Source organism: Roseovarius sp. A-2 (assembly GCF_002072155.1).
Classification (GTDB): Bacteria; Pseudomonadota; Alphaproteobacteria; order Rhodobacterales; family Rhodobacteraceae; genus Roseovarius.
On the sequence record NZ_BDIY01000003.1, the window covers coordinates 112976 to 170470 of the forward strand.

Below are 57495 nucleotides of genomic sequence, written 5' to 3' on the forward strand. Positions count from 1 at the left end.
CTGCAACGCAAGGATCTGGTGCAGCAGTTTCCGCTCTTCGCCGATCTGGATGCCCGGGCGCTCCGGCATCTCGCGCGTGCGCTCAAGCCGCGCTATGTCAATGCCGGGACCGTGATCTTTCGCAAGGACGGCCCGGCGCGGCGCGTGTTCTTCATTGCCTCGGGTGCGGTTGAACTGGAAAGTGCGGGGCAGACCTGGCGTCTGGGACGCGGCGAGATGTTCGGACAGATGGCGATTCTGATGAAGAAGGCGCGGCGCGCCGAGGTGCGTGCGATTGCGCCGAGCACATTGCTTGTGCTCGACGAGGCACGCTTTCGCCGCTTGCTGCGCCGGAGCAAGGCGCTCCGGGAGGCGGTGCGCAGCAGTGCCGAGAAACGCGGGATCGACCCGACGCGCCTGCTGTCCGAGATCACGCAGGAGGCGGGTTGAGAGTATTGCAGCGTCGCGGTGAACGCGATGGTGTCGGCCCCGTGGCGGGTGGTGCGGGATGCGGTGATCCCTGGCCTGAACCTGTCATTCACCAAACAGAATTTTCAAAAAATTCCGTGCAAGAAAACTCTGAGCTATCTTGTCCGTTTTCTTTTCAAGAAAACGGTGACGACTTGAAAATGGACGGTCCGCTTCAGGCCATTGCTGTTTTCAGAACGCCTTGAAGGTCAGCGTTGTTTCGGTGCGTTCGATCCCGTCGATATCGAGGAGCTTGTCGTTGATGTATTTGCCGATATCCTCAGCCTCGGGGATGTAGAGCTTCATCAGCAGGTCGAAGGGGCCGGAGGTCGAGTATAGCTCGGAATGGATCTCGCGCAGGGCGATGGCCTCGGCCACGCGGTAGGAGTGACCCGGCTTGCAGCGGATATTGATGAAGACGCAGCGCATGATGGCTCCTTGGCGTTGATCTGGGTTCCGTCCTGAGTATTTCTGTAACCGTGCCGATTGGCAATGACCTCAGCTGCCTGGTGGTGTCAGGAGGGGCCGCAGCAGGGCCAGCGGATGCGCGCGCAGGCTCAGATGCAGGGCGGCGTAATCCTCGACCATCGCCTCGCCGAGGGTCATTTCCGGCAGATGCGCCGCCGGTTCATGGATCGCCTCGCCATCGAGATCATGGGCGAAAAGCGGCAGCGGTTCGGGGCTGTGCAGCGCCTTGGCCTGCCAGAGCGCGTCGCGCCGCGTGAGCCCGAGGGCGGCGAAGGCATCGGCCTCGGCCAGACGCGCGAGCAGCGCAGGTGCCGTGCCCGCGCGCCGCCAGACCTCTTGTGGTCCGGCATAACCATTGCCGCGCGCCGCCGCGATCCAGTCGGCCTCGTCCCGGGCGACGCCCTTGATCTGGCGAAACCCGAGGCGCAGTGCCAGCCGCCCCTGCCGGTCGGGCTCCAGCGTGTTGTCCCAGTAAGAGGCGTTGATGCAGACCGGGCGCACGGTGACGCCGTGTTCGCGTGCATCCCGCACGATCTGGGCGGGGGCGTAGAACCCCATCGGCTGGGCATTCAGCAGCGCGCAGGCAAAGACCGCCGGGTGGTGATGCTTGATCCAGGCGCTGGCATAGACCAGATGGGCGAAGCTGGCGGCGTGGCTTTCGGGAAAGCCGTAACTGCCGAAGCCCTCGATCTGGCTGAAGCAGCGCTCGGCAAATTCCATGTCATAGCCATTGGCGCGCATGCCGCGCAGAAAGCGGTTGCGGAACTCGCTGACATTGCCATGTTTCTTGAAGGTGGCGAGCGAGCGGCGCAGGCGGTCGGCCTCTTCGGGGGTGAACCCCGCACCGATGATGGCGATCTGCATCGCCTGTTCCTGAAAGAGTGGCACGCCGAGGGTTTTGCCCAGCACCCGGCCCAGCTCATCCGAGGGAAAGCTGACCGGTTCCTCGCCGTTGCGGCGGCGGATGAAGGGATGGACCATGTCGCCCTGAATCGGCCCGGGCCGGATGATCGCCACCTGAATCACCAGATCGTAGAAGGTGCGCGGGCGCATGCGCGGCAGGAAATTCATCTGCGCGCGGCTTTCGACCTGAAAGACGCCGAGGCTGTCGGCGCGGCTGAGCATCTCGTACACCTTCGGGTCTTCGGGCGGCAGGGTGGCGAGCGTATGCGCCTGCCCGCGATGATCGTGCAGGAGATCGAACGCCTTGCGGATGCAGGTGAGCATACCGAGGGCCAGCACGTCGACCTTGAGGATACCAAGCGCGTCGATATCGTCCTTGTCCCAGCAGATCACCGTGCGGTCGGCCATGCTGGCGTTCTCAATCGGCACCAGCTCGTCCAGCCGCCCTTCGGTGATGATGAAGCCGCCGACATGCTGGCTGAGATGGCGGGGAAAGCCGGTGATCTCGCGCACCAGATCAAGGGTGAGGGCAAGGCGCGGCTCACTCGCATCCAGGCCCAGTTCGCGCAGGCGCTCCGGGCTGAGCCTGCCATCGCCGCCATACCCCCAGATCTGCGAGGTCATCGCGCCGAGGATGTCTTCGGAAAGGCCCATGGCGCGGCCGACCTCGCGGATCGCGCGTTTGGAACGGTAATGGATCACCGTGGCGCAGAGCCCGGCGCGGTGGCGCCCGTAGCGTTCATAGATCCACTGGATCACCTCCTCACGGCGCTCGTGCTCGAAATCGACGTCGATATCGGGCGGCTCGTCGCGCGCCTCCGACACGAAGCGCTCGAACACCATGGTGCCGATCTCGGGCGACACCGATGTGACGCCGAGGCAGTAGCAGACCACCGAATTGGCCGCCGAGCCGCGCCCCTGACAGAGGATGCCGCGCGAGCGGGCGAAGGCGACCACATCGTTGACGGTGAGGAAATAGGGCTCGTAGCGCAGCTTGGCGATGAGGGAAAGCTCGTGTTCCATCATCGCGCGCACGCGGGTAGGTGCGCCACCCGGATAGCGCCAGTCGAGTCCCGCCTCGGCCAGCCGCCGCAATCTCTGGCCGGGGGTCTCGTTTTCCGCCACTTCGCTGGGATATTCGTAGCGCAATTCGTCGAGCGAGAAGGTGAGCCGGGCGGCGAGGCGGGCGGCGCGGTCGACCGCGTCTTCGTGGCCCTTGAAGAGGCGGCGCATCTCGGCCTCCGAGCGCAGGCGCGCTTCGGCATTGGGCAGGGCGTGGCGGCCCAGCCGGTCCACGGTCACGCCCAGCCGGATCGCGCTGAGGACATCGGCAAGGCGGCGGCGCTGCGCGCGGTGCAGGATCGGGGCCGCGGCGGCAAGGGTCGGCAGGCCAAGGCGGGCGGCCAGCCGGGTCTGGCGGTCAAACCGTGCCGGGTCGCGCCCGTCATAGTGCGGGCGCAGCAGCAGGTGCATGTGCGCGCCAAAGCGTGCGGCGAGTTGCGCCGCCTGCCTGTGCCAGTTCCTTTCACCGCCGGAATGCAGCAGCAGGTGCAGGCCAGCCGCCCCCTCCAGCAGATCCGCAAGGTGCAGTTCGCAGCCCCCCTTGGCCGCGCGCCGCCGCCCGAAGGTGAGCAGACGGCAGAGGCTGGCCCAGCCCTGCCGATCGCGCGGCAGGGCGGTGAGCGTCAGCCCGTCGCGCAGCACCAGTCGGGCAGCAGGGATGAGCCGGGGGGTGGCGGCCCAGTGCGGGGTGGTGGGCCAGGGCGCAGGCGGGCCGATCATCCCGTCGCGCGCCTCCTGTCTCTGGCGTTCGCGCACTTGCCGGGCGATCTCGCGCGCGCGGGCGTGGGCGCGCACGATGCCCGCGACGGAGTTTTCATCGGCGATGGCCACGCCCGAGAGGCCGAGCGTGGCGGCACGCTCGATGTATTCCTCGGGATGGGCGGCCCCGGTGAGAAAGGTGAAATTCGAGAGGGCAGAGAGTTCGGCGAAGGGCATGGGGTGGTTGCGATTCGGGAAGGGCGGGTCGGTATGTAGTATATTCACGTTTTGTTCTTTTTCGAGTCCTCGTGTGATTGAGGTGGAGTGTGCCTTGAGCGGATGAGGTGGATGCCGAGGCAATTTGCGAAGCGGTTCGGCGCCCGACCATGCGCTTTGCCGAGATCAAGACAGAGAAACAGCAGGCAATTCATTCAATCCATCGGACGCACGATCTGGCCGTCCGGCAAGGCACGCAGATGGCCGGGCAGATGGCCAATATGATCCGCAGCCTGTTGCGTGAGTTTGGGCACATTTTGCCCACCGGGATCGAAGCGGTGATGGCTTCACAAAGCGCCTTTGGTGGCCGAGCGGATCGTGTCCAGCCGCCGCTTGAAGCCGGGTGCGCTGATCAGCGGCGCAATGCGCGCCACGATCAGTTGTTCAGAATGTCGATCCGGTTGACCTGCCAAACGCTCAGCGCGAAGATCTCCTCGCTCTGGAATTCCGGGTTCTGGTCGAACGGAAAGATCACCCAGAGCGGTCCTTTCTGGCGCACCGAAAAACTCTCTCCGCCGATCCGGTTGGCCAGGATCGGTGTGGTTTCGGCGATTTTCTCCACCGGGAAATCGACGTTGTAATCGTTGATTGCGTAGATCCGAAGGCGCGACGGTTCGGCCTCTGCCGCTTTGAGGATGGTGTGCAGGGACGGGCCCGAAAAGGTGCGCACCGCGTCGGTCCAGATCGTTGCGGTTGCAAAGCTTTGCTGCGGCAGGGCTGCAAGGTCGGCATCGCTGAACCGTATCGTGGTACCGCGACACAGATCGTTGAGCGTCAGGATCGTGGCCTCAGCATGGGCGAGATGCGGGGCCGCCCCGGCCAGCGCGGCGGCGGTCGCGAGTGTCATGAACTGTCTGCGCTTCATCACAATATACTCTTTCCGGTTGTAACAGGAGGTGCGACAGTGTCTTGATAGCAGAGTTTTGGTCAGACGGCCTCTATCAATCGCGGTGTTGATATCAAAAGATAGCAAAATGCGGTGCAGCGTCGGCGAAACGCGCCGGGCCAAGAACACCGTGTGCGCGCGCATCGCGGAGATCACCACGCTGATCTTGTCACCGACATCGACGGACGATGGCCATGGCACAAACCCGGGCACGCGCTGCTTCTGACGTCTGCGGGCCTGTGGTACGGTGCGCTTTGCCGCGTTTCGCAACACGCTGACGCTGGCCCCCTGGGCACTGTCGCGGCGCTGCTCATCCTGGTACTCGTGCCGTTCTGGACCTCGATCCTGATCCGCTCCTATGTGTGGATCTACCTCTTGGGCGGCAATGGCATCCCGGCGCTGCTGGGGGCGTTCCGCCTCGGTGATATGGGTTGGTCAACACGCCCTCCGCGGTGCTGGTGGGCATTGTCTACGGTTATCTGCCGCTGATGGTCTTTCCGATCTACGTGGCGCTGGAAAAGCTCGACAAGAGCCTGTTGGAGGCTGCGTCGGATCTGGGCACGCCGCCCTGGCGTCGTGACTCGCGTGCTATTCTTGACTCTTTTGCTCGTGCACTTGTAAAAGCCGGATATTGTGGCCCCCGGCCGCTCAATCGACACCGACCGTGCCAGCCCTGCGCCAGCCATGCGGTTCCCGTTCACCCCGTTCCGGGGCAGGAAAGGATCACGCCATGACTGCGCATCGCCGCGTCACATCTCGCCTTGTTGCCACCCTGGCAGGGGCCGCGCTCGGCCTTGCCACTCCGGCCGCGGCGCAAGAGCCCGATGATGCCACAGCCACCCTTGCGATCAGCCTCAACAGCGTGTCAGCCACCAGGACGGGGGGCTGTCGGCTGAGCTTTGTCATCCGCAACGATCTGGGGGCGGATATAGAGAGCCTTGTCGCCGAGGCGGTGCTGTTCGATGGCGCGGGACGGGTGGCCACCATGACGCTTTTTGATTTCGGCACCTTGCCCGAGGCACGGCCCCGGGTGCGGCAGTTTGATCTGGCGGGGCGGGGCTGTGACGGTATCGGCGAGGTTCTGGTCAACGGTATCGGCACCTGCGATGGCGATGGCCTGACGCCCGCCGCATGTCTGACCGGGCTGCGCCTGTCGAGCGAGACCGCAATCGAGGTGACGGGATGACACGGATGGATGCGATGATCGAGCGGCTTGCCGGGCTGATCGAGATGGGCGGGCCGGTGATCGCGATCATCGTCGCGATCTCGGTGGTGACGCTGGCGGTGATCCTTTACAAGCTTTGGCAGTTCCGCGCCTCGGGCGTCGGGCGGCATCATGCGCTGCGCGCCGCCGTGGCGGAATGGGACCGGGGCGAGAACCATGCCGCACGCCGCACGCTGGAACGCTCGCGCAGTTATCTGGCGCCGGTGATTGCCCGCGCCTTTGCCGCCGATCCGTGCGACGCCAAGGCCACACGGCGGATCGAGGCCGAGGCCGAGGCACGGTTTTCGCGGCTCGAACGCGGTTTCCGCTTTCTCGACACGGTGGCGCAAGTGGCGCCGCTTCTGGGTCTGTTCGGCACGGTTCTGGGGATGATCGAGGCGTTTCAGGCGCTGCAATCGGCGGGAAGCCAGGTCGATCCCTCACTGCTGGCGGGGGGCATCTGGGTGGCGTTGTTGACCACGGCTGCCGGTCTGGCGGTGGCGATGCCCGCCTCTGTGGTGCTGTCGTGGTTCGAATCGCGCATCGCCGAGGAGCGCGCGCTCGCCGATCATGCGCTGAGCATGGTGCTGGGGCCCGATCTGCACGGGGCCGCACAAAGGGTGGCGCAGGGCGGGGCGGTGCCCCAGAGTGCCTAGAGCCCCGTTCCGGCGGCGCAAACTGTCGCTTACCTCGCTCATCGACGTGATCTTTCTGCTGCTCTTGTTTTTCATGCTATCCTCGACCTTTTCGCAATTCTCGGAGGTGGATCTGGCGACCGCAGGCACGGGGCAGGGGGCCGCGTCCGAGGTGCGCCCGATCTTCGTACAACTGCGCGCCGATACCCTGAGAGTGAACGCGCGGGACGTGACGCTCGACGGGTTGGCCGAGGCATTCAAGCCTTTGATCGACGGCGAGGCGCGCGCGCTGGTGCACACCGGGGCGAAGGTCAGCGCACAGCGGCTCACTGATCTGCTGCTCGCGTTGCGCGGCATCGCGGGCCTCTCGGTGCAGGTGCTGGTGCCGTCATGAGAGCGCCCGCGCCCCGCAGCCGCCGCGAGCCGACGATCGCGCTGATCAATATCGTTTTCCTGATGCTGATTTTCTTCATGGCCGCCGCCACGCTTGCGCCGCCGCTCGATGGCGCGCTGACGTTGGTGCGCACCGCCGATCTGGAGGGGCGCGCGCCGCCCGATGCGCTGGTGGTGCATGCCGATGGGCGGCTGGCCTATCGTGGCGCGGCGGTGGCGGATGCTGCGGCCTACATGGCGCAGGTCGGGGCCCAGGAGGTTGTGCGCATCGTCCCCGACGCCGCGTTGCCCGCGCCTGACCTGATCCGGCTGGGCGAGGCGCTGCGCCGGGCCGGGGCGGCCCGCGTGGTGATGGTCACCGAACGGGGGCTGCAATGATCCGCCGCTCGCGTCTGGTGGTGATCGCTTGCGCCGGGGCGGCGCTCGCGCTGCACGGCACGGGGCTGTGGCTGTCGGGCACGGCTGCACGCATCGAGGTCGCGGGCGGGGCGGGGGCGATGGAGGCCACGCTCGGCAGCAGCTTTGCCGATATGGTGACCGGGGCGGCGCAGCCGGTCACGCAGAGCACGGTAACACCCAACCGGCAGGCCGAGGCGGTGATGAAACCGGTCGTTTCGCGCAAGGCGCCGCGTCCGGATACGCCGCGCACCGCCGAGGCCGCCCCGCCCGATGATAGCGAGGCGCGCGCCCCGCAGGAGGGAGCCGAGACGCCGCCCACTCCGCGCGCCGGGATTGCAGCGGTGCCGAGTGTCGAGACGGTCGTGCCGACGCGCCGCCCGGTCGAGACGCCCGCCGCCCCGCCAACCGGGACCGCAGAGAGCGCCGATGATCCCGCTCCGGTGCCGCCGACGCCCGCCACCGAGAGTGCCAGGGCCGCCCCACTGGAGATGATCGAGGCGCAGCCCGAGGAGGAGGGGGTGCAGGTTTCGCGCCGTCCCCGGGCCCGCCCGCGTGAGATCGAAGAGGCCGCCGCAAGGCCATCGCCCGAACCTGAGCGGCACGAAACGCGCCTCCGCCGCCAGCAGGGCAACAGCGCCACTCGTGACGCGACACGAGGCAGCACCGCCGGTACTGATGCCGCCACCGCGACGGAGCAAGGCCGCGATACGGCCCGCCGCAGCGACGAACAGGGCAATGCCGCCGTCAGCAACTATCCCGGCGAGGTCATACGCCACCTTGCCCGCGTGCCGCGCCCGCGCGCGACAAGCCGCGGCGCGGCGCTGGTGCAGTTCAGCATCGCGGCGGGTGGAGGGCTGGCCTCGGTCGGGCTCTCGCGCTCTTCGGGATCGTCGCGGCTCGACCGCGCGGCGCTGGCCGTCATAGAGCGCGCCGCGCCGTTCCCCGCACCCCCACCGGGCGCGCGGCGCAGTTTTTCCATCAGGATCGAAGGGCGGTGACCGGTGCTGCTTCCTCTCCCAAAAAAGAGCTGCCATGACGCCTGACTACCCGCGATCTCGGATCGGGTTGTCAATCACAGTGCATCGTCGCCCTTGCACAGTCTTGCGATCTGGTCGATGGCCCATGCGGCGGCGGGACGGCCATAGCAGTGACCATGTGCGAATATACCGAGGCTCAGGGTCTCCGGCGGCTGTGATTGCAACCCGGTCACGGCATCACGGACCATCTCGACGAATTGCGCCGGGGTACGACCGAAGCGCGTGGCGTGTGGAAGTTCGTTGAACTCGACCGACATCGGAATTGCCAGAATCTCATCCTGATCGACCGCTGGAGATAGGGGCGGTCGCTGTCCGGCGTATCGTCGTGCAGGTGTGGCCGGGATGCGTGGGACGATCCCGCCAGAATTCGGCCTGATGCGCAGACATGCCAAGAAAATCGCAGGTCTGATCCGTGATGCGGGCATGGCTGACATGCCGGTGGGCGTGGATTGTGCCGAAACCGCGATGTTCCACACGCTCAAAAATAGGGGATCAACGTGATCGACGGCCAGCATATCATGCTGGCGGCGCGCGAGATCGAGAAGCGGGACGAGATCCAGCTGCTCACGCAGGCAGCCTCGATGGTTGATGGCGTCTGTCACATGATCTATGAAGAGTTGCGGCTGGGCGTGCGCGAGAACGATATCGTCGCGCGTTCCAACAAAATGCTCCATGAGATGAGTTCGGACGACGTGGAGGCGATCAATGCCATTTCCAGCGAACGCTGCAACCCGCATCGGCACAATTTCACCGACCGGCCGTTCCAGCCCGGCGATCCGGTGTTTTTCGACATCCTGCAAAGCTATCAGGGCTATCCCACCTGCTATCAGGACCTTCAATATCGGTCGCGCCACGCCCGCGCAGAATGACGCCTATGTCAAGACACGCGAATGGATCGACGCCTCGATCGCGATGATCAAGCCGGGGGTAAGCACCGACAAGGTGGCCGAGGTCCGGCCCAAGGCAGAGGAGTTCGGCCTTGGGGATGAGGCATCGGCATTCGGGCTGCAATTCGGCCATGATCTGGGCCTTGCGCTTGAAACTTGCTATCCCGCCGCGCGGATTGAACAGGACGTGGTGGTGACGCCGACCGGCTGCGAGGTGATCAGGCTCTTCCCGGCCGAGGATCTGCCGATTGCGAACCGGTATTGATCATGGGAAATCCGTTTGATCTCACTGGCCGCAAGGCCCTTGTTACCGGCGGCGCGACCGGCATCGGCGAGGGCATTGCCCTCGGCCTTGCCGCCGCCGGGGCCGATGTGGCGTTGACCTATCGCAGCCATCAGCCCGAAGAGGCCCTCGCCAGCATCGGAGCGCTTGGGCGCAAGGGCGCGGCGGTAAAGGCCGATTTCACCGGCCTGAATCAGGCCGGGGCCGAGGCGGTCGTGCGCTTTGCCGCCGACGCGCTCGGCGGTCTGGATATCCTGGTCAATAATGCCGGGATCATCCACCGCGAGGACAGCACCGATCTGGCGCTCGACGACTGGCAGCGCGTGCTGTCGGTCAACCTCGACTCGGTCTGGCTGCTGTCGCAGGCAGCGGGCAGGCGCATGGTCGCGCAAGGATCGGGAAAGATCGTGATCGTGTCCTCGGTGCTTGGCGCGCAGGGCGGGTTGCGCGTGCCCGCCTATGCCGCAAGCAAACACGCGGTGCTGGGGCTTACCAAGGCGCTGTGCAACGAGTGGGCACCGCAGGGCGTCAACGTCAACAGTATCGCGCCCGGCTACACCGCGACGGACAACACGCAGGCGCTGCGAGACGATCCGGAGCGGTCGAAGGCGCTGCTCGATCGCATCCCCGCCGGACGCTTCGCCGATCCGTCGGACATCGCCGGGGCCGCCGTCTTTCTGGCGTCGGATGCCGCCAGCTATTGCCACGGCAGTGTTGTGACCGTCGATGGCGGCTGGCTCGCGCGCTGAGGGGGGGGGGATCATGGAACAGACACTTGCAAGCAAGACCGCCCTCGTTACGGCAGCGGCACACGGGAACGGGCGCGCCGGTGCCCCGGCGATGGCCGCGCGCGGCGCACAGGTGATCGCGGAAATGGTCTGCTACCTGGCCGGGGACATGTCGGAATTCCCCACCGGGCAGGCCCTTGCCATAGATCGCGGATGGTCGAACTGATGGGGTTGGAGCGGGTCGCCTCGATCGACGATCTGCGCCTGCGCGCCCGGCGGCGCATTCCGCGATTTGCCTTCGATCTGGTCGATGGCGGTGCCGAGAGCGAGCGCAATCTGCGCCGCAATGTCGAGGCGTTCGAAGAGGTCGAACTGACGCCCCGCTACATGGTGGATGTCTCGGACATCGACACCCGGGCCACGCTGTTCGGCCAGACCTATGACGCGCCGGTCGGCATTGCCCCCATCGGCATGCTCAACGCCTTCTGGCCGGGGGCAGACCTGACGCTGGCGCGCCTCTGCAAGCGGCGCAACATCCCCTATGTCGCCAGCTCTGCCGCCTCCACCGCGCTGGAGGCCTTGGCAAAGGCGGCAGACGGCAACGCCTGGTTCCAGCTCTATGTCTCGAGCGATGCGGACGTGACCGAGGGCCTGATCGCGCGCGCCGAGGCCGCAGGCTACACCACGCTGATGGTCACCGTCGATGTGCCCGCGGCGGGCAAGCGGGACCGCGATATCCGCAACCAGCTTTCCGTGCCGTTCCGGATCACGCCCGAGGTGGTCGCCCAGCTGATCGCCAATCCACGCTGGTCGCTGGAAACGCTGCGCCATGGCAAGCCCAACGTCGCAAATTACGCGGACCTTCTGCAGAGTGCCACCTCTTACGCCGATGTCCAGAAGACCCTGATCACGCCGGGTTTCGCATGGGACGATCTGAAACGCCTGCGCGCGCGCTGGAAGGGCACGCTTCTGGTCAAGGGCATCCTGCATCCGCAGGACGCTGAGATATGCGCGGAAATGGGCTGTGACGGTATCGTCGTCTCGAACCATGGCGGTCGGCAGGTCGCCTTCGGCCCCGCCACCATCGAGGCGCTTCCGGCGATTGCGGAGGCTGTCGGTGGACGCCTGACAGTCATCCTGGACAGCGGCATTCGGCGTGGCGTGGATGTTTTGCGGGCAAAGGCGCGCGGTGCGGATTTCGCCTTTGCCGGTCGGGCATTTGCCTATGGTGTGGGCGCTGGAGGCGAAGCCGGTGCCGAGCGCGCCTTCGAGATCCTGCACCTGGAATTGGTCCGCGCCCTGGGTCAACTCGGTGTTCCCTCCTACGGGGATTTCGGACCGCCGCGACCATGACAGCCGGTCACGGCGACGATATGCCCGCAGTCGCGGGTAGCGCATGCTGCGCCGGGTGATCTCGGCAGGCGGGCGGGTGCTGATCTGCGGCACCCGCATGGACGCGCAGGGGTTGAGCGAGGGTGAGATGATGGACGGGGTCGCGCGCTCGACCATGGATGAACTGGGCGAGGCTACGCTCGCCGCCGACTAGGTGCTGGTCGGGGCGCGTCCGTCAAAGGCTCGATGCGAGATCGTGCCGCCGCATCCATGCCGCGATGGCATCTCCGATCGCCTGCGCCTGATCCTCCTGCACGTAATGCAAGCCCGCGCCGATATCGGCCATCTCCAGATTGGGCAGCCGCGCACGATAGCTCTCCGCCGCCGCGCGCGGCAGCATCAGCCCCGGTTCGGCCTGCAAGAGAAGCTTGGGCAGGTCGCTCTGCTCCAACCATCGCATATAGGCGGTTTGCATGTCGTGCACATGCGCGGGCGCGCCCCCGATGCACAAAAGCTGCGGGAAATGGCACAGGATATGGCGCGTGGTCTTGTCTTTCCAGGGCATCCGGTAGGCGTCCATCTCCGCTGTGCTCAGCTCGCGCCGGATCATGGCGGGCAGGATGCCTTCGACAAACTGGTTTTCCTCGATCATCATCCGCTCGGCATTGTCCTGCGAGGCACGCAGCGTCTGGAAGAAGTCGCGCGTTGCCGGATCAAAGGCGTCATAACTCGGTACCGGGTCGAGCAGCGCCTCCATGAAGGCGATGCCCTTGATGCGATCAGGGCTGCGACGCGCATAGTGAAAGCCGAGGAACGAGCCCCAGTCATGGGTCACCAGCGTGATCGGCGCAGGCCCCAGCGTGTCGATGAAGGCGTCGAGATAGCGGATATGATCCTCGATCCCGTAGTCGAGATCGGGTTTATCTGAGAGGCCATAGCCGATCAGATCGACGGCGATCAGCCGCCCGCAACCTTCGAGCCGGGGCATCACGTTGCGCCAGAGGTAAGACCATGTCGGTTGACCGTGCAGGAACAGCACCGTGTCGCCCGCGCCGTGGGCCATGAAATGCATCTTCGCGCCCAGCAAATCGGCGTGATGCGACGGGTAGGGCAGGTCGGGACGGTCGGTGACGGTCATCGGGCGGGGCTCCTCTTGCGGTCATGCCCCCATGCCTGCGCGTGCGACTGGCCGCTGTCAACGCGCGCGGGCGCGGCTCACGCCGGGTTGATCGCGGCAGGGTGCCGCCACCGCTCTTGTGCAACAAGGATCGCGCCGCAGGGCGCGTTGCCCTGTTTCATTGTGATCGCCCGGGCGTGGCACGACGGGGGCACGAGTCATCCCCACCTGCCGCCCTCGGATTGGAGCGCCGCGCCCGCACATCTTCTGGCGCGGCGCAGAGGTATGGAAGACGACGGCCCCCGCCTGTTCGCCGACCCGACATGGGCCACCGATGCACCCTTCCGCGAGATCGAAGCCGCCATTGTCGCAGCCAAGGCACGCGGCATCCTTGCAATGGAAATCGAGGCGTCAGAGTGGACCTCTCCGAGGTTCGACGCCATTCCCGATGTGACGCCCATCGGAGAAGCGGTGACATGTCCAGGGACCGGCCCTTTTCATGATCGAAAGGAACCTCATCACACCGCGCTGTCACAGCGAGACGATGTGATTGTCCCAGGCAAGGTGATGTTGCGCGAGCGCGCGGGGCGTCAGGCCCGCCAGCGCAAGCAGCCCGCCCAGCCCGTCGCTGAGCAGGAAGCCGTCCGCGCGCGGCGCGAGCCCGCAGACGTCGGCACGTGAGAACGCGCCGAGGAATCCGCCATCGGGCGAGAAGCAGTGCAGGCGTCCGCCGCGCGGCGAGGTGATGGCCACCTGCGCACCGTCGCCGCTGAAGGCCACGCTGCCGGCATAGCCCTGCATGGCGAATTCCGCGGCCAGCGGGGCCTCGGGCAGTACGGGGTCGGTGCCGCGCCGGTGCAAGCCGAGAAGTGGTGGTGCCGCGCCTTCAGCACCTTCCCACTGCATGGCAAAGGCCAAGAGCCCGTCGGCCCGAAGAGCCAGGTGGCGGATCGAATTTTTCCGGAGGTCGGGATTGAGTTCGATCTGCTCCAAAATAGGGCCTGCGATGTCGAGATAGCTGAGATTGGGCCGCATCGTTCCGATGTTGAGTTTGCGCCGGTCGGTGGGGTCGGTGGCGATGCCGCCATTCGCGACCGCCAATGTTTGGCCATCCGGCATCAGCCGGATCTCGTGTGGCCCGATCCCGCCCGAGGGGAAATCGCCGATACGGCGATAGCCCTTGCCTGCGTCCCAGACGCCGATCCGCCCGGCGCTTGTCTCGCTCTCCTGTTCGGCGGTATAGAGCCGCGCGCCTTTCCTCGCGTAGCATCCGTGACCGTTGAATTGCCGCCCCTCCGGCGGGCTCAGGCGGTGGCGCACCTGTCCGGTCACGCAGTCGATCACCAGCGCGAAACTGCCCGGGCGACGCGCGAAGGCCACCGCTTCGGCGCGGATCGGGTGGCCCGCGCCCGCGTGACCGCGCGCAGGCAGGGGGATGGCAAAGAGGCTTTGACCGCCCGCGTTCAGCCCGTGCAGCGCGAAGCCGCCCGAGGCGTCACGCGCCGCCGCCAGATAGGCGGGGTTGCCCGCCGCCGCCCAGCCCAAGCCCGGCGCGGCTCCGGTGGCCAGAAGCGAGGCAAGAAAGGCGCGGCGCGTGGTCATCGGCTCAATCCCCGTCTTGCGCGTTGAAGCCCGGTGCGATGCCGAGGCGGGTGCCGATCTCTGCCGCGATGGCGTCATGCAGGCCCTCGACCGCCTGTTGCAGCACCTCGAGGCGCAGCCGCGCCTGTGGATCGGTGATGTCCTGAAAGGCGGGGTCGTCTATGGTATCGGCCGCCGCCTCGACCCGCGCCAGCGCGGCGTCGCTCTGGGGCAAGTCCCAATCGGCGAGCGCGGTGGCCAGACCATGCGCGGCCCCAGCCGCCAGCCGCACCTGTCGCAGGCTGCGGCCCGAGCGGCGCGCCTCGGCGAGCGCCGGACGGGGGCGCTCAAATGTGCCCATAGGCAGGCCGAGCCGCTTGTTCGCGGTGAGTTCCAGCGCACTCAGCACCTGCGTGTAGAGCGCGCGCAGCGCCTCGTCCCCGCTGAGGTACGCGGCGTTGCCGGGCGCGCCTGCCTTGCGTAGCAGCGGTGCGAAATCGTCATTCCATGCAGACGAAAGCGCGCGCGCCTGTGCCTCCAGGTCGGTTGCGATGGTGGTGACGAGGGCGCAGGTATAGCTGCCCTCTTCATAGGTCATGAACGCCGGGTCAAAGAGCAGTATCTCCAGCGCGAAGACCCCGCGCGCGGCGATGGAGACCTCCGGGTAGTCTTCGGGCGCATGGGCGATCGGGTCCTCCTCGGCAATCAACCGCGTGAGCGTGCGCTGCGTGAAGCCGCGCGGATCGGGCCAGAAGGCGACCGAGAGCGCGCCGGTCTCCGACGGCCCCAGCCGCAGGTCGCCCACGGTCATCCAGGCGTCAAAGGCGGCGTGGAAATCTGGGTGCAGGTTGGCGGCGCGACAATCCTCAGTCGCCGCATCGGATAGCCTGGCCGCCCGCTCTGCGAACCGCGCGAACCCCGGCAGGATATGGGTGTCGAGCGCCTTGTTCACCCCCGCATGGGCGGGCAGGGCAAGGCACAGCGATAGGGCAAGGGCAAGACGCATGTCAGAGGCTCTCCAGAAAACGGATCAGGGCGGCACGGTCTTCGGGCGGCATTTCGGCCACGGTATCACGGGCTGTTTGCGCCTCGCCCCCGTGCCAGATCACCGCCTCGAGAAGCGAGCGCGCACGCCCGTCATGCAGGAAATAGCTGTGGCCCGAGACCGTCTCGGTTAGCCCAATTCCCCAGAGCGGCGGGGTGCGCCATTCGCGCCCCGAGGCGCGCCCCTCGGGGCGGTTATCGGCCAGCCCCTCGCCCATGTCGTGCAGCAGAAGATCGGTATAGGGCCAGATCAGCTGGAACGAGGCGGGGTCGTCGCCCTCGAGCCGGTGGGTGACAAAATTGGGCCGGTGGCAGGCGGCGCAGCCGGTGTCATGGAACACCTCGCGCCCGCGCAAGACCTGTGGATCACCCACATCGCGGCGGGCGGGCACGGCGAGGGTGCTGCTGTAAAACGTGACCAGATCGAGCGCGCCCTGGTCGATCTCGAATCCGCCCTGTTCGGGATCATCGCCATGAATGGCGGCGCGGCAATCGGTCTGCGCGTCTGTGCATTCGCCCGAACCCGCCGGGTGGACCGGGTTGGAGATGCCGATATCGCCGGCAAAGGCGCTCGCCGTCTGCTCCAGCACTGTCGGGTTGCCCGCCTTGAGCCCGAAGCGGCCCAGCATCGGCTGCTCGTATACGTCCGACCAGACGATTTGCGGCCGCCCCGAAATGCCGTCGCGGTTCGTATCGTCGGGATCGGCGAGGGCGAGAATGTCCTGCGTGGGAATCGCCTCCAGCAGTCCCATGCCGATCATCTGCGGGGCGACGCGGGGGCTGAGCATGGCGTCGGGGTGCAGCGGGCCGTAGCCCAGATCGGCGGCGCGGTAGGTGGGGGCGCGCAGATGTGCCACCTCGCCGCCCGATAGCGGCACTCGGGTCTCCTCGTAGCGCACATCGAGCCGGTATTCCGGCGCGTGGCCCGGCAGGCTGAAATCCTGCAATTGCGTGCCGTAGGTGGGATCGGGGGCGGTCGCATGCGTGCCCTCGATATGGGCGGCGATTTCGGACGCCTCCGGTGCCGGGATCGAGACGCGCAGGAACATCGACACGGCGCTGTCGCCGGGGCCTTCGGGCGGGTGGCCGCGCCCGTCCTTGAGGTGGCAGCGCTGACAGGAGCGCGCGTTGTAGAGCGGGCCGAGACCATCCGAGGCCAGTGTCGAGGCGGGGGCCGAGACCCAGACGCGCCGGAACATGCCATTGCCGACGCGGAAATCCAGCTCCTGCTCGAAGGTCAGGTTGGCGGCGGGTTGCGAGAACGCATCTGCCGTGTCGCGCGGGCGCACGGTCTGCGCGCCGCCGGCGTTCTCCTCAAAGGGCCAGGGCACGGAGAAATCCGCAGGCGGGGCGGTCACGGCATCGACGCGCGCGCGCTCGGCCGCGGTGCGGGGGATGACATCGAGATGGATATCGTCGAGAGATTGGGCGGCGGTCATGCCCGTCCAGATACTGGCTATCGCTACGATCGGAAGGAACGTGCGATATGGCTTTGACTTGGGCACGGGCATCACTCTTTCTAGCGCTCCTCAGAATTCATAGGCAAGCAGCGCGCCGATGGTATGCGTCTCATCGCCACCCTCATCGCCATAGCGATAGGCCAGAGCAGCACTTAGACCCTCGGCGATCTCGATTTCACCAGAGAGTGTGGCCAGGTGATCCTGCGGCAGCGTCTCGACGTCGCGCAGCGCATAGACCGCCGAGAGCGTGACGGGGCCAACGGGTGCCTCAGCCCCGAAGGTGGCGAAGGTCGCATTGTCGGCGGTGCCGTCGAAGTGGTTGAAATAGGCCACCTCTGCAAGCAGCGTGACCGGCACGGAGCCGGTTGCCAATTCGTGGCTGAGACCGCCCACGAACCCGGTCTGATCCTTGGCGTCGCCGACGCCGCGCGCCTGCGATTGCAGGCCGAGGTTGTACCCGGTCGCGCCGAAGGCCCCCGAGAGGGAAACGGCGAAGGATTCCGGCCCGCTGGTATTCGACACGCCACCGTCGCTCCGGTTTGTCCGCCCGCGATTTTCGCCAAGCGACTCGCTAAGTATGCTCCGATCCGCATTGAAGATTGCCAGGCTGAGTTCATGCTCGCCCTGACCGGCGGAGAACGGAATCACGAGGCCTGCGCCGATCTTTTCAGCGATCTCGTAATCCTCGGCAAAATCGACGCCATAGATGCCGGGGGCGGCATCCCAAGCGATACCGAAGGCGGGATTGAATTTGCCCAACACCACCTGTGCCGCGCCGAAATCATGCGCGAAGTAGAGTTCTTCGGCGTAAAGGCCATGATCTTCGAGGACGCTGTCCGAGGTGGGGGCGGTGATCTGTTCGAGCACGAGCGTGCTGTTGATAGACGTCCGCGACGTGAAGGCGAACGAAAGCGCGCCCTCGATGGTGGCGAAGGTATTGTTGATCTCGCCGCCGGGTGCGGAGGAATCGACGGTGAAATCGCTTTGCAACTCGACCGAGAGTTCGGCAGAGAACGGCGAGGTCGCATCCTGAGACTGGGCTGCGGTCGCGCCAAGCGCCGCGCAGGCGGCAAGCGTTACAGGTAGGGTTTTCATCACTGTTCCTTGGTTTTTGTGGATGACGTAGACTGACATCATCATATCTGTTACGTGATAACATACCTAGCTGCAGGCTGGGTTTTGCGTCCACCGCGCCGAGCGGTGGACGACGATGGATTACTGAAACACGGCCGAAGGATCGTCGAGGCTGTCGGAGCCCTCGATCGTCACCCCGCCGAGGTCGAGCGCGGCGATCACCCGCTCGATGGAGCGGGTCTGCGCGATCAGTGCGTCGACCCCGCCCATGACAAGCGCCTCGCCCGCGTCGTTGCCGCGCTCCAGCATCATGTCATAGGCAAAGCCCGCCTCGGCGGCGGTCTTGATCCGGCCAAGCGCCATCATGGTTTCGTCCAGCCGTGCGCGCATCTCGGCATCGAGCGACGCATCCGTGCCCGCCACCAGATCGGCCAGCGACGGGCCAGACAGCATCGACCCGTCGATCCGCATATACGCGCCGTGATAGACGTTGCGGATGCCCAGACCGTCATAATAGTGGCTGTTATGGGTATTGTCGGCAAAGCAGTCATGCTCTTCCTCAGGGTCGTTGAGCATAAGGCCGAGCCGCATCCTCTCGCCCGCTTGCTCGCCATAGGACAGGCTGCCCATGCCGGTGAGGATCGCGGTCAGGCCCGCGCTTTCATCGGCGGTCACGTTGGCGCGGGCGTCGCCGCCCTCCTGCCATTGCGCGACCATCCATTCCAGATCCGAGACCAGCAGGTCGGTCGCGGCCCTGAGGTACTCCGCCCGGCGGTCGCAATTGGCGTGGGTGCAAGCCTCGCCGCTTGCATAATCGGTCCAGGGCCGGTTGCCCGCGCCCGGCAAATGCCCGTTGAGATCCTGCCCCCAGAGCAGGAACTCGATGGCGTGATAACCGGTGGCGACATTGGCCTCGATCCCGTCAGCCTCGTGCAGGTTGTCCTCCAGCAACGCGGGGGTGATCTCCGACGCGTCGATCTCCTGTCCCGAGAGGGTGAATGTCGGATTGGCGATCACATTGAGCGCGGCAAGCTGGTTGGCGTCGGTGGGCCCGCCATAGGCCCCGTCCACGTAGTCGATCAGCCCTTCGTCGAGCGGCCAGGCGTTCACTTTGCCTTCCCAGTCATCGACGATCGGGTTGCCGAAGCGATAGACCTCGGTCTGTTGATAGGGCACGCGGGCGCGCAGCCAGGCGGCGCGCGCCTCGGTGAGATGTTCGGCTGACGGGCTTTCGATCAGCGTATCGACCGCGTCTTGCAGTGCGCGCGCGGTGGTCAGGCTGTCCTCGTATTTGGCGGCGGCGATATCGGCGTAATGGCTGAGGACTTCGCCCGCGCCCTGCGCGGTGGCAACCCCGGCAAGCGAGAGGCAAAGCGAGGTGGTGGTCAGGAAAAGGCGGGTCATGGGCGTGTCCTTTTGGTCAGGTCATTTCTGGAATGGGCGCTTGGATGGCGCTCCTCGGTCTCGGTGAGACAGTCAATCAGGGGCTCCATGCACTGGCCGGACCAGTCCGCGCCGTCGAGACCTGCCTTCAGAATGTCGTGACGCAGATATGGCGGCCGCTTGGTGTCGAACACTGTCATGACTGTCGTGCCTTTCGTTCTCTCCAAACCGGAGTCACCCGAGTTCCTAATGGAAAAAGTCGGGTATAGCAATTCCCAAGTGAAACTATCGGAATATATCGCGGAAACCATGCAAGGTATTGGCAACGTGGCCTATTCCTTGAGGTGCGCCGGGGGCGCCATGTCTAGAGTTGGCGCGTCGACCAAGGCCATTGCCGGTGACGCAGATTGCCAGAGTTCCAAGCCCTACGAGTGGTTGGCTCTGTGAACCGGACACCCTCATGCCCGGGGCGTCGAACTGCACGGAGATACTGATCGAGGAGACCATCCGCTCTGTCAGCGTGGTCGATCGCGGGCCGTCCGGCTGGGACAAGACATTGTGGTTCGTCCCCCGCCTGCCGCCGCTTTTGGTGCTGTTGCTCCTGCTGGGGCGGGGCCTCGCACTGCTGCGCAGCGGGGCCGAATGGGCCGAGGCGCGGGGGCTGTCTTCTGCTGCCATTTCTCGCCATTGCTTTGGGCTCGCGCTTGGCCTCACGGCGCTCGCCGCAGGCAGCCAGGACAGTTCTGCGATTCTCGGCTGGCTTGGGGATCGACCTACCGGGCCACCGAGGCCGAGGCGGGGCAACTGCCGCGTTTACCGCGCTTGCCGCAGCGGCTAGGATGAGAAACGAGCGGAGCGGGCGGGGCGGACATTGGCGAGATGAGGTTTAGGAACCGACCGACCGAACCGGACAGCCTGTTGACCCGCCTGGATTATGGCCCGGTGGCGGGCCTCGGGGCGGTGCGGAAGACCCGCGATGTCGAGGAACCCACCAGGCTGACGGTAAATTATGTGGGCGCGACGGTGGTGGCGTTCAGTTTCGACACCCCGTCGGGAAATGCGCCCAAGTGCAACGGCAACCGGGTGCATCTCTGGCCGGTCTCGGCTGACAGCGTGCCGTTCGGACGCACGGCGCAGAACTCCGCAGCGATCACGCTGGAAACGCCGGACGGCGACCAGAGCCTGACCAATGTGGCCATCACCACCGGTGCCTATCTCCTGGGCTATGCCGTTGGCCCGGATGCGCCGGAAACCGCATGGTCGACCTATTTGAATGTTGTCGCCTCGGCCTATATTCCGGCGGCGGCATCCGCCGGGCTGGCGAAGGGCCGCCGTCATTCGGCGATCAGGACGATATATGTCGGGACCAACACGCTGGTTTTCCATTACACGTTCCTCTCGGGGTTCGATCCGCGGGGCTCGGGGGCGTGGGTCGGGCTGTGGCCGGGGAAGCCTGACACCTATTTGCAACCGCCGAAATGGTTCGCGCCAATCGAGTCCGGCGTCTCCGAACAGGACGCGGCTATCAACGGCGTGGTGCTCAAGAGCGCCAGCCCCTATACGTTGGGTTTGTTTTCCTCAGGCTTCGACAAGGTAGCGGCGCGGCTGGATTTAAATCGGCTGGCGACGCGGGTGACGTTCACCGCAGATACCTGAGGACAACATGCGCGACCCGGCGTCCGGCGATTGTCTGGCTGACCGGGTGGGGCGCATGTCGATAAAACCGAGTGCAACCGGCATGTTATCTTCGGAATGTCCGGGGCGCGCACATTTCGCGCCCGATCAGTAACAACCTTGGGTTTAGTTTTTCTTGAAATTTCAGCAAAAATGTGCGTTACTTTCGGTACTAGATTCCGTGAAGAAATACCCCATAGGTTGTAATGGAGTGATTTAATCGATGCGTCGTGTGGCGCGCGTCGCCGTGTCTCGATTTTTCCGGGGCACCGGACGAAACATTTGAAAGGAAGTGCGATGAAAGATTCTGTCAGCAAACTGTTTACCGGCCCTGCTCCGCAAACGGTGGTGGTCAACACAACCAGCGTGACGGCTACGCAGATCAGCCTCAAATTCGACACGCCGAACGGCAACCAGCCCAGCGATTTCGGCAACGAGGTCTGGGTCTGGCAATCTGGCAACCAGGTTCCGTGGACGTCGAACGGAGAGGCTCAGGCGGTCAAGGTGAACACGCCCAGCGGCGATCTGTCCTTTACCGGCCTGAGCGTGACCACGCTGTCGTATATCATCGGCTACGCGGTCGGTCCGAAGGGCGACAAATCCTGGCCCTATCCCAATGTCGTGGCCTCGGTCTATGTGCCGGCGCTCGGATCGGGCGACGCGGCGACCGACGACGCGGCGCAGCAGGGCGACGTGTTCAGCCCCTCGGTGGACAAGGTGACCTTCGGCGCCACGTCGCTGGTGGTGAAATACGACATGCTGTCGGGATATAATCCGTCTATGTCGGGCGCCTATGTCGGGGTCTGGGAAGGCACGACAGCCTCCTATTCGCAAAAGCCCAAGTGGTACGAGCCGGTGAGCAGCAAGAATTCGTCGGGCACGGTCTCGTTCAACAACATCCAGATCCTGCGCGGCACCAGCTATACGATGGGCCTCTTCGCAACGGGTTACGATACCGACGTGACAAAGCTGAAGCAGACGGCGTTGGCTGCGACAAGCACCTTCTCGGTGTGATCGCCCCGCCGGGAATGGCGGCAATCTAAACCGGATGAAATCTGCGCCGGGGGCCGGGCCCACCGGACAGGTGGGGTGTGTGCGCCGTAGAGCCAGAGGAGTGTTGGGCATGGCCTTTTTCACGCGAACCGATGGTGGGCTGGAGTCCTATTACGTGGCCGAGAACACCGGATCGGTGGGGGCCTCGGCATTCCTGCTGGGCGAGCATGCGAGTTCGGACAAGGACAGCCTTAGCCTTGAGGAGGCGCTGACCGACGCGTCGCTGAATGGGATTTTCATCTTCTCGCCGCTGAGCCTGGATATCGACGGCAAGGCGGCGCAGGCGGCTTTTGCCGAGAAGATCTGGACGGCGGTGGCGCGCAAGGCGTCGAGCCGCGGTATCATCTGGGTACCGGGCGTGGCCGATCTGACGGCTGCCGACCAATTGCCCTATGTCGGGCTGTCCGGCAATGGCGGGCAGCTGTCCTCGGGGTTGTCCGACGCGGTGATCGTGCTGGGTTTGTCGCTGTCGGCCGATAACGGCATGGACGTGACGCTATCGGGCACCGACTTGGTTTTGACCAAGGGCGAGGTCGGGTTTTCCGGCTCGGACGCGCCAACGATGCGGGCCGCGCGTGAGGGAACGATCGCCTTTGCCGGCAATCGGCGGGGCTGTCTGAGCTTCGCGCCCTATATCGAGCGCCGGTCGCTTGGTGACGACTGGAACTGGGGCTTTCATTTCGTGGTGGACGAGGCGGCGTCGATCACCGGGCTCGCCTCGGAATGGCTGCCGCTGGCGAGCACGCAAAACGGCAGCGACGATATGATCGGATTCGTTGCCAGTTTCGATCCGGGCAATCCGCTCAATTCGGTGCAGCCGGTGGGCGGCAACGTGCAGACGCGGCTTCGCTCGGGGCTGGTCTTCACCGGCAGTAACCTTGACAGCGCGCGCACCGCGTTGGCCTCGGCCTATCGCACGGTGAATGGCGATCCGGTCACCCTCTATCCCATCGGCAAGGACGCGGCGCAGACCGGTCAGGAGGCGGCGGGCTTCATTTTCTCGGTGGGCGAGCGGGTGTCGGATAGTGTGGAGGATTTCCATGCCGGCCCGTTCGGAGATTTCGTGATCGACACCGCACCGGGGCCGAACGGCACGACGGCGGAACTGCTATGCGGGATGTCGGGGACGGAGTTCGTTTCCGTGCTGCCCGGCAGTGATGCGGCCAAGGCGGCGCGGATGCGCTTTGTGCCCTATAAACCTGCCTATAGCGCCGTATTCCCGCCCGCCGTCGCCTCGCCCACCGGGCCGCCGGCGAAGGGTGATGCCTTGCTCGAGCCTGACTACACCACCTCATGGGTGACGATCATGCCCCCCTCGGCGGCCAATCCGGCGGTCTATGCCGCGCAGCCCGACGGCTCCGCCTTGTTCGGCTATGACCCCTATGTCTGGGCCAAGGAGAACCGGATTCTGGGTCATGTCGATCCGGGCGTATCCCTGCCCGGCGACGGCAGTGTGGTGTTTCCGATGGTCCCCTATTCCGGCTTCACGCCGGGCAGCACCGACACCGGGTTCAGCCAGCAGAAGAGCCGGGATTTCGAAACCTTGATCGTGGGGCCGACGCGGCGGGCGCGGATCGGCACGCAGCAAGGACAGCACGTGCTGTCGGCCCGGGCGCAGGCGGCCGGTCAGGGCGCGTTCGAGGGGCTCGCGGCTTCGCATGCCAAAGCGGGCAAGACCAGGTTCACTACGCCCTCGGGCCTGATCGCCACAATCGACACCGCCAGTGGCAGCGCCGACTGGGCCGAGGTCCTGCTGGGGCAGGTAGTCACACCGGTGACCAGCCGGATGCTGTTCGATCAGCCGACCCCGGAGTTGCAGCAGGCGTTTCAGACCAATCAGCTATTCATGGTGGCGGCCAACGATCTGAGCTTCGTCAAGGCGGGCGGCTGCTTCGAGAACAGGCTGAATATCGGGGGCTGGACGCTGGCGGCGAATGTGGGCCAGTCGCCGGATTACGGCGACTATGCCAATGTGATGATCATCAAGGGGCTGCCCGGCAAGCTGTACGATCCGAAGCTGCCCAAGGACGAGAACCTGGTCGCCAACCCGTCGAAATGGACGCAGGCCGAGACCTTTGCCGCGCCCACCACGGCAGACACGATGACCCCCGACCGCGCGCAGCTGGTGAACCTGTCGCAATGGTTGCAGGACTATTTCGAGGATGCGCTGAACCAGCCCGATCAGGAGTATTTCCAGACCTTCAACGACATCGCGCAGGACGAAAACTGGACCGGGATCCTCGTGCTGCGCGCCAAGATCGCAAGCCCGCCGCGCGATCTGGCCGGAATCACCGCCGGGGTGCGGGATGCTGACAGGTACTATGCCCACCACTTCGCCATCAAGATCAGCCAGATCAAGAGCGACCCCAAGGGGGGCGGCATCGGCATCGACAAGCAGAGTTCGGTCTACGGGCTGATCTACTATCAGGACAGCGCCTACGACCCGCTGAGGCCCGAGGCACCGGTGGTGCCTAAACCGGGCGAGGATTACGATTTCATCACCCTGACGCTGAAGGTTCTGTTCGAGAACACGGCAGTCAAGAGCTTCTCGAGCTTCACCCAGCTGACGGCGAACACGCTGTTCGGCAGTACCGTCACGGATATGGGCGCGGGCGGCAATCCCTACAATTCGGTCATCATGGCGGGCACGTTCCAGGACAACAACACCAAGCCCACCTACGGGATGAAGATGATCGACGACTACGTCTTCAACATCTCGAACAACGTGCTCAAGGAGGTCGAAACGGTTTCGGCGGAAATGGTCACGGTGAGTGTCGGTCAGGACACCACGCAGGTACGTTTCGTGCTGAACGGCTATCTGGGCTACCACATCCTGCAGACGATCGACGGCACCCCGGTGGACTATTTCTCCTTCGGCAACGAGGCCGGGCAGAGCAAGCGCAAGACCGGGCTGAACTATTCGGCGCTGGGGTTGAACATGTCGTTCAAGACGCCTGATCCGGAGGCACCGCCGCAGGTGGTGCAGGACCGGGAGATCGTGTTCGACAGCAGCCAGCTCGCCTTTAACACCCAAGCCAGCCATGCGCGGGAAGAGAGCCTTTACAAGGCGCTGTCGCTGGAGTTGCAGGGGCTGGTCAGCGGACCGTCCGACGGTGAGAGCCCGCAGGCACTGGGCTATCTGGACGTGGTCACGCAGGCCCGCATGGGCAGTCTGGGCAAGACCTGGAATGCGCTGAAATTCCGCCTGAACCTCGGCACCGCCGGGGAGCTGGCGGGCAAGCTGGGCCTCAATGCCTATCTGCTGCTGTCCTGGGCACCCGATAGCACCGCCGGGCCGGACGTGAACGGGGTGACCGCCTACAAGGCCGCCACGTCGCTGCATATGCCGGGCACCAACAATGGCGCGCCGCTGATCAGTCTTCAGAATGTGCTGTCGATGTCCTACGGCACCATTCAGCTACTTTACGAAAATCGCGAGGTGGCAAGCCCGCTGCACCCCGCGACGCTGCGGCCGGTGGCACCGGTGGCGCGGCCCGCCGGAACGACGCCCAAGCAGTACCTGCTGCTGCTCAACGAAATCGCGATCAAGTTCATGGGGCTGCTGAAACTTCCGCCGAGCGGCAGCACGTCATTCTACCTGTTCGGCGCCGCCGATCCGCAGGATCAGCAGAATACCGGGCTGGCGTGGTACGCCGCCTACAACAACGAGCCGAAATCATCAGTCAATACCGCGACCGAATCCGATCGGAGGGCCGGAAAATGACCGTTCACACGCCACCACCCGATGCGATTTTCGCCGATGGACGTTCGCTGGCGCAGCTGATCAAGGATTTCGCCGGTTCCGGTCAGAGCACCAACATCACGCTGACGGCGCAGGGGCTGACCGCCGTCGGCAACTGGATCGGCACCAAGAAGCTCCGGTATTTCGTCTATAACGCCGCAGGCTTTGGCAATCAGGCCAATACCGTCAATCTGATGAAGCGGATGCTGGCGCTGGGCTTTGTCAACGATATCGAACTGATCTACGATACCGGCGCCGGGGAAAGCATGACGGTGCTTCAGAAATTGGCGATTCTGTTGCCCGGGCTCGATCCGAAAGACCCGCAGCCTTACAAGCTGGGGCCGGAGACGACGATCACCTTCTTTCCCTTTGAGGAGACAAAAAAGCCGGAAGGCGGCTATGCTCGCAAGGTCACTGGGCTCGACGGCGAACTGCCGCTTTGCATCAACGGCGGGTCGGAGATGGACTCTGTCGCCGACCAGAACGTGGCGCAGGTCTTCAAGGTCGATTTCTATTTACAGGTCCAGCCCTATATGTGGGAGATCGCCAACACGAGCGACCACCCGAAGAGCCTGATTCTGGCCAAAGATGCCGAGGCACCGGTCGATCTGGCCAAACAGCCGAGCCTGCAGGAGCACCTCTATTCCCTGCGCGCCTTCGCCATGCCCGCTCCGTCGGTGCCGGACTGGCCCGAGCTGATGGAGATTTCCGAGACACTGACCAACCGCAACAGCATCGGCCTGGCCAAGGTGATCGCCGACAACGTGGCGGCGCAGAAGATACTGGCTGCGCCGATTTACGGCCTGGTCGACAAGGCGATGGCGCGCAAGCCGGTCATCGGCACGGCCAAGAATATCGCCTTTCAGCTGATCTCGGCCACCGCGCTGGCCCAAAGCGGCGGCGGCGCGCTGAAAAAGCCAATCGTCCTGAGCATGCTCAACGACCTACAGGTGCAGACCTGGCAGGACATTGCGTCGTTCTTTCCGCTGGCGGGCGAGCCCCCGGTGCGCCCCGCCCCGCCAAGCAGCAGCAGTGAAGAGGATAGCGAAGACGATGAATTCGGCTTTGGTCTCGAGTCCTTCTCCGAGGAGTTCGACGAAACCCTCTTCAACGTGCAGAGCTGGTGCTATCAGCAAGGGCTGGTGCAGCCCAATACCAAGACAAAGCCCGAGCTGCCCGGGCGGATGCATATCCTGCCCAACCCGACGCCCGAAGAGCTGACGGCGCTGCTGGCGAAGCTGACGGATACCGATGTGGTGGTGCTGGGGGCACCGCTGCTGCCGCAGGACGCGTTCAATTATCTCTACGCCATTGCCGGTCTGCCTTCGGTATTCGAGGGGCAGGGCACCGCCAATCTTGCGCTCAATCTCGGTCGGCCGTTCTTCAAGCTGAATTCGACGAAGTTCAAATCCTACCCCTCGGATTTCGGCAATGGCGGGGACGACACGGCATCGACCATCAGCAGCGTCGCGGCACGGCTCGAGAGCCTGACCTACGACAATATCCAGCTGGGCTATTACGATTTCGGAAGCGGATCGAGGACCGGCGACAAGGTCAGGGCGCTGGCCGCCACCATCCGCGAAATGGTGACGGGTGCCAATGGCTATGCCGAGTATTTTACAGGCCTGGAGGCATTTTTTGGCAACAGCGCCAATGACAAGCTGTTGCAGGCGCTGGTGTTCCTGGTCTCGACCCATGGGCTGGGACGGGACGACACGCTGCATCGGCTTCGGGCGCTGGCGGCGGACACCGGCGACGACACCGAACCGCTCGACAAGCTTTATGCCGAGATCGAAAAGGCGATCAACAAGGGCGTTCTGTCGCTGATCCCGACCGTTATTCCGGACGGGCCTGTAGCCGAGTTCATCGTGGCGGTCGTCGAGGGCAAGGATTTCGATATCGGCACGACGGACTCGCCGGTGCAGGTCTCCTTCCCGGCCTCGCGTGACAAGATCACCGTGACCGGGCGGACCAGCGATTTCCTGGGCATTCCGCTCGAAACCTCGGTCGTGTTCACAATGAATGCCAACGGCACCGACATCGACACGGCGTTTTCGCTGAACGTGGGCGAGGTATCGCTGACCGGCGTGCAGTGGTTCAAGCTGTCCAGCCTGACGGTCGAGGCGACGGTTCCGGGCAATGACGACCGGATGCACGGTACGATCTCCAGCAAGATCGAGCTTGGCGGCAACCCGGTCTCGTTCGATCTGGCCTTTCCCAGTTCGGCCGATGGCAAGGTGGTGATCGACGGTGACCTCACCGCAAATCCGCCCTCGCTCAACGATCTCTTCCAACTGCTCGGCGGCATGAATTTCGTCACCACGCTGCCGCCGCAGATCTCCTCGGTTGGCAATATCGCGCTGCACAAGCTGAAATTCGGCTACGATTTCAAGGCCAGCCGGATCAACAGCTTCGAGTTGACGCTGGAAAACAATGAAAGCTGGCCGCTCTTTGGCAAGCTGACGCTGGACAAGCTGGCGTTCAATATCGGGATGATCGAGCCCACGGGTGAGCGCCGGATCGCGTGGAAGGCCACCACCGTTGCGGTAATCGGGCCGCAGGGCGGATCGCTGGAGGATTACGGCTCTATCAAGGTGGTCGTGAGCTATCCCAACCTGACGGTCACCGCCGGGCTGAACGAGGACGGGCCGCCGATACCGGTGGGCGATCTGGTCACCTTCTTCCTGCCCGCAGATTACACCATCAACCTGGCCGCCGATGTGGTCAATTTCGACATGACCGTGAAGCCCGGCGAGAAAGGAGCGGCGACGATCTATCAGGTCAGCGGCGGCCTGAAGATGGACGCCGAGGCCTGGCGGCTCAGCCTCGGTATCGCCAGTTTCGCGCTGACAGATGTATATGTCGAGATCGAGGGCCAGAGCGGCGGCAAGGAACCGGCGGTCACCGGCAGCCTGACCGCCGGCACGGTCCTGAGCTTCAAGCAGGAGGGTGGCGAGCCGCTGGAGGTGCCGTTCCGCATCGTGGCGGCCTATCGCGGCGACGGCGTGTGGTTCTTTAGCGGCACCCAGGGCGACCAGCCGATCCGGATCAAGCAGATCGTGCAAGCCTATCTCGGCGACACCTGGTGGACCAGCGGATTGCCGGACATGGATGTCACCGATCTGGCCTTTACCCTGCAAACGCCAAAATCGGGCGGCGATGCCGACAAAGCGACATCCTACATGGTCGGCGGCAGCATCCGGGTGTGGAACACGCCCCTGGGCGACAGTTTCGAAACCACGATTACCGGCAAGTTCGGGCGCGGGCCAAAGCCGGAAAAGGCGAAGCTGCTTGCCTCCTTGAGCAGTCGGGCGCAGGTGCCGGTGCTGGACGCGCGCGGCCGGATCGTGCCGATGCGCCGACGGCCGCTGCTCTTGTCCGATGCGGGGGACGGGGATGCCGATTACGGCGTGGTTTCGGCAGAGATCATCTGGAACAACATCGAGCTGATGGTCTATTACAATTACGAGCCCGAGAAACGGCTTTACGGGTTCACCTGGGGTGCGCTGCACGCCGAGATTGACAGTTCTACCGACACCGCCACCATGACCTTCCGCGAGGATACATCGCTTGGGGCGATGGTGGAGACCTTTATCTCCTGGCTGACGGGATCGAAATTCGGGCTGGGGGCACCGTGGAACCTGCTCGACAAGATCAAGCTATCGGGGTTCGAGCTGATCTGGAATTTCAAGACCAACGAGGTGGAATTCAAGGTCGATATCGGCCCCATCGACCTGATCTTCGCCAAGGTGGACAGCTTCAAGATCAAGTATCAGCCCAAGGGGGCCGACAAGGGCGTGCACGTCACCCTGGGCGGCAATTTTCCGTGGATGGCGTTCGAACCCGAGGCGCTACGCGCGGGCAATTCCACCGATGAGCTGGGCTGGAACGCCGCCAATCCCAGTGAAACCCCGGCCCCCCCGGGCGGTGGCAACAAGTATTTCGATTTGCGTCTGCTGGCGGCGGGTCAGCATATCGAGGTCAAGGGCCTGAAGGACGCCACCTCCGTGCCAAAGGCGATCGAAATCCTCGGCAATCTGCCGGTACCGGACGGGGAGAACCCGCCGCAGGTGAATTTTGACGCCGGAAACAACTGGATGTTCGCCACCGATTTCGGGATCCTGAAGGTCGAAAGCGCCAAGAAGGAAAACAACGAACTGGTGGTGCTGGCGAGCGACGACGGCGGCGCGAAATACACCTTTACCCTGCAGATCGTCTTTACTGATCCCACGCTTTATGCGCTGCGCATCGCGCTGGACAAGGACGCCCCGGCAGCCAAAATCTTTGCCGGTCTGGATTTCCAGATCATGTACCGCAAGCTTGGCGACGGGCTGGGCGTGTTCTCGGCCGAGATCACCCTGCCTGTGATCATGCGGCGCATCGATGTGGGCGCGGTCACCATCACCCTGCCCACATTCGGGGTGGAGATCTATACCAACGGCGATTTCCAGTTCGATATCGGCTTTCCCTGGAACGAGGATTTCGCGCGGTCGTTTTCGGTCGAGGCGGTCATTCCGCCGGGTATTCCGGTGCTGGGCTCGGGTGGCTTCTATTTCGGCAAGCTGCCGGCGGTGGCGGTGGATCAGCTGCCCAAGGCGACCAACGGGTTCTTCAACCCCAATCTCGTGTTCGGATTCGGCGCGCAGGTCGGTCTTGGCAAATCCATCGAACTGGGGGTTCTCAGGGCCGGGTTCAGCCTCACGGTGTTCGGGATCGTCGAAGGCATCCTTGCCAAGTGGAACCCCAGCGACAAGGTTTCGACCGGGGGCGGCGGGGATCTGACGCTGGACGGGGAATATTTCTTCTGGCTGCGCGGCACGTTCGGGGTGCTGGGGCATCTTTACGGCACCGTCGATTTCGTGGTCGTCAAGGCGTCGGTGGATATCCGGCTGAAGGTCTATGTGCAGATCACGCTTGCCTCGTACGAGCCGATTCCGATTACCGTGTCGGCGGAGGTGACCGCCTCGGCCAGCGTCTCGATCAATCTCGGTCTTTTCAAGATCAAGCTCAGCTTCAGCTTTTCGGTCAAGGTGACCGAGACCTTCGAGATCGGCTATTTGCAGGACCCGGCGAATGCGCCCTGGCAGGTGCCCGCATCGGGCGATGGCGGCCGTCTTCTGGCCCCGGCGGCGGAGCGGGTGAACCTGCGGTCGCACAACATGGTGGACGCGGTCGGGCAGCGGCTGATGATGCGCGTTGCCCCGGACTGGTCGCGGCTTCTGGCCCCGGAAAGCGGCGAGCCCCTGGCGCTGACGGCCTATCTGGGATTCGGCCTGACGGTGGCGGGCGACATGGCCTTCCCGGTGGGTGACGCGCCCGATCTGAAAAAACAGGTTCCTGCCTATGTGGCGAGCCTCTTCATCGAGGGTCCCGGCACCACCGAGGAAGAGCCGGTCCTGCACGCGATGCGCGCGACCGATGCGCCGACCGACACCTCCTTTGACCTGCTCGCCAAGATGGTGGCGCGATGGGCCGTTGCCGCAGCGCAAACCGAGGACGTGACGCCCGATGACGTCGACCGTATTCCGGTGGGCGACGAGGTGCTGGCGGCGTTGATCGACGCGTTGAGCGACGCCAAATCCGACTCGATGCCGATCACCTCGGGCGATGTCGACCAGTTTCTTGACCGGCAGTTCCGGATGACCGCCAGCCTGCCGACCGAGGCCGGCGAGGCCGAGGCGGCCTATTTCCCGCTGCCGATGGCGTTGACGCTCAAGGCCCCGGCCATCGGCAGCGCACCCGCCTTCGACTACAGCTTCGGCGGCTATAACGAGGTCGCGCCCGATTTCATCGGCTGGCTGAGGGACTATTTCGATCAATTGGCGGTTCAGGTGCAGCAGGAAAGCGGCGACGTGGAGGAGGCCGAATTGCTGCTGGAGGACCGGGTTTCGGTCGCCAGCTTCATTCAGGGCGACTATTTCGTGCTGGTCATGCGGCAGATGCTGCAGGGCATGCGCGAGGGGCTCCGGGATTTCAAATACCCGCTCGCGGCGGATACGACGCCCAATACGGTGAAGGATTGGGTCAACAAGACCGGCAAGCTTGAAGAGATGAAAAAGCCACAGCCGTTCTCGCTCTATGATCTCTTTAAAGGCAACGAGAACCTGACGCTGAGCGAGGGCAAGGCGCTGAGCCTGCCTTATGTCACCGTGGCGATCGCTGCCAGCGATAGCTTTACCTCGCTCTCCGACGGCCAGCCCTACGACGCTACGGCGCTCGCCACGGAGAATGCAGATGTCGCCGGCATTCTGCGCGACGCGGCGACGCTTGCCTATAACGGCGCCGATTACGTGATTTCCGGTGCCGAGACGCTGACCGTGCTGGCCGCGCGTATCGGCATCACTCTGGATCAGTTGTTGGGCGACACCGCCATTCTGACCCAGGCGGACGTGTTGCAGCCGCTGGCGCGGCTGACCCTGCCGCCCCACGCCTATACCACGCAGGCGGGTGACACGCTGAGCGGCGTGGCCAGTGCCCATGGCATCACTGTGCAGGATCTGGCCGGGGTATCGCGCGACGGCGTGAGCAATCCGGTTGGCACCGGCAACGGCGACCTGGCCGGGCTCTTCGATGCGGGCAGCGCCGCCGCGCTCGATCTGGTCTATCTGCCGCAATTCCCGGTCGGCGAGTTGCTTGACGAGCTGCATCGCACCGGGGCGATCAGCCATTTGTCGGGCATGGTCTCGCGCTACTACATGCACGGGCTGCGCCTGCCGACATCAAAGATCACGCCACTGAAAGAAGGCATGTGGGTGAGCAATGACGGCGGCACGCTGAGCCTGCCCGATTTCGCGGGCCTGTACGCGCTGACCGGCCAGCAGGTGGGCATCGAAGCCCTGCCGACCGACCCGTTGACCCTGTCGCTTGCGGACGCGTCGGCGGTCTCGTGGATGGAGTTCGCGGACGGGGCGGCGTCGCTCGACTTCACCATCACGCCGCCGGATGAGAACAACGCAGACGGCGACGAGAACTATCAGCGCCTCAAGGCGGTGTTCGACTATGCCCGCGCCGAGGTTCTGCCCGCCGGCCCGAAGGAAATCGCCGCGCGGGCCGAGGCCGGGGACGAACCCGCGCGCTATCCGTTATCCGCCTCGATCACCTGGCAGAGCGCGGCACCGGTGCCGTTCCCCACCGGCAACGACCTGCCCACGGCCACGCAGCCGCGGATCTGGCCCTTGCCAAGATCCATGGTCCGCCTGTCCGGTCTTGGCGGGCTGGATCAATACGGCCTGCTGACGCAGCCCAGCCCCGCGTTCACGCTAGAGAAGGTGACGACCGATCAGACCACGGGCCTGCCGGTCGATGCGCCGATGCAGACCTATGGCTGGGCGTCCTACGTGGAATTCGTGGTCAAGAAGCTGCCCGAGGCCGGCGCGGAGGCCACGGCCCGCAAGGACACCTACGAAATCACCGGTGCCAGCGTCGAGGATACCGTCATCCTTGAACGGATCGTGCAATATGTGACCAGCGACAGTGACTTTGCCTCGCTTTGCGTCGGCTTCCGGACTGCCAGCAGCAGCACCGGCGAGGTGCTGCGCGCCGAGGCGGGCCCGGATGTGAGCTTCGGGATTTCGCAGTCGAACCTGTCGACCACCACGCGACCGCCGGTCGCGGGCGGTGCCATGCTGGTGACAGAGCCGCAACCGACGACGCTGCTCAACCCGCCCACTGAACTCGTGCGGTTGTTGTGGGAGGCCAGCATCACCCGTGCGGGCGGGTTCTTCCTTTACTATTTCGACAAGACCACCCGGTCGGGGTTGCCGGACTCGGCCTTCAACGACAAGGGCGAGGCGACGTTGAACCTGGTGGTCCAGTTCACCCCACAGGTGCGGTTGCAGCCGTGGATGAACGCGGTAACGACCGGTGATGCGATTGATAGTTCGAGCACCAACGTGGTGGCCCGGACCGTCAGCACCAAGGTCACGCACCAGGTGGTGGCGGGCGATAGCCTCGCGGCGGTCGCCGCGCGTTACATCACCAACGTCTTGTCCATCGTCGAGACCACCAATACCGATATTGCGCTGGCCGACAAGGCCACGCTCCGGCTTGTCAACGGTGTCTACCAGGTGCCGTTCGACGGGTCCGCCCCGGGGGGCAATCTCGACGAAATCGCGAGGCATTTCGCGATGTCGCCCGGTGACATAAAGGCGGCCAACCCCCGGGTCCCGCAAAGCGCGTGGGACAGTGGCCTGCCCGACGGCACCGCCATCCGCCTGCCCGAGACCGCCCGCACCGTCGGCACCGATCCGGGCGGCAGTACGCTGCAATCCGTTGCCGGTTTCTACGGCACGTCGGCGGCGGCGCTGGCAGGGGCAAACGCCGGGCGCGAAACGCTGCTGGCCGTCGGGCAGACGCTCGAGCTGATGACCGGGCCGCTGGCCCAGCACGGTGCGCAGGCACCGGGTGTGCAGCCGGTTCAAACGGATCGCGCCGGCCTGCCGGACGTGCCCGAAAGCCCGAGCGATCCGGACTATGCCGCCGATTACCTGCTCAACGATTTCACACTGCTGTCCTACCGGGTCGAGGCGAACGCCGACTTCGCAGCATCCAACCTGGGCCTGCCGCTGTCGGCGCAGGGCGAGACCACCGGGCCAACCCGGGACAAGGTGCGTTTCGTGCGGGAGATGACCGCCGCGGATGACCTGACCTACAAAACGTCGATCCCCTATGTCGATCTGGCCAGGGATAGGCCCGCAGGCGACAACCCCTATGACGGCAACGGTCGCCTGCTGCAGGTGAGCTTTGGCTGGAACGACCTTTACGGCAACCTGATGGTGAGCGGGCTGGATGACAGGTCTACCGCCACCGGAAGGCTGAACGGTCGGCCGAGCCTGACCGGCTATACGGACAACGTGATCGGCGTGGCACAGTGGCCCTCGATCAGCAGCAGTTGGACGGTGGCACCGGACAGCGGCGACGCCAGCAGGTTTGCGATCAATGTCGAACTGTCCTTCGACGCGCAGCCCTATCTGCCCGACGACAACGACAAGACCGCAGCATGGAAGGCCCGCGCGCGGGCCGGGTTGCAGACCATCACCGCGATCCTCGACCAGTTGACCGACCCCGGCGGGATCGAATTCAGCATCGAAACGTCGCTGGTGCCCGACACGCTGACGGTGGACGCCGCGCAGATCCTGCCGCCGGGCGAGACGGGAACGCTCACCGCCTGGCTGACCGGGGTGCGGTCATTCCTACTGACGCAAATCGGCCCGAACCCGGTCAAGAGCTATGACGGAGAGGTGAAATTCACCCTATCGGCGAAGGCGAAGACCGCTGACGTGCCGGGTGCGCAGGTGTTCGAGTTGAGCCTGCAACTGACCATCGCCCGCACCGGGGGCGTGGCCGAGGGCGATTTCGCCGCCATATCCTCAGTCCGGCGCAGCACGGCAAGGATCGCCCCGCTGGCCGATGTCGGCGACAAGACCGATCCGGGCAGCGGCGGCCGGAACGTGCTGGACAGCTTTGCCAAGGCGCTGAACGCAACCCTGTCGGTCAAAGGCGAGGCCGAGTTGACCGTGGCGACCGGCACCAACCGCTATGGGCCTGCGGCGGGCGTGTCGCAATCGGCGGTCTGGGCGGTGCGGCTGGCCGAGGGCGGATCGGACAGGGGCATTTCCTATTCCGTCAACGACCAGGACGCGCCCGAGATCTATGCGCCTGAGCCGGTGTCGAACACGCTGATCAACCGCCCGGCGTCGGTGCATCCCTATACCGCGCTTGACGATTACGACCCGGCGACGGACGCCTTTACAAAACCGGCGGTGACTAACGGCTATTCCGGCGTGGATGCTGACACCTGGGTCAGGGAGTTCTTCGCGTTTTTCGACACGCTGTTGTCGCCGGAATATTCGTCCTCGATCCTTGTGGTGGACAAATACGCGACCAATAAGCCCAAAGGTGTCGACAGTTTCCTGACATCGCTGGCCAAGCAGAAGAAGACCCTGGCGGGCGTAGCTGCGAACCTGATGGCGGCGGTCTATGAAGGGCAGAGCGCGACCCGCCTCGCCTCTGCCCGCGAGGCACTGCATCAGAGCCTGCTCGATCGGCTGTCGAACCTCTACAGTACGCGCGCCGCGATCAGCTTTGGCGCGACGGTCAGCGCCGACATACCACGGCGGGCAGGCGAGAAAGACCCGCAGCTATACGGTAACCTGGACATGGTCAACGACCCGCAGAACATCGCCAGCCTGGTCACGCTGACCTCGCCCAAGATGCCGCTGGTCACGGGCGAGGATCAGCCGATCACTTTCCTGCTGGAGGCGCCGCAGGATTTGAAGGTGGCGGGCGACGTGGTCAGCGAGATTGAGCTCGACCTGCGCTATGTCGGCGCGGCGATGGAGCATCAGATCGCAGCGGTGCCGGGGGTGGCGGGCGATTACTATGCCTCCAGCTGGTTGTCGCCGGTGGCCGGGGTCGATGCGCGGCTTTCGGCCAATCTGGGCACGTTCACCGTGCCGATCCTGCTGCGCGGTTTCCCCGCGACACCGCGTATGGCCGGGCAGTCGGGTGTCGCGACGCTGCCGGACGCCGACAAGTTGTCGGACCTCACAAAATGGAGCTACGGCTTTACCTACGGGCTCGATTTCCATTACGAACAGGACCGCGTCTATGGCACCGTCCGCTACAATATCGCCGACAGTTCGGCCACCAACCTGCTGGAGATGACCGATGCCTTCCAGGGGCTGGCCCAGTTCATCACCTATCAGTCCAGCGTGGTGGAGTTGATCAACGAGAACCTTCCACAGGTGACCGCAGCGACCACCGATCAGACCAAGATCGACAATGCTGCGCTGGCACTCGGGGCGTTCCTGAAAATGGCCCGCGATATCGCTGCGCAGGCCGACCCTACCGGCGGCGCGGATGGCCTTTCGCAGGGATGCCTGCATATCGCGAGCGACGCCAAGACCCTGCACGGCACCGGGGAATACCAGTTTTATGTCATTGAGGGAACGCAAAGCTTCGAGAAGGGCGGCGACACCAGCACCGCCTGGGTGGTGACGCTGGTCTCGGTCGCCGGGGCACCGCCACCGGAGGTCACCGGCAAACCGGGTGTCGATATCGCGGGCTATATCGCCGAACTGGTGCCGTCGCTCAGCGACGTGAAGACGGGCAAATACGCCTATGCCTACACGCAAGCGGATGGCACCTATCTTAAGGCCGATGTGGCGCAGACGCTGTCGGACCGCAAGGTGGTCATCCCGGGCTTGCAGATCCTTGAACAGCAGGACGCGATTTCAAGCGTCTACCTGACCCAGAACGAGAATGTCGGCGGCAAGATCAACACGCCGTTCGTCTACATCACGCCATCGGTCTCCTTCGGCAATCCCTACCACCCGACGATCACCGCGTCGCAGGTGGTGCATGTCTCGACGCTAGAAACGGTCGATGGCAAGCCGTCGCAGCGGTCGCTGGAGGCACAGCTGACGGCACTGTTCGCGGCACTGTTCAAGGATACGCTCTCGGGTATGAAGACGATCCAGATGGATGTGGCCTATGACTATGCCTTCACCCAAGGGCTGGATGCGATGAAGGTCGATATACCGGTCGCGGTGCTGCCGCCGATGATGGTCGATGTCGGCGAGGCGCAGGCGGATGCCGACCCGCCGCCGATTTCGGAACTGGTCACGACCTTGTCCCGTGCAATCAAGGACTGGTCCACCGCCTATGGGCCGTCCGCGCAAAGCGCCGTGCTCGGGTTTAGACTGACGATAATGTCAGATCTGACGGAAAACCCGATGCCGCTTTTGAACCTCACGCGGCTGGTGCTGGAGGTGGAGGAGATCACGCCACCGCTGCCGAACCTGCATTGAGACGTTGCGGATGGTGGGGTCGCAAGGGCGCGGTGCCGCAACCTGCTTGGGGTCTGCGCATCGCAAACCCGGCGCAGTCCGGCCCAACGGTCCATGGCGTTACGATATTGTGAAACGGGCGTCGGGCAGACCGGCGACACCGACGTTCAGCGCCAGTACCGCACCGGCGAGCGGCTGAGCCTCCGGTGGCGTATGAGACGCATAGCCTGTCGCCATCGACGTGACGAAGAGCGTGTCGAATCTCGGTCCGCCGAAGGCAATCTTGGTAGGTTTCGCTACTGGCAGCGGAATGCGGCGGTCAATCTTGCCGTTTGGTGCGACGCGCACGATCTGCCAGCCGTCATTCGCGGCCGTCCAATAGCACCCGTCGGCATCGACACAGGCACCGTCGGGCCGCCCGTCGATGGCGCGTGTGTCGAAGAAGGGCAAGGGACCATCCGGCTGTCCGTCGCTGCCGAGATCGAAGCGCCAGATCATCTGGGCACCGGCAAAGGAATCGGAGACATAGCCGGTTCTGCCATCGGGGCTGAAGGCGAGACCGTTCTGAATCCAGAACGCGCCGAACCGTTGGGTCGCCGTACCGTCGCCGGTGATGCAGAACAGCGCGCCCTCCGGCGAGTGGCCGGGTCCGGCAAGCGGCATCGTCCCGGCCCAGATCTGCCCGCTGCGGTCAAGCGCGGCATCGTTGAACCGGTTACCGGGTGGAAAGGGCTCCGGCCTCGACAGGGGGGTAAACCCGGCGGTGCCGGGATCAAACAGGGCAACGCCGTCATTGAGCCCGACGATGATCCTGTCCGTCGCGGCGGGAAAGCAGAAGCCGACCTCGGTCGGCATCTCGAATCTCTCGAGCCTGCCCGTGGACGGATCTCCGCGAAACACGGTTTTTCCCGCGATATCGACCCAAAGCAGGACCTGTGTGTCTTCCGACCAGACGATGCCTTCGGCAAGGCCGAACGGGCCGGAGAAGACAAGATCGACGGAGGGAATTTTCATCGGACCGCCTTTCCCGGGCCTACCCGGACTGCCGATTGAGATCGAGACCGCGCGTCAGATGGGTCCGCATCGCCCGCGATGCGGCCTCGGCGTTGCGCTCCGCAATCGCATCGCGGATCTCGGCATGTTCCATCTGAAGCGTTTCGACATAGTCGCGGCGGTCGCGGCTCATTTGTGCACGCAGCGCAGGGCGCGGAATGATGAACGGGCCGAGATAGCTCAGAAAATTGGCGATATAGAGATTGCCGGTCGCTTGGGCGATGGCGACGTGAAACGCGAAATCCTGCTCATAGGCAGGCTCGTCTTGCCCGACGGCTTCGGCCATGGCGGCAAGAGCTCGGTCGATCTCATTCATCTGGTCCGCCGTGTGCCGTTCGGCGGCCATTGCGGCGGTCTCGACCTCATGGCACAGCCGCAACTCCAGAATCTGCACGATGTGATCGCGTTCGCTCAGCCCGGGATTGACGATGCGGAAGGGCTGCAAGGTGCGGTCCGTCGCGACAAAAGCACCCCGTCCCTGATGCACGGCGACGAGACCATCGGTCTTGAGCGCCGCCACAGCCTCGCGGACAACCGTCCGGCTGACCCCGAACTGCTCGATCATCTCGCTTTCGGTCGGTAGTTGCGCGCCCGGTGCCAATTCGCCGCGAAGGATGAGATCCCGCAACTGCTCCGAGATCAACTCGCTGAGCTTGGATCGCGAGCGGATCGTCCGAAGCTGCGGTCCGGAGGTCTGGGTCCTGGGCGGCTTCACATCGGTCCTTTCTGCACTTTATCGGCGAGATCCAACCTGAGGTATTCCAGCGTGGTTTGGAATTCCAGTTGCAATCGTATTTTTCAGAAGGTAAGCATATCATCAGTCATCATACAAGTGATGGCATGATGAATTCAAGCGGGATGCGGGATTATGTCAGTGTCGAGGGTGCTCATGACTGGGGCCGCCGGACAGGTGGGGCGGGCCATGCGTGAGGAACTGCGCGGGCGGTATGATCTGCTGAGGTGAACCGATATTGCCGCGATGGACCCGCCCGCCGAAGGGGAGGAGGTGGTGCGTGCCGATCTGATGGACCGTTCCACACATGCGCGCCTGCTGGACGGGATTGACGGAATCATTCACCTTGGCGGGCTGTCGGTCGAGGACGACTGGGCGCCGATCCTGCGCGTAAACATAGATGCTACCTATGATTTCTTTGTCACCGCCGCCAAGGCGGGTATCCGGCGCATCGTCTTTGCGAGCTCCAATCATGTGGTCGGATTCTACCGCCGCGACGTGCGGCTGACGCCCGAAGACCCGCCGCGCCCGGATACCCGCTATGGGCTGAGCAAGGCCTTTGGCGAGCTTCTGGGTCAGTATGTATTCGATCAGTATGGCGTCGGTGTTCTGTCGGTGCGAATTGGCAGTTGCTTCGAGAAGCCGACCAACGCGCGTTTCCTTTCGACCTGGGTGTCGCGGCGCGATCTGGCGCAGCTGTTTGCCATCGGGCTGGAGACGCCGACGCTGCATCACGAGATCGTCTGGGGCGTCTCCGGCAATGAGCGGGGCTGGTGGGACAACAGCCGCGCGCATGAGTTGGGATACCGCCCGCAGGACAATGCCGAGAGCTATGCTGCGACATTCGATCACGACGCCACCCGCGAAGCTAACCCGCTGTCCCGCGCGCTTCAGGGCGGTGGCTTTGTCGGCACGGAATATCGCGGCGACCCGGCCCGCGTTCTGGGCGAGAGGGCGCGCCAGACGTGACACGACACAATGGAGGAGGAGGAAGCAAAATGACGATTTTCAAGAAACTGACCATCCTGGGGGGCGCGACGGTTTTTGCCGTCGCGGCCATGCCGGGCATGGCGCAAAATCTAAACCTGCACACCTTTGCAGGCCGGAATTCCGCCGTGATCGGCCCGGTGCCGCATCTTCTGGCCGAGCGCGTCGAGACCTTCACCGGCGGCGAAGTGAAAATCAAGGTGTTCGATCCGGGCGATCTTGTCCCGGCGATCCAGTATTACGACGCGGTGAGCCAGGGATCCGTCGATGCGGCCTTTGGGGCCGCCGGGTTCGAGGTGTCGAAGAACTCGGCCTACGATTTCGTCTCGGCGATCCCGTTCGGACCGCAGGCCCCGGAATACTACGCCTGGATCTTCAATGGCGGTGGTCTGGAGCTGGCGCAGGAGTTTTATGCGCGTGACAATATCTACTGGTATCCCTGCGGCAATGTCGTAGCCGAGACCGGCGGATGGTTCAAGCAGCCGCTGAACGGGGTCGATGAGTTGGCGGGGCTGTCGATGCGGTTTGCCGGGCTTGGCTCCAAGGTCTTCACCAAGCTTGGCGTATCGACCCAGCTTATGGGCGGGGGCGAGATCTATCAGGCTATCGAGCTTGGCACGATCGAGGCGGCGGAGCTTTCGTTTCCCGCCAACGACCGCAGCGCCGGGCTGCCGGAAGTGGCCAAGCACAATTACTTTCCCGGCTGGCATCAGCAACAGGCGATCAACGAAATTCTGGTCAACATGACGGCGTGGAACGGTCTTTCGGACGGGGCCAAGGAGGCGATCCATGTCTCGTGCAAGGCGGCCATTCTCGAAACCATGGCCGAGGGCGAGGCGACGCAATTCGCGGCGCTGGAGCAGCATGTCGCCGATGGTGTGACGCTGCACACCTATCCGCAGGACTGGCTTGATACGTTCCACGCGACCTGGCTTGAGGTGGTCGAGGAGGAAAAAGCCGCCAATCCGGACTGGGCGCGGATGTGGGACAGTTTTTCCGCGTTCCGTGCGCGCTACAAGCTCTGGGCCGACCGGGCGTATCTTCCTCGGAACTGAGGCCGTTCCGGCGGGCCGGTTGTCTGGCCCGCCGCCTTTCTGACAAGGACAGATCATGACCGGACTGCTTCACCTCGCCTTTGCGCTGGATCGTGTGGTGCGCCTCGTCGGGCGCAACGGCGCGCGCCTTGTGCTGCTGCTGATCGCGACGGTCATGTTCGACGTGATCGTGCGCAAGGTGCCCGGCGTTCACGGCGCGCTGTTCGGCTCTGTTCTGGGCGATCACCTGTCGGCGGTGAAGCTGCGCGAGTTTTCCTGGCATCTGCATAGCGTGATCTTCCTGACCGCGCTCGGCTATACCTATCTGGAGAATGCGCATGTCCGCCTCGATATCCTGCGCGAGCGAATGACGGCGCGGCGGCGCGCCTGGATCGAGCTGGCCGGAATCCTTGTCGCGCTGCTGCCCTACATGGCAATGATGATCTTTTTCGCCTGGGGGTTCGTGCATCAATCCTGGATCAACGGCGAGGGATCGACCGCTGCCAGTGGTATTCCACATCGCTGGATCATCAAGAGTGCGCTGCTGATCGGCTTTGGCATGACATTCCTCGCGGGGTTGAGCATCGCGCTGCGGATTGTGGTCTTTCTGCGGGCCAAAGCGGATTTGGCGGGCAGCCGCCTGACGACGATCATCGGCCAGCCGGGGCAGGACGCATGAGCGCGCTGGTGGACGCCCTGCCGCTTGCCATGTTCGCGGCGCTGGCGGCGGGCATGTTCACCGGTCTGCCGGTGGCCTTTGTGCTGGGCGGGGTCGGGGTGCTGTTCGGCGGGCTGGCCATTCTGCTCGGCGAAATGCCCATGATCATGTTCTTCAATCTGGTGCCGCGGATCTGGGGCGGTATTGCCGAGAACCTGGTTCTCGTCTCGGTGCCGAGTTTCATCTTCATGGGGACCATGCTGGAACGCAGCGGATTGGCCGAGGATCTGCTGTCCGCGCTCGACCGCGTCCTGCACCGGATGCCGGGGGGATTGCTGCTGTCGGTTACCGGGCTCGGAACGATCTTTGCCGCGACGACCGGCATCGTGGGGGCGTCGGTGGTGATGATGACGACCCTCGCGCTGCCCAGCCTGCTGCGCGCCGAGGTCAATGGCGGGCTGGCCGCCGGGACTATCGCCTCTTCGGCGACGTTGGGGATCCTGATCCCGCCGTCGATCATGCTGGTGGTGATGGCCGACATGATGTCGGTCTCGGTCGGGCGGTTGTTTCTCGGGGCAGTGCTGCCGGGGCTGCTGCTGGCCGGGCTCTATGCGCTCTACATCTTTGTCACCGCGCTGCTTCGGCCACATATGGCGCCGCGGCGCGCACCGATGATCGCCGATGACGACACGCCGCTGGCGCTGTTGATCCTGCGCGGCCTCATGCCGCCGGTCATCCTGATCCTGGCGGTGCTTGGCTCGATCTTCGGCGGCATCGCCACCCCGACCGAGGCGGCGGGTGTCGGTGCCCTTGCCACACTGCTGCTGGCAGCGCTGAAGGGGCGTGCGTCATGGGCGGTGATCGACGATGTGTGCCAGCGGACGGCGCGGATGGTCGGGATGATCTTCTTCATCTTCATCGGCGCGACGGCGTTTTCGCTGATCTTTCGCATTCTCGGCGGAGACGAGGTGATCGAGGGCATCATTGCCGCGCTCGGCGTCGGCCCATGGGGCACGCTGGGGCTGATCATGGCGGTGATGTTCGTGCTCGGCTTCTTTCTCGACTGGGTCGAGATCACGCTGATCATTCTACCGGTCTTTACCCCGATCATCGTCGGTCTGGACTTTGCCCCGCATGTGGCGCGCGGGGACGTGATCTTTTGGTTCGCGATCCTCATTGCCATCAACCTGCAAACCTCGTTCCTGACGCCGCCCTTCGGCATGTCGCTGTTCTATCTCAAGGCGATTGCCGGTCGGCAGATTGCGATGGGCACGATCTTTCGCGGGGTTCTGCCCTTCGTGCTGCTGCAGCTTGTCGGGCTCGGGCTGGTGATGGCCTTTCCCGAGATCGCGCTGTCGTTGCCCGACCGCATGCTGAACTGACACGGCCACGCGCCCACCCACTACGGAAAGGACACCACATGCCACTGACCCCGGACGAGCTGAAATCGAGACTGGCGAGCGGCCTGCTTTCGTTTCCGGTCACGGATTTCGACGCGACGGGTGCGTTTGACGCCGCGTCCTACAGTGCCCGGCTGGACTGGCTCGCCTCCTACCCGGCGGCGGGGCTGTTTGCGGCGGGCGGGACCGGTGAATATTTCTCGATCACGCCGGAGGAGTATCCCCGCGTCATCGCCGCCGCCATTGCCGGGCGGCAATCCGATGTGCCGGTGATCGCAGGCGTCGGGATGGCCACGCGGATCGCCTGCGAGCAGGCGCGGGTGGCCCAGACGCTTGGGGCCGACGGCATCCTCGTGCTGCCGCATTACCTGACCGAGGCCACAGAGGAGGGCATCGCCAATCATCTCCGCGCGATCTGTGCCGCGGTCGATATCGGGGTCATCTTCTATGCCCGCTCGGTCAGCCGACTTGGCGTCGGGACATTGCTGCGTCTGGCCGAGGACTGCCCGAACCTGATCGGTTACAAGGACGGTGTCGGCGATCTTCAGTCGATCGTGCAGATCACCACCCGCGTAGGTGACCGGTTCACCTATCTCGGCGGGCTGCCGACGGCCGAGGTCTTTGCGCAGGCCTATCTTGAAATCGGCGTCGATACCTATTCCTCGGCGGTGTTCAACTTCGTGCCCGAGTTCGCGCTTGCCTTCTTCGGCGCGATCCGGGCGCGCGACAGGGTGGCGGTCCGGCTGGGGCTGTCGGAATTCTTTCTGCCGCTGCTCGAACTGCGAGACAGGAAAAAGGGCTATGCGGTCAGCATGATCAAGGCCGGCGCCACGCTTGTGGGACACCCCGCCGGCCCGGTGCGCCCGCCCCTGACCGAGCTTGACCCCGAGGAACGCGACCGCCTGCGGCAATTGATCGAAGTGGCCGGGCGTCTCGTGCCACGGATCAGGCAGGCTCCTGCGAAATGACCTCGGCCATTGGCCGCGTGAGCATGTCATGCAGGATGGTATTGACCTCGGTCCAGAGCGCCTCGTCCTGCGCCACGGCGCGCGGGACGATAGACGCCGCGCGCACGGTCTCGATCACCTCGGGGGCTTGTCGGCCCTGCGCCATGTCGATCAGGGGGTCGGTGCGGGGGGGGCGTGCAGCTCGTAGGGGGTGCCGTCGTGGGTCGATAGCGACAGGTGACGTATCACTGCCGCAGTGGCAAAGGCAAAGGCACGGGTGTCCCTGCCCTTGGCCCTCGCGTTCGGGATGGCGGCAAATACCCGTTGGGGCATCTTCGCGGATCCGTCGATCGTGATCTGAAACGCCATTTCGCGCGCGATGTGCTCGACAAGCGCTGGTGCCGCATGGCGCGCGAAATCTACCAGCAGGCCGCGTAGAACGCTGCCGTTCTCGGGCACCTTCGCGGTGTTCAATCTGATGATCGGGCTGACTACGCCGCCGGTGGGTGTCTGCCTCGTCGTCTGCGCCGGTGATACGCAGTTGCCGCTTAATGAGGTGGTTGCCAAGAAACTGACCTTGCAGGGCTCGTTCCGGTTCCAGGACGAATTGGCGGACGCGGTGAATGCCATCGTGACGGGCCGCATTTACGTGCGTCCGTTGATCACGCAGCGGTATGCGGTAGATCGCGCAGGCGAGGCATTCTCTGTGGCGGCGGATCGGGCGCGGTCGGTTTAGGTGCATCTGACGTTCGCCCTGTGAGCAAGAGTGCAGGATCGGCAAGCCGGTGATGAAAGTAACTTGATTTTGCAAAAATCTGACATTAACGTCAGATAATGGTGGGGGCGATGCCTAAAAATTCCTTACAAATAACAAATACCAGCGTCCCCTCCATAAAAAAATCTGCCCAAAGGGAGGGGATAGTGATGAAATCAACGACAATGCGGCTAACGGTGCTTCGATGGACCGGCCGGTTGCGCCAACGACCGTGTGCTTCGGCAATCATTCTGGCGGCGCTTTTCTTGCTGCTGGATGGCACGGGAATGGCCATGGCGCAAAGCGCCACGACAGACGGCGAGGGCTGGGCAAAGCGGTTCTTTGTCCGCGGACGGATTGCCGGCGTGCTGCCCCGCGACAAGGCCCGCTACAACGTGCCGGTCGAAACCGATGTGTCCAATTCGATGATTCCGAATTTCGATTTGACCTACTTCTTCACGGATAACATCGCCGTGGAATCAATCTGTTGCGTCACACGCAACGAGGTCTCGATCGCAAATGGCGGTCCGACGATAGGCGAGGCCTGGTTGATCCCGCTGGATGCCTCGATCCAGTATCATTTTCATCTCGGTAATGGCGTCAAACCTTACCTCGGGGCCGGACCGACCGTGGTGATCACTGCGTCGGACAGCGCCAAGGGCCCGGCGACGTCGTTCAAGTTGCGGCGATTCAATCCGGGCTTTCTGATACAGGCCGGAGTGGACATCCATCTCAAGAACAATTGGTATTTCAACGCCGACATCAAGAAGTTCTTTGCCGATGTCAAAGCTGACGTGGTGGCCGGAGGAGCGGTTTCCGGAAAGGCCTCCATCGACCCGGTGGTTGCCGGGATAGGTTTTGGATACCGGTTCTGACCGCGAACCGCCATCACACCGCACGAATGCCCCTGCCGACGTGTTCGAATGGGGCATTCGCATCAGGACATCAGAGGGGCTCATGAAAGACATGCTGGGACTCCGCCGTATCAAGATACCGAACGCTGTTTTGCTGCGGTCTGCCAAGGTTGCTGTTGTGGTCGGAACGATCCTGAATATGATCAACCAGGCGGATGCGGTATTCGGGTCCGGTGAAAGTGATCTGGTAAAAGCGGGCTTGACCTATTGCGTTCCGTTTTTCGTTGCTATGTATGGAGCACTAGCTGCCAGAAGAGACTACGGAAAGACTGCCCTTGGCCGAGACCCATGACAAGAAGCAGATGAAGATCGGAGAGCTTGCGCGCCGCAGCCGGTTGAGCGAGCGCTCGCTGCGCCATTACGAGGATCTGGGCATCCTGAAACCTGAACGCAGCGAAGGCGGCACTCGAACCTATGGCGAGCGGGACGTGGCTTTGGCGAAGCTGATCCAGAGCATGCGCAATCTTGATATCCCGCTTGAGGTCGTGGCGGCCATCGCCGGTGTCAGGGCAAAGCACGCGACCGGCGCGGGCTCTTCCCATGAGGTCGCGGCCAAGCTCAATGAGCTGTCCGAAAACCTTATGCTCATGGCCCGTCTGGCAATCGAAATTCAGGGCGAGGTGAATGGCGTTCTGAGCGCGGTGAATGAATGTCGTGGATGCACGAACAGACCCTCCCGCTCAGGATGCCCGACCTGTCCGATGAACGCTGTATCCGAAGCCTCGCCCCTGGCAGACATGATCTGGCGAGGCGAATCTGCCTGAACTGTCAGATCTCTGCTGAATAATCCAGGATGCGATCCCTGTGTTTGCTCCGAAAATCAGAGGGCGTCATCCCGTAGACTTTCTTGAAGCTGGTGGACAACGTCCCTGTCGAGCCGAAGCCGGTCGCGATGGCGATGTCGATAAGGGGCAGGTTCGTTTCCTGGACCAGTTGATGCGCACGCCTGACGCGCAATTGCTTGTAGTATTGACCAGGTGAGGTTTCGAGCACCGCGCGAAAGCGCCTCTCAAGACGGCGCTGTGAGGTGTCGACATGCTCTGCGATATCTGCGATCGACAACGGCTCGGAGAGGTTCGCTTCCATCAACGCCAGGGTATCCGACACGGCCTTGTCATAGAACTTCTGAAAGGCGGTATGGGCGAAAGGTTGTGTGCTGGAACTTGCCCGGATGCTCGGCAACAAGAGGTGCCGACCGATATCGGTGATCTCGGACACGGATAATTCGCCCGCCAAAAGGCCAAGGATCAACTCTGGCGTGGCCGTGCGTCCGGCCGCCGTGATGATCCCATTGGACATTTCCGACAGGTTGCCTGTCAGGCGCGGCAGATCCTGGGTCTCGCGCAGGACCACGGCATCGGCCCAATGCGTTGTCACTGCCCCGGTCTCGGTCTGGGTGCGCGAGATGAATTGCGTCGCTGCGTCCGCAAGCAGTATCACGGCCTTGCCAAGGTGCCGCATGCTGCGGACACGCGTCAACCAGACAGAAGGATCCCGCTTTTTCGACGCGATCACGATCAGATAATCCGCAAGGAAGTGGTCTGGAATGACCGGCTCGGCGCGCACAAGGCAGACCCCTGCCCCCTGCACGAAACCAGGCTTGTCCGAGATGATCCGCCAGTCGTAACGCGATCCGCCCAGCACCATGTTCGCTGTCTGCAATGTGTGGACCACCGCAGCCAGTTCGATATCACAGAAGTGTTTTTGCACGAGAATCTCGAAAGTCGCCGTGCGGTGCTTGGTGATAGTCACGTTTGCCTTTCAGAGTCCGGACTGTTCGGGCGGATCCTGACGTTTTCGAAAGATCCGGCCCTTGATGGGCCATGCAGCATTAACCTTGGTCTCGCCCAGTTTGTGCAGCTTTTCAAGCGCGGCGTCAAACGCCTCGGGACAGTTCCGCGTGCCGAGTTTATATGCGCTCCAGCTTTGAAATGTCCGGCTCAGATCGCCGACCGAAAGGGTCTTGCACATCGCGGCAGGCGGCAGGTTCACACATTCGCCGACGAATTCCAGCCCCGGATAACCCGACACGACCCAGTCGCGCTCGGCCTCCCAGTATCTTTCAGCGAGCATGAGAAAATCGTCGCAGGCCTCCCGGATATGCTGAGGCAACTCGATCGCGCCCCATGACAGGGCGGCAAAGATGCCTCCCGTGCTCAAAACGCGGTGGGCCTCGACGAGATGGCGCGCCACATCGAAATGATGCAGTGCCTGCATCGACACGATCAAGTCAACGCTACCTGAGGGCAATGGGAGATTCGTGGCGCACCCCTTGATGTAACTTATGGGCTCTGTTCTCAGGGCCGGGTAGGCACCGGGTGGCGGATTCGTGTCGATTGCGATGGCCAGATTGAAATGACCGGAGAAAAACCGGCAAAGCTCCGCGTGACCGGCTCCGCACTCGACAACGGTGCGCTGTCGTTGCGGAAGCTTTGCGAGCCAGCGCATGAGTTGCGCCGGCTCCAGAGGTCTGTCGGCATGGTCAACCACGAAGATCAGCCGACGAGAGACACGAATTTCTCGTGTTCGCCGTCATGCATGGTGTGCGACAGGTCCGGATTGGGAAACTGTCCGCCTTTTGCCGCGTTGACGTAGGCGGAATAGGCTTTCTGCATCTCGCCCCAGACATCGCCGTACACTTCACGCTTGGGCGGAATCGGGAAGGCTGAACACCCGATGATGTCGCTCGAGACGTGGAATATGCCATGCGCATAAGGCCCCGAACCCAGGCTGGCCACGGCCACGGGCAGGTTCTCGTAGCACCATTTCGTCAATTCAACCGACGTATGTTCGAAAAGGGCTGCGAAAATCCCGGCGTCGATGGAGGCCCGGACCAGTTCCACAATCGCCGCCGCCTCTTCGGCGGTCCGCCCGGCCGGGGAATGACCGGAATTCATCACCGCTCGCTCGCCCTGAACCCCGAAATGGCCCACAACGGGAATCCCCGCATCGACGATGGCGCGGATATGCGGAACGGTCCCGAGCGAGGGTTCGATGTGGACGCCATCGGCGCCGAGCTTGACCACTTTCGCGGCGTTTCGCACGGATTCTTCAATCGAGATGGACGCCGTGGTGTTGGGCATGTTGCAGATGATGAACGGCGAGGATGCGCCGCGCAGCACACCCTCCAGCATGTAGAGCTGTTCCTCGAAATCCACCGTGGCCATCGACTTGTGACCCATGAGCCCCATCGGGCCGGGGCTGCCACAGCACAGAAGGTCCATGCCAAGGTCTTCGGCCATGATGGCACTCGGTGTGTCGTGGCACTCCATGCCAATGATGCGCTCGCCCTTCTGGACCTTTTCCGCAAGGTGCTTCAGGCGTGTCTTTCTGCGTTTCAGCATTTTCGTTTCCTCCCTATGGGCAGCAAATGTACTGCGACTCCGATAATATCTGACATTAATGTCAGGTTTCAACCAGAATGTAGGGAGGCGGCCAGAATCGCGCCGGTTGCCCGTTCGCCTGTTTGACGGGGAGCTCTGATCGGCGTGAATCTGGAGGTGTTGTTCAGAAATACTCCGGGTTGCGCTCCATGATCCTGTCGACCTGCGCCAGCGTTCCCGACAAGTGTTCACGCACGACGGCCTCAACGGTTCCGGTATCGCCGGCGTCAATAGCAGCGAGGATGCGTTCGTGGCACGACAGGATTGATGTGGATTTGCCGGGGTCCGGCAGGTTGAGATTGCGCAGCCGGTCAATATGGCCTGATCGTGCAGTGACGGTGTTCCAGAGATTGGCGACCCCAACCGCGTCGTAGAGCGCGGCATGGAAGGCCCGGTCAAGCCGCGAGAACTCATCCAGATCGTTAGCCGCCGCCGAGACGCGCTGGAGCGAGAGGCAGGTATGCGCCTTGGTGATTCTGTCGGAGGCTTTCGCCTGAGCGAGGCGACGGGTGACCTCCAATTCGATCGAGAGCCGGAGGAACTGGGCCTCTTGTGCGTGGGCCACGTCGATCTTGGATACGAGGGTTTTCGATTGCGGATAGATGATCAGCAGCCCCTCTTCCTCCAGCCGCATCATCGCGTCGCGCACCGGCGTCTGGCTGACCCCGTAATAGGCGGCAATCTCGGCGCGCGAGAGGAATTCGCCCGGTGTGAACTCAAGCGCGACGATTCGATCGCGCAGCGCGTTGTGGATCTGCGTGCTGGCCGATCCGCGCTTTATGGGCCGCGTTGCCGACGACGATGCTGGTTGGATCTCTCGTGAAACTTCATGCATTTCCGTTATCGGTTTTCACTCATCGATTTTGTCGTGTTGCAGGTAACATAAGCAATGCTTGCCATAATACACTAATATATTAATGTATCACCTAGCCGTGGAGCGAGACCCCCGGTCATGTCCAAGGGAGGAACCTTATGAGGTATTGCAGAACTGCGTTGCTCGCGGCGTCCGTATGCGACCCAACGCAACCGGCACATCTCGATCACGATGCTCGGCACCTTCCTGGAATGGATCGCGATCATCTTCATCACTGTGCCGAGCTTTGCGCCGGTGGTGCTCAATCTCGGCTTTGATCCGGTCTGGTTCGGGGTGCCTTTCGCCATGAATAGCCAGATGTATTACCTGTCGCCGCCGCCGTGATCTGGTGCTGCTTCAGCTTTACAGGATGATCCGATGACGAGGAAAAATCCGCTAGACTTGCGTTCTGCGCGGTGGTTCGCACCAGATGACCTGCGTAGTTTCGGCCACCGCTCGCGGATGATGCAACTGGGTTATGACGAGGACGATTTCCGCGACAAGCCGGTGATCGGCGTGCTCAACACCTGGTCGGAACTCAACACCTGCCACTCGCATTTCCGCGAGCGCGTCAAGGACGTGAAGCGCGGCGTGGCACAGGCGGGCGGTTTCGGCGTCGAGATGCCGTCGCTCTCGGTCGATGAAAGCTTTACCAAGCCGTCCTCGATGCTCTACCGCAACCTGCTGGCGATGGAGACCGAGGAGGTGATCCGCTCGCACCCGCTTGATGGCGTGGTGCTGATGGGCGGCTGTGACAAGACGACGCCGGGGCTGGTGATGGGCGCGATCTCGGCGGGCGTGCCGATGATCTACCTGCCCGCCGGCCCGATGCTGCGCGGCAATTACGCAGGCAAGGTTCTCGGCTCCGGTTCCGATGCGTGGAAATACTGGGACGAGCGCCGCGCGGGCAACATCTCGGATGACGAATGGCTGGGGGTGCAGGGCGGCATCGCGCGCTCTGCGGGGACGTGCATGACAATGGGCACCGCCTCGACCATGACCGCCATCGCCGACGCGATGGGGCTGACGCTGCCCGGCGCGTCGTCGATCCCGGCGGTGGATAGCTCACACATGCGCATGTCGGCGGCCTGCGGGCGGCGCATCGTCGAGATGGTCTGGGAGGATCTGACGCCCGACCGGATCGTGACCGATTCCGCCTGCCGCAATGCCGCCATTGTGGCCATGGCTACGGGCTGTTCGACGAATGCCGTAGTGCATCTGATTGCAATGGCACGGCGCGCCGGTGTCGGCCTCAAGCTTGAGGATCTCGATGCCCTGGGCCGCACCACGCCGCTCATCGCCAATGTGCGCCCCTCCGGCAAGGACTATCTGATGGAGGATTTCTATTACGCCGGCGGGTTGCGCGCGCTGATGAAGCAGATCGAGGATCGGCTCGATTGCACGGCGCTGACCGTGACCGGCAAGACCATGGGCGAGAACCTGGAAGGGGCCGAAGTTTATAATGATGACGTGATCCGACCCCTGTCAAACCCGGTCTATCACGAGGGCTCACTGGCGGTGCTGAAGGGCAATCTCTGTCCCTCGGGCGCGGTGATCAAGCCTGCCGCCTGCGATCCGAAGTTCTACAGTCACGAGGGCCCGGCGCTGGTTTTCGACAGCTATCCCGAGATGAAGGCGGCGGTGGATGACGAAAGCCTCGACATCACCCCCGATCATGTCATGGTTTTACGCAATGCCGGGCCGCAGGGGGGACCGGGCTTTCCCGAATGGGGGATGCTGCCCATTCCCAAGGCGCTGATCAAGCAGGGCCATCGCGACATGCTGCGGATTTCCGATGCCCGCATGTCGGGCACCTCTTACGGGGCATGCGTGCTGCATGTTTCGCCCGAAAGCCATGTCGGCGGCCCGCTGGCTCTGCTCAGGACCGGCGATACCGTTCGGCTCGATCTGGCCAACCGGCGACTCGACATGCTGGTGGGCGAGGCCGAGCTGGAGGCGCGGCGCACGGCGTTGATACCACCCAAACCCCGTTATGATCGCGGTTATGGCTACATGTTCCTGCAACATGTTACACCGGCCGACCAGGGCTGCGACTTCGACTTCCTGCAATCCGATTTCGGCCGCAACGCGGGCGAACCCGACATTTTCTGAAGGACAATCCAGATGACGGGTCAGACGCTTGTCCGACGACACCCGTGCCGGGCTCAGGGCGATATCGAGCGCGTCGATTGCAACCGTTCTCTAAAAGCGCGGCTTGCGCAATCAGTCCATTCAGGCGTCATCCCGGCCACGCCCAAGGATGAGAACATGGTCGGCCCGGCCTTTACCTTGCGCAATGTTCCGGCGCGCGAGGATCGCAATCCGATCACCGTTTTTCGCAACCCCGATCGCCCGCAGCACGTTGCGATTGAGACCTGCCCTAAAGGTCATGTGCGGGTGAGGGATGCGCGCCGCGATGCCCGCGCCGCCACTGCAGGGTCGATCCTCGTCACCCGGCTCGCCAAGCGCGGCGCGGCGGGGATCGTCTCTGACGGCGGGTTCCGTGATGCCCATGGCATCGGACAATTCGCAATGCCCGCCTTTCACGCATGCCCGTCGGCTCCGACCAACCTGACGCTGCATGAGGCGCGTGATCTCAAGGTGCCAATCTCCTGCGGCGGTGTGCCGGTTTGTCCGGGCGGCATCCTTGTCGGCGACCGCGATGGGGTCAATGTGATCTTCGCGCATCTGGCGGACGAGAGCGCGGAGGAATACAAGGGCATGGATGCGCCTCGGGCGTTCGTGCTCGAAAAGGTCGGGAACGGCGCCCCGATCATCGGACTTTATCCTTGCACCAAGGACGAGAACCGGAAAAAAGTTCGAAGCTTGGCGCGAGAAGACCGGCCGCTGACGCTTTGACGCGCCCACTTTCCTGCCAAATGAAAAAGCCAAAGGATACGCAATGACATTCACACCGCATGGAAAACACCTGATCGCCGGGACCTGGATTGCCTCGGAGGACACGTTTTCCTCCGAACCTGCCAGCGGCGTGGCGCATGTGTTCTCTGTCGGCACGCCGGATCTGGTCGATGCGGCGGCGCAGGCGGCAGAAGAAGCGTTCCTGTCCTACGGCTATTCCAGCCGCGAGGCGCGTGCCACGTTCCTCGACACGATTGCCGATGAGATCGAGGCGCGCGGAGACGAGATCACCGCGATAGGCACCGCCGAAACCGGTCTGCCCGAGGCCCGTCTGCAAGGCGAGCGTGGCCGCACGACCGGCCAGTTGCGGCTTTTCGCCGAGCATATCCGCAAGGGCGATTACCTCGACCGTCGCCACGACCCGGCACTGCCCGACCGTCAGCCCTTGCCGCGCCCCGACCTGCGGGCGATGCAGCGGCCCATCGGCCCCGTCGCCGTCTTTGGCGCGTCAAACTTTCCGCTGGCCTTCTCAACCGCCGGGGGCGACACCGCCGCCGCCCTTGCGGCGGGTTGTCCAGTCGTGGTCAAGGGCCACGGCGCGCATCCCGGCACCGGCGAGATCGTCGCCGAGGCAATCCATGCCGCGATCCAGAAAAGCGGTGTTCACAAGGGTGTCTTCAGCCTCGTGCAGGGCGGCAACCGGCAGGTCGGGCAGGCGCTGGTGCAGCACCCGCTGGTAAAGGCGGTGGGCTTTACCGGCTCGCTCGCCGGGGGGCGCGCGCTATTCGATCTCTGCGCACAGCGGCCCGAGCCGATCCCGTTCTTCGGCGAACTGGGCTCGGTCAACCCGATGTTCCTGATGCCCGAGGCGCTCGCGGCACGTGGCGCGGCGATCGGTGAAGGCTGGGCTGGGTCGCTTGCCATGGGCGCGGGCCAGTTCTGCACCAATCCCGGCATCGCCATCGTGATCGACGGGCCAGAGGCTGACACCTTCATTGAGGCCACCAGGGCGGCGCTCTCGAAGACCGGCGCGCAGGTCATGCTGACCGACGGTATCGCCCGGGCCTATCGCGACGGTCGTGACCGCGTCGCGGCGTCAAGCGGCGTGCAGGAGGTGCTGAGCAGCACCTGCGACCAGCGCAACGCCACGCCCTATCTCTTTGAAACCGACGGCAAGACATGGCTCGCCAACGAGACGCTCGGCGAAGAGGTGTTCGGGCCTTTGGGGCTGATCGTGCGGGTGGCGGACCTGTCGGAGATGGCGCAGGTGGCGGCAAGCCTCAAGGGCCAGCTCACCTGCACGCTGCATATGGACGACGGCGATACGGAGGCGGCGCGCAGGCTGCTGCCGGTGCTCGAACGCAAGGCGGGGCGGATACTGGCCAACGGCTTTCCGACCGGGGTGGAGGTCTGCGACGCGATGGTGCATGGCGGGCCGTATCCCGCCTCGACCAATTTCGGCGCGACCTCGGTTGGCACGCTTTCTATCCGCCGCTTCCTGCGCCCGGTCTGCTATCAGGGTCTGCCCGAGGCCACCCTGCCGGACGATCTGAGACAGGCATAACCGCTCGGCCGCCGGACATCGGCACCGTTTCCAGCACCCCTCCGCAATGCCTTGCGAGGGGTGCCGGACCGGACAGTGCCGCCAAGGATCGGGACACCGGTGGATTGCTACCGAACCTGTCGAATGGTTGCACGGGGCCTGCCGCCTGCGCTGATCGGCGGGTCAGAAACCAACCCGGATCAATCCCGCAGCAGAGAGAACCGGGTATCGCGCTTGGGGAGGGCATGGTATCCAGCGGTCGGCTCCTCCTCAGGGGCTCCTTGATGCTTCAAGGTGCCCCGCGTCGCAGGCGGCTACGCCTCGGTGAGGCCACCTCGATAATTCCTTCCGTAGACAGGCAGATGGGCAAAGCAAGGGCCGGTGCCTCTGTCGGTGTCGTCTTTTGTCGTCACGCCGTCCGTTCGGGTTGTTGCGGCGGGAACAGGGTATCGTAGCACCAAGTGAAGACGAAGGCGTAACACATGTAGAATACCGCAAAGGCGATTTCCATGTAGAGCGCCGCGATCAGCGAAACACCGAGCCACCAGGCAAAGAGGGGCAGCAGCAGCACCAGCAGCGCCACCTCGAACAGCACGGCGTGAACGATGCGCAGTGGCAGCGACTTGCGGATATCGCCCCGTCGCCAGTGCAGGACGTGATCGAAGACGAGGTTGAAGACGTAGTTCCAGGTCGTCGCGACCGTGGCCCCGAGCACAACCAGAACACCCATGTCGCCCAACGGATGATCAAAGGCCCAAGCGAAGAGCGGGGTGACGATTACGATACCGATGATCTCGAAACTGACGGCCTGGCGAATACGGTCTGCGGTGCTGCGCATCGAATGGCTCCGATTAGAATTCGGGCCGTCCCCTGTGCTGACCGTTTGGCCGGGCGCGGTCGTCCACGCTCGCACCGAAAATGTGTTCCGCATGCCCAATTTTCAAGCGATGCCTACGCCGCCGGGCGGTCTGCCGCCCCATGAAGCAGAAGCCGGATGATATCAGAGCGGGTCAGGATACCGACGAGACGATCGTCGCGCGTAACCGGAACGACCTCGCTTCCCCGTGCCGCGAGGCGGTTCAGAAGCGCGCCGACAGGAAGATCCTGCGAAACGGCGCGGTCAGCCTGCCGCATCACGTCCGAAACGGTGCGGCGATCAGCCCGCCGCCGCCAGGTCATCGGACGGTCTTGCGCCGCCACCCCTTCAAGCAGGTCCGCCTGGAGAACAAGACCGCACAACTTCACGTCGTCGTTCACCACGGGAAGGCTCTTGATGGCATGATTGCGGAACAGGCGCGCCGCCTCACGGATCGGCGTATCCAGCCGCACCGTGATGAGGCCTGTGGTCATGATGTCGGCGCAGGTCGTGCCATCGAACCGGTGTTGCGCCGCTTCGGCTTCGGCGGCGGCCAGCATCCGCCCGAGATCCGCCACGCCGAGGTTCGCTGTCTGGTTGAAGCGGTCGAGCAGCGCGCCGAGCTGATCGGTCGACAATCCCAATCGTAGCTGGGGATCGACTGTGTCCACCATGTCAGGTTGACGGAACGGATAAACCCGTCCTGTAAGCCGGTTGTAGACTATAGCTGCAAGGACCAGAACTGCGGTGGTCGACCCGACCGGCATCAAAGCAAAGAGCAGACCCGCCTCAAGTGCTGGCGCGGGTTCGAGCGCGGTCAGCAATGCCACGGCACCGCCCGGCGGATGCAAGGCCCGAACAAACATCATTGCGATGATCGCGGCACCGACTGCGACGCCGACCGACCATGGGGTTGGGAAAACTTGGACCGTCAGGAGCGCGACAAGTGCCGCCGTGACATTGCCGACGATGGCAGACCACGGCTGGGCGAGCGGCGAGTTCGGAACGCAGAACACCAAGACAGCCGTCGCGCCCAAGGGGGCGACGAGATAAAGTGAAGGCGTGCCCAGCCTGACGCCAAGGCTTACCATAAGAGAACAAAGGCTGATCCCGATCAGAGCGCCGATCCCGGCACGCAATTGCTCGCGGCCGTGGAAGACCGGCAGAGCGGGGTAGAAGTGGTGCCATGCTCGCATGTAGGAAACCTCTTGAAGTGCCCTGAGACCGGGTGAGTCGTGGGGCATATGCCTCAAAACTCGACAGGATTGGAACCGCCGTGTCGAAAAAGGGACTGCCGATCCATTCGGCGTGCAAAAAGCAAGAACCGGATTTTGCAGATTGGGCTCAACAGAAAACAACTGACTTCGAGGCTTTACTTGCTTGCCATCGACCGACTGCGATCGAAAAACTTGTCTGGATTGAAGAGTTATATGCGATCTGACAAGAAAACAGTGCATGGGATACTTTGGCGGGTTATCGAGGAACGTGCGCCCGCGAACAATACCGAAGCCATGAGCTCGCATCCGTTCGGGATCTCGAAGGCCGTTGCATCGGGCGCTCACGCCATCCTGGTCATGGATGGTGCCGACTGGCATGGTGCAAACGCGCTTTGCATCCCCGAAAACATCTCCATCGTGATGCGACCGCCCTACGCTATCCGCCGCCTCAGGCGAAACGCGTCCGGGTCCGGTTGGCGAAGGCCACCAATGAGAGCATCACCGGCACCTCGACCAGCACGCCGACCACCGTGGCCAGCGCCGCGCCGGAATTGAGCCCGAAGAGCGAGATCGCGACTGCGACCGCCAACTCGAAGAAATTTGACGTGCCGATCAGCGCGCAGGGGGCCGCGATCCGGTGGGGCACGCGGAGCAGCCAAGCCGCCGCATAGGCCAGCACGAAGATGCCGTAGGATTGCACGAGGATCGGCACCGCGATCAGCCCGATCACCATCGGCCGGTCGAGGAT

50 protein-coding genes and 2 pseudogenes (2 of these 52 only partly in view) are annotated in these 57495 nt (G+C 63.8%); 31 read left to right on the plus strand and 21 right to left on the minus strand.

The annotated features are described in order from the left end of the window. Positions 1-429 carry the 3' end of a cation:proton antiporter gene (locus BHD06_RS05870; protein WP_080456064.1) on the plus strand. Its footprint begins 2088 nt before the window's first position, so 429 of the gene's 2517 nt are visible here — the last part of the coding sequence; its start codon lies off the left edge, out of view; its stop codon occupies positions 427-429. After that, a complete protein-coding gene (locus BHD06_RS22915) occupies positions 426-653 on the plus strand; it encodes a hypothetical protein (protein ID WP_139784645.1) in 228 nt (75 codons plus the stop codon). The genes BHD06_RS05870 and BHD06_RS22915 overlap by 4 nt, the downstream gene beginning before the upstream one ends. On the opposite strand, the gene BHD06_RS05875 is transcribed toward BHD06_RS22915, so the two are convergent. From BHD06_RS05875 to BHD06_RS22920, 3 genes are all read right to left on the minus strand, one after another. Next, positions 640-876, minus strand: a complete 237-nt coding sequence (locus BHD06_RS05875; protein ID WP_080456065.1) for an Lrp/AsnC ligand binding domain-containing protein — start codon at positions 874-876, stop codon at positions 640-642. The genes BHD06_RS22915 and BHD06_RS05875 overlap by 14 nt on opposite strands. A gap of 69 nt (positions 877-945) precedes the next feature. Continuing rightward, entirely contained in the window at positions 946-3816 is a 2871-nt protein-coding gene (locus tag BHD06_RS05880; protein WP_080456066.1) for an error-prone DNA polymerase, read from the minus strand. 415 nt (positions 3817-4231) lie between these two features. Beyond that, a complete protein-coding gene (locus BHD06_RS22920; protein ID WP_139784646.1) occupies positions 4232-4702 on the minus strand; it encodes an oxidoreductase in 471 nt (156 codons plus the stop codon). Between the two features lie 289 nt (positions 4703-4991). Between BHD06_RS22920 and BHD06_RS24715 the strand changes: the two are divergent. The 6 genes and pseudogenes from BHD06_RS24715 to BHD06_RS05915 form a co-directional block, all read left to right on the plus strand. Continuing rightward, positions 4992-5316, plus strand: a pseudogene (locus BHD06_RS24715) (ABC transporter permease); the annotation flags it as partial. Positions 5317-5471: 155 nt separating this feature from the next. Continuing rightward, positions 5472-5927, plus strand: a complete 456-nt coding sequence (locus BHD06_RS05895) for a hypothetical protein (RefSeq protein WP_080456067.1) — start codon at positions 5472-5474, stop codon at positions 5925-5927. Beyond that, positions 5924-6601 carry a MotA/TolQ/ExbB proton channel family protein gene (locus BHD06_RS05900; protein WP_080456068.1) on the plus strand — a complete coding sequence of 226 codons (678 nt, stop codon included), beginning with the start codon at positions 5924-5926 and terminating at the stop codon, positions 6599-6601. The genes BHD06_RS05895 and BHD06_RS05900 overlap by 4 nt, the downstream gene beginning before the upstream one ends. Next, a complete protein-coding gene (locus tag BHD06_RS05905; RefSeq protein WP_080456069.1) occupies positions 6594-6974 on the plus strand; it encodes a biopolymer transporter ExbD in 381 nt (126 codons plus the stop codon). Before BHD06_RS05900 ends, BHD06_RS05905 begins: the two co-directional genes overlap by 8 nt. Further along, positions 6971-7351 (plus strand): biopolymer transporter ExbD, encoded by a 381-nt coding sequence (locus BHD06_RS05910; protein WP_080456070.1) that lies wholly within the window; start codon positions 6971-6973, stop codon positions 7349-7351. Before BHD06_RS05905 ends, BHD06_RS05910 begins: the two co-directional genes overlap by 4 nt. Further along, positions 7348-8370, plus strand: a complete 1023-nt coding sequence (locus BHD06_RS05915) for a TonB family protein (RefSeq protein ID WP_080456071.1) — start codon at positions 7348-7350, stop codon at positions 8368-8370. Before BHD06_RS05910 ends, BHD06_RS05915 begins: the two co-directional genes overlap by 4 nt. A 74-nt stretch (positions 8371-8444) precedes the next feature. Here BHD06_RS05915 and BHD06_RS05920 read toward each other — a convergent pair whose 3' ends face one another. Further along, the gene (locus BHD06_RS05920; protein WP_080456072.1) at positions 8445-8666 is read right to left on the minus strand and encodes a hypothetical protein; all 222 of its coding nucleotides are present in this window, start codon (positions 8664-8666) and stop codon (positions 8445-8447) included. A 55-nt stretch (positions 8667-8721) separates the two neighbouring features. Between BHD06_RS05920 and BHD06_RS05925 the strand changes: the two are divergent. The 5 genes and pseudogenes from BHD06_RS05925 to BHD06_RS23645 form a co-directional block, all read left to right on the plus strand. Next, positions 8722-9561 (plus strand): annotated as a pseudogene (locus BHD06_RS05925) (M24 family metallopeptidase); the annotation flags it as partial. Between the two features lie 2 nt (positions 9562-9563). Further along, positions 9564-10328 carry a glucose 1-dehydrogenase gene (locus BHD06_RS05930; protein ID WP_080456073.1) on the plus strand — a complete coding sequence of 255 codons (765 nt, stop codon included), beginning with the start codon at positions 9564-9566 and terminating at the stop codon, positions 10326-10328. Between the two features lie 13 nt (positions 10329-10341). Further along, positions 10342-10533 carry a hypothetical protein gene (locus tag BHD06_RS24210; RefSeq protein ID WP_254892326.1) on the plus strand — a complete coding sequence of 64 codons (192 nt, stop codon included), beginning with the start codon at positions 10342-10344 and terminating at the stop codon, positions 10531-10533. Next, positions 10521-11660 (plus strand): alpha-hydroxy acid oxidase, encoded by a 1140-nt coding sequence (locus BHD06_RS05940; protein ID WP_080456075.1) that lies wholly within the window; start codon positions 10521-10523, stop codon positions 11658-11660. Before BHD06_RS24210 ends, BHD06_RS05940 begins: the two co-directional genes overlap by 13 nt. 43 nt (positions 11661-11703) lie before the next feature. Further along, on the plus strand, positions 11704-11853 hold the full coding sequence (locus tag BHD06_RS23645; protein WP_176214292.1) for a hypothetical protein: 150 nt from the start codon (positions 11704-11706) through the stop codon (positions 11851-11853). 21 nt (positions 11854-11874) lie between these two features. Here the strand turns inward: BHD06_RS23645 and BHD06_RS05945 are convergent, their stop codons facing one another. The 6 genes from BHD06_RS05945 to BHD06_RS05970 form a co-directional block, all read right to left on the minus strand. After that, positions 11875-12777, minus strand: coding sequence for a haloalkane dehalogenase (locus tag BHD06_RS05945; RefSeq protein WP_080456076.1), 903 nt, complete (start codon positions 12775-12777; stop codon positions 11875-11877). A gap of 510 nt (positions 12778-13287) precedes the next feature. Continuing rightward, positions 13288-14358, minus strand: coding sequence for a DUF1513 domain-containing protein (locus BHD06_RS05950; RefSeq protein ID WP_080456077.1), 1071 nt, complete (start codon positions 14356-14358; stop codon positions 13288-13290). Positions 14359-14362: 4 nt separating this feature from the next. Further along, positions 14363-15343: an imelysin family protein gene (locus tag BHD06_RS05955; protein WP_080456078.1), complete on the minus strand. Its 981-nt coding sequence runs from the start codon at positions 15341-15343 to the stop codon at positions 14363-14365. A gap of 1 nt (position 15344) precedes the next feature. Further along, entirely contained in the window at positions 15345-16820 is a 1476-nt protein-coding gene (locus BHD06_RS05960; RefSeq protein ID WP_080456079.1) for a di-heme oxidoredictase family protein, read from the minus strand. Positions 16821-16910: 90 nt separating this feature from the next. Next, complete coding sequence (locus tag BHD06_RS05965; protein WP_080456080.1) at positions 16911-17936, minus strand: hypothetical protein; 1026 nt, start codon at positions 17934-17936, stop codon at positions 16911-16913. Between the two features lie 120 nt (positions 17937-18056). After that, positions 18057-19319: an imelysin family protein gene (locus BHD06_RS05970; protein ID WP_080456081.1), complete on the minus strand. Its 1263-nt coding sequence runs from the start codon at positions 19317-19319 to the stop codon at positions 18057-18059. A 439-nt stretch (positions 19320-19758) separates the two neighbouring features. On the opposite strand from BHD06_RS05970, the gene BHD06_RS05985 reads away from it, so the two are divergent. The 5 genes from BHD06_RS05985 (at position 19759) to BHD06_RS06005 (ending at position 37577) form a co-directional block, all read left to right on the plus strand. Then, complete coding sequence (locus BHD06_RS05985) at positions 19759-20136, plus strand: hypothetical protein (RefSeq protein WP_080456084.1); 378 nt, start codon at positions 19759-19761, stop codon at positions 20134-20136. An 80-nt stretch (positions 20137-20216) separates the two neighbouring features. Then, positions 20217-20954, plus strand: coding sequence for a hypothetical protein (locus BHD06_RS05990; RefSeq protein ID WP_139784647.1), 738 nt, complete (start codon positions 20217-20219; stop codon positions 20952-20954). Between the two features lie 315 nt (positions 20955-21269). Beyond that, positions 21270-21986: a hypothetical protein gene (locus BHD06_RS05995; protein ID WP_080456086.1), complete on the plus strand. Its 717-nt coding sequence runs from the start codon at positions 21270-21272 to the stop codon at positions 21984-21986. A gap of 109 nt (positions 21987-22095) precedes the next feature. Beyond that, positions 22096-25749 (plus strand): hypothetical protein, encoded by a 3654-nt coding sequence (locus BHD06_RS06000; RefSeq protein WP_080456087.1) that lies wholly within the window; start codon positions 22096-22098, stop codon positions 25747-25749. Then, positions 25746-37577 (plus strand): LysM domain-containing protein, encoded by an 11832-nt coding sequence (locus BHD06_RS06005; RefSeq protein WP_080456088.1) that lies wholly within the window; start codon positions 25746-25748, stop codon positions 37575-37577. Before BHD06_RS06000 ends, BHD06_RS06005 begins: the two co-directional genes overlap by 4 nt. Positions 37578-37676: 99 nt before the next feature. On the opposite strand, the gene BHD06_RS06010 is transcribed toward BHD06_RS06005, so the two are convergent. Continuing rightward, on the minus strand, positions 37677-38570 hold the full coding sequence (locus BHD06_RS06010) for an SMP-30/gluconolactonase/LRE family protein (protein ID WP_080456089.1): 894 nt from the start codon (positions 38568-38570) through the stop codon (positions 37677-37679). Positions 38571-38589: 19 nt separating this feature from the next. Next, positions 38590-39324, minus strand: coding sequence for a FadR/GntR family transcriptional regulator (locus tag BHD06_RS06015; RefSeq protein ID WP_080456090.1), 735 nt, complete (start codon positions 39322-39324; stop codon positions 38590-38592). 264 nt (positions 39325-39588) lie between these two features. Between BHD06_RS06015 and BHD06_RS06020 the strand changes: the two genes are divergently transcribed. From BHD06_RS06020 to kdgD, 5 genes are read left to right on the plus strand one after another with little or no spacing between them, the layout of a single operon-like run. After that, positions 39589-40311: an NAD(P)-dependent oxidoreductase gene (locus BHD06_RS06020; protein ID WP_080456091.1), complete on the plus strand. Its 723-nt coding sequence runs from the start codon at positions 39589-39591 to the stop codon at positions 40309-40311. A gap of 29 nt (positions 40312-40340) precedes the next feature. Then, the gene (locus BHD06_RS06025) at positions 40341-41384 is read left to right on the plus strand and encodes a TRAP transporter substrate-binding protein (RefSeq protein ID WP_080456092.1); all 1044 of its coding nucleotides are present in this window, start codon (positions 40341-40343) and stop codon (positions 41382-41384) included. 55 nt (positions 41385-41439) lie between these two features. Beyond that, positions 41440-42042: a TRAP transporter small permease subunit gene (locus BHD06_RS06030; RefSeq protein WP_080456093.1), complete on the plus strand. Its 603-nt coding sequence runs from the start codon at positions 41440-41442 to the stop codon at positions 42040-42042. Beyond that, positions 42039-43403 carry a TRAP transporter large permease subunit gene (locus BHD06_RS06035; protein ID WP_080456094.1) on the plus strand — a complete coding sequence of 455 codons (1365 nt, stop codon included), beginning with the start codon at positions 42039-42041 and terminating at the stop codon, positions 43401-43403. Before BHD06_RS06030 ends, BHD06_RS06035 begins: the two co-directional genes overlap by 4 nt. Before the next feature lie 44 nt (positions 43404-43447). Then, a complete protein-coding gene (kdgD, locus tag BHD06_RS06040; protein WP_176214303.1) occupies positions 43448-44389 on the plus strand; it encodes a 5-dehydro-4-deoxyglucarate dehydratase in 942 nt (313 codons plus the stop codon). On the opposite strand, the gene BHD06_RS23650 is transcribed toward kdgD, so the two are convergent. Together BHD06_RS23650 and BHD06_RS06045 are read right to left on the minus strand one after the other, a co-directional pair. Next, entirely contained in the window at positions 44367-44534 is a 168-nt protein-coding gene (locus tag BHD06_RS23650) for a hypothetical protein (protein WP_176214293.1), read from the minus strand. The genes kdgD and BHD06_RS23650 overlap by 23 nt on opposite strands. Before the next feature lie 5 nt (positions 44535-44539). After that, positions 44540-44842: a hypothetical protein gene (locus tag BHD06_RS06045; protein WP_139784648.1), complete on the minus strand. Its 303-nt coding sequence runs from the start codon at positions 44840-44842 to the stop codon at positions 44540-44542. A 4-nt stretch (positions 44843-44846) separates the two neighbouring features. Between BHD06_RS06045 and BHD06_RS06050 the strand changes: the two genes are divergently transcribed. From BHD06_RS06050 to BHD06_RS06065, 4 genes are all read left to right on the plus strand, one after another. Further along, positions 44847-45104 carry a hypothetical protein gene (locus tag BHD06_RS06050; RefSeq protein ID WP_139784649.1) on the plus strand — a complete coding sequence of 86 codons (258 nt, stop codon included), beginning with the start codon at positions 44847-44849 and terminating at the stop codon, positions 45102-45104. 188 nt (positions 45105-45292) lie between these two features. Continuing rightward, a complete protein-coding gene (locus BHD06_RS06055) occupies positions 45293-45997 on the plus strand; it encodes an OmpW family protein (RefSeq protein WP_217805647.1) in 705 nt (234 codons plus the stop codon). An 82-nt stretch (positions 45998-46079) separates the two neighbouring features. Further along, positions 46080-46328, plus strand: a complete 249-nt coding sequence (nrtS, locus tag BHD06_RS06060) for a nitrate/nitrite transporter NrtS (RefSeq protein WP_217805648.1) — start codon at positions 46080-46082, stop codon at positions 46326-46328. Beyond that, on the plus strand, positions 46312-46800 hold the full coding sequence (locus BHD06_RS06065; protein WP_080456100.1) for a MerR family transcriptional regulator: 489 nt from the start codon (positions 46312-46314) through the stop codon (positions 46798-46800). The genes nrtS and BHD06_RS06065 overlap by 17 nt, the downstream gene beginning before the upstream one ends. 4 nt (positions 46801-46804) lie before the next feature. Here the strand turns inward: BHD06_RS06065 and BHD06_RS06070 are convergent, their stop codons facing one another. The 4 genes from BHD06_RS06070 to BHD06_RS06085 form a co-directional block, all read right to left on the minus strand. Further along, entirely contained in the window at positions 46805-47788 is a 984-nt protein-coding gene (locus BHD06_RS06070; RefSeq protein WP_080456101.1) for a GlxA family transcriptional regulator, read from the minus strand. A 9-nt stretch (positions 47789-47797) separates the two neighbouring features. Continuing rightward, complete coding sequence (locus tag BHD06_RS06075) at positions 47798-48484, minus strand: class I SAM-dependent methyltransferase (protein ID WP_080456102.1); 687 nt, start codon at positions 48482-48484, stop codon at positions 47798-47800. Between the two features lie 47 nt (positions 48485-48531). Next, positions 48532-49380: a 3-methyl-2-oxobutanoate hydroxymethyltransferase gene (locus tag BHD06_RS06080; protein ID WP_080456103.1), complete on the minus strand. Its 849-nt coding sequence runs from the start codon at positions 49378-49380 to the stop codon at positions 48532-48534. A 163-nt stretch (positions 49381-49543) separates the two neighbouring features. Continuing rightward, positions 49544-50254, minus strand: coding sequence for a GntR family transcriptional regulator (locus tag BHD06_RS06085; protein WP_080456104.1), 711 nt, complete (start codon positions 50252-50254; stop codon positions 49544-49546). Positions 50255-50464: 210 nt separating this feature from the next. Between BHD06_RS06085 and BHD06_RS06090 the strand changes: the two genes are divergently transcribed. The 4 genes from BHD06_RS06090 to BHD06_RS06105 are packed head-to-tail and all read left to right on the plus strand — an operon-like array spanning position 50465 to position 54695. Further along, on the plus strand, positions 50465-50617 hold the full coding sequence (locus BHD06_RS06090; RefSeq protein ID WP_254892327.1) for a TRAP transporter large permease subunit: 153 nt from the start codon (positions 50465-50467) through the stop codon (positions 50615-50617). A gap of 33 nt (positions 50618-50650) precedes the next feature. Then, positions 50651-52384: an L-arabinonate dehydratase gene (araD, locus tag BHD06_RS06095; protein ID WP_080456105.1), complete on the plus strand. Its 1734-nt coding sequence runs from the start codon at positions 50651-50653 to the stop codon at positions 52382-52384. A gap of 12 nt (positions 52385-52396) precedes the next feature. After that, entirely contained in the window at positions 52397-53131 is a 735-nt protein-coding gene (locus BHD06_RS06100; RefSeq protein ID WP_307718123.1) for a ribonuclease activity regulator RraA, read from the plus strand. Positions 53132-53174: 43 nt separating this feature from the next. Next, positions 53175-54695, plus strand: a complete 1521-nt coding sequence (locus tag BHD06_RS06105; RefSeq protein WP_080456106.1) for an aldehyde dehydrogenase (NADP(+)) — start codon at positions 53175-53177, stop codon at positions 54693-54695. 388 nt (positions 54696-55083) lie between these two features. Here the strand turns inward: BHD06_RS06105 and BHD06_RS06110 are convergent, their stop codons facing one another. The 3 genes from BHD06_RS06110 to arsB form a co-directional block, all read right to left on the minus strand. Then, positions 55084-55512 carry a PACE efflux transporter gene (locus tag BHD06_RS06110; RefSeq protein ID WP_080456107.1) on the minus strand — a complete coding sequence of 143 codons (429 nt, stop codon included), beginning with the start codon at positions 55510-55512 and terminating at the stop codon, positions 55084-55086. 113 nt (positions 55513-55625) lie between these two features. After that, complete coding sequence (locus BHD06_RS06115) at positions 55626-57125, minus strand: HPP family protein (protein WP_254892328.1); 1500 nt, start codon at positions 57123-57125, stop codon at positions 55626-55628. A 70-nt stretch (positions 57126-57195) separates the two neighbouring features. Continuing rightward, positions 57196-57495: the 3' portion of an ACR3 family arsenite efflux transporter gene (gene arsB / locus BHD06_RS06120; RefSeq protein WP_080456109.1), read on the minus strand. Its footprint extends 708 nt past the window's final position; the window shows 300 of its 1008 coding nt (coding positions 709-1008); its start codon lies off the right edge, out of view; the stop codon is at positions 57196-57198.

What these genes read in the sequence shown, in the direction of transcription:
- BHD06_RS05875 (WP_080456065.1), bottom strand. Translation starts at nt 876, where the DNA reads ATGCGCTGCGTCTTCATCAATATCCGCTGCAAGCCGGGTCACTCCTAC.
- BHD06_RS05880 (WP_080456066.1), bottom strand. Translation starts at nt 3,816, where the DNA reads ATGCCCTTCGCCGAACTCTCTGCCCTCTCGAATTTCACCTTTCTCACC.
- BHD06_RS22920 (WP_139784646.1), bottom strand. Translation starts at nt 4,702, where the DNA reads ATGACACTCGCGACCGCCGCCGCGCTGGCCGGGGCGGCCCCGCATCTC.
- BHD06_RS05895 (WP_080456067.1), top strand. Translation starts at nt 5,472, where the DNA reads ATGACTGCGCATCGCCGCGTCACATCTCGCCTTGTTGCCACCCTGGCA.
- BHD06_RS05900 (WP_080456068.1), top strand. Translation starts at nt 5,924, where the DNA reads ATGACACGGATGGATGCGATGATCGAGCGGCTTGCCGGGCTGATCGAG.
- BHD06_RS05910 (WP_080456070.1), top strand. Translation starts at nt 6,971, where the DNA reads ATGAGAGCGCCCGCGCCCCGCAGCCGCCGCGAGCCGACGATCGCGCTG.
- BHD06_RS05915 (WP_080456071.1), top strand. Translation starts at nt 7,348, where the DNA reads ATGATCCGCCGCTCGCGTCTGGTGGTGATCGCTTGCGCCGGGGCGGCG.
- BHD06_RS05920 (WP_080456072.1), bottom strand. Translation starts at nt 8,666, where the DNA reads ATGTCGGTCGAGTTCAACGAACTTCCACACGCCACGCGCTTCGGTCGT.
- BHD06_RS05930 (WP_080456073.1), top strand. Translation starts at nt 9,564, where the DNA reads ATGGGAAATCCGTTTGATCTCACTGGCCGCAAGGCCCTTGTTACCGGC.
- BHD06_RS24210 (WP_254892326.1), top strand. Translation starts at nt 10,342, where the DNA reads ATGGAACAGACACTTGCAAGCAAGACCGCCCTCGTTACGGCAGCGGCA.
- BHD06_RS05940 (WP_080456075.1), top strand. Translation starts at nt 10,521, where the DNA reads ATGGTCGAACTGATGGGGTTGGAGCGGGTCGCCTCGATCGACGATCTG.
- BHD06_RS23645 (WP_176214292.1), top strand. Translation starts at nt 11,704, where the DNA reads ATGCTGCGCCGGGTGATCTCGGCAGGCGGGCGGGTGCTGATCTGCGGC.
- BHD06_RS05945 (WP_080456076.1), bottom strand. Translation starts at nt 12,777, where the DNA reads ATGACCGTCACCGACCGTCCCGACCTGCCCTACCCGTCGCATCACGCC.
- BHD06_RS05950 (WP_080456077.1), bottom strand. Translation starts at nt 14,358, where the DNA reads ATGACCACGCGCCGCGCCTTTCTTGCCTCGCTTCTGGCCACCGGAGCC.
- BHD06_RS05955 (WP_080456078.1), bottom strand. Translation starts at nt 15,343, where the DNA reads ATGCGTCTTGCCCTTGCCCTATCGCTGTGCCTTGCCCTGCCCGCCCAT.
- BHD06_RS05960 (WP_080456079.1), bottom strand. Translation starts at nt 16,820, where the DNA reads ATGACCGCCGCCCAATCTCTCGACGATATCCATCTCGATGTCATCCCC.
- BHD06_RS05965 (WP_080456080.1), bottom strand. Translation starts at nt 17,936, where the DNA reads ATGAAAACCCTACCTGTAACGCTTGCCGCCTGCGCGGCGCTTGGCGCG.
- BHD06_RS05970 (WP_080456081.1), bottom strand. Translation starts at nt 19,319, where the DNA reads ATGACCCGCCTTTTCCTGACCACCACCTCGCTTTGCCTCTCGCTTGCC.
- BHD06_RS05985 (WP_080456084.1), top strand. Translation starts at nt 19,759, where the DNA reads ATGCCCGGGGCGTCGAACTGCACGGAGATACTGATCGAGGAGACCATC.
- BHD06_RS05995 (WP_080456086.1), top strand. Translation starts at nt 21,270, where the DNA reads ATGAAAGATTCTGTCAGCAAACTGTTTACCGGCCCTGCTCCGCAAACG.
- BHD06_RS06000 (WP_080456087.1), top strand. Translation starts at nt 22,096, where the DNA reads ATGGCCTTTTTCACGCGAACCGATGGTGGGCTGGAGTCCTATTACGTG.
- BHD06_RS06005 (WP_080456088.1), top strand. Translation starts at nt 25,746, where the DNA reads ATGACCGTTCACACGCCACCACCCGATGCGATTTTCGCCGATGGACGT.
- BHD06_RS06010 (WP_080456089.1), bottom strand. Translation starts at nt 38,570, where the DNA reads ATGAAAATTCCCTCCGTCGATCTTGTCTTCTCCGGCCCGTTCGGCCTT.
- BHD06_RS06020 (WP_080456091.1), top strand. Translation starts at nt 39,589, where the DNA reads ATGGACCCGCCCGCCGAAGGGGAGGAGGTGGTGCGTGCCGATCTGATG.
- BHD06_RS06025 (WP_080456092.1), top strand. Translation starts at nt 40,341, where the DNA reads ATGACGATTTTCAAGAAACTGACCATCCTGGGGGGCGCGACGGTTTTT.
- BHD06_RS06030 (WP_080456093.1), top strand. Translation starts at nt 41,440, where the DNA reads ATGACCGGACTGCTTCACCTCGCCTTTGCGCTGGATCGTGTGGTGCGC.
- BHD06_RS06035 (WP_080456094.1), top strand. Translation starts at nt 42,039, where the DNA reads ATGAGCGCGCTGGTGGACGCCCTGCCGCTTGCCATGTTCGCGGCGCTG.
- BHD06_RS23650 (WP_176214293.1), bottom strand. Translation starts at nt 44,534, where the DNA reads ATGGCGCAGGGCCGACAAGCCCCCGAGGTGATCGAGACCGTGCGCGCG.
- BHD06_RS06050 (WP_139784649.1), top strand. Translation starts at nt 44,847, where the DNA reads ATGATCGGGCTGACTACGCCGCCGGTGGGTGTCTGCCTCGTCGTCTGC.
- BHD06_RS06055 (WP_217805647.1), top strand. Translation starts at nt 45,293, where the DNA reads ATGAAATCAACGACAATGCGGCTAACGGTGCTTCGATGGACCGGCCGG.
- nrtS (WP_217805648.1), top strand. Translation starts at nt 46,080, where the DNA reads ATGAAAGACATGCTGGGACTCCGCCGTATCAAGATACCGAACGCTGTT.
- BHD06_RS06075 (WP_080456102.1), bottom strand. Translation starts at nt 48,484, where the DNA reads ATGCGCTGGCTCGCAAAGCTTCCGCAACGACAGCGCACCGTTGTCGAG.
- BHD06_RS06080 (WP_080456103.1), bottom strand. Translation starts at nt 49,380, where the DNA reads ATGCTGAAACGCAGAAAGACACGCCTGAAGCACCTTGCGGAAAAGGTC.
- BHD06_RS06085 (WP_080456104.1), bottom strand. Translation starts at nt 50,254, where the DNA reads ATGCATGAAGTTTCACGAGAGATCCAACCAGCATCGTCGTCGGCAACG.
- BHD06_RS06090 (WP_254892327.1), top strand. Translation starts at nt 50,465, where the DNA reads ATGCTCGGCACCTTCCTGGAATGGATCGCGATCATCTTCATCACTGTG.
- araD (WP_080456105.1), top strand. Translation starts at nt 50,651, where the DNA reads ATGACGAGGAAAAATCCGCTAGACTTGCGTTCTGCGCGGTGGTTCGCA.
- BHD06_RS06100 (WP_307718123.1), top strand. Translation starts at nt 52,397, where the DNA reads ATGACGGGTCAGACGCTTGTCCGACGACACCCGTGCCGGGCTCAGGGC.
- BHD06_RS06105 (WP_080456106.1), top strand. Translation starts at nt 53,175, where the DNA reads ATGACATTCACACCGCATGGAAAACACCTGATCGCCGGGACCTGGATT.
- BHD06_RS06110 (WP_080456107.1), bottom strand. Translation starts at nt 55,512, where the DNA reads ATGCGCAGCACCGCAGACCGTATTCGCCAGGCCGTCAGTTTCGAGATC.
- BHD06_RS06115 (WP_254892328.1), bottom strand. Translation starts at nt 57,125, where the DNA reads ATGCCAGTCGGCACCATCCATGACCAGGATGGCGTGAGCGCCCGATGC.